The sequence below is a fragment of the Candidatus Dechloromonas phosphoritropha genome, from assembly GCA_016722705.1.
GTDB lineage: Bacteria > Pseudomonadota > Gammaproteobacteria > Burkholderiales > Rhodocyclaceae > Azonexus > Azonexus phosphoritrophus.
The window spans coordinates 169,718-226,622 of record JADKGN010000005.1; the positions used below are offsets into that span (position 1 = coordinate 169,718).

At 59.9% G+C, this 56,905-nt stretch carries 53 protein-coding genes, 1 tRNA gene and 6 pseudogenes (2 of these 60 cut by a window edge); 47 read left to right on the plus strand and 13 right to left on the minus strand.

Annotated features, from left to right (window positions below; all coding sequences use genetic code 11):
* The 3 genes from carB to IPP03_20440 form a co-directional block, all read left to right on the plus strand.
* A protein-coding gene (carB, locus tag IPP03_20430) for a carbamoyl-phosphate synthase large subunit (GenBank protein MBL0354889.1) crosses the window boundary here: on the plus strand, nucleotides 1–1,086 show its 3' end. Its footprint begins 2,121 nt before the window's first position; 1,086 of the gene's 3,207 nt are visible here — the last part of the coding sequence; its start codon lies beyond the left edge, outside the window; its stop codon occupies nucleotides 1,084–1,086.
* A 65-nt stretch (nucleotides 1,087–1,151) separates the two neighbouring features.
* On the plus strand, nucleotides 1,152–1,628 hold the full coding sequence (greA, locus tag IPP03_20435; protein MBL0354890.1) for a transcription elongation factor GreA: 477 nt from the start codon (nucleotides 1,152–1,154) through the stop codon (nucleotides 1,626–1,628).
* 6 nt (nucleotides 1,629–1,634) lie between these two features.
* Nucleotides 1,635–2,096: a DUF4149 domain-containing protein gene (locus tag IPP03_20440; protein ID MBL0354891.1), complete on the plus strand. Its 462-nt coding sequence runs from the start codon at nucleotides 1,635–1,637 to the stop codon at nucleotides 2,094–2,096.
* Here IPP03_20440 and yhbY read toward each other — a convergent pair whose 3' ends face one another.
* A complete protein-coding gene (gene yhbY, locus IPP03_20445) occupies nucleotides 2,097–2,459 on the minus strand; it encodes a ribosome assembly RNA-binding protein YhbY (protein ID MBL0354892.1) in 363 nt (120 codons plus the stop codon).
* 32 nt (nucleotides 2,460–2,491) lie between these two features.
* Here yhbY and IPP03_20450 point away from each other — a divergent pair, with 32 nt between their 5' ends.
* From IPP03_20450 to IPP03_20560, 23 genes and pseudogenes are all read left to right on the plus strand, one after another.
* Nucleotides 2,492–3,109, plus strand: coding sequence for an RlmE family RNA methyltransferase (locus IPP03_20450; protein MBL0354893.1), 618 nt, complete (start codon nucleotides 2,492–2,494; stop codon nucleotides 3,107–3,109).
* Between the two features lie 64 nt (nucleotides 3,110–3,173).
* Entirely contained in the window at nucleotides 3,174–5,045 is a 1,872-nt protein-coding gene (ftsH, locus tag IPP03_20455; protein ID MBL0354894.1) for an ATP-dependent zinc metalloprotease FtsH, read from the plus strand.
* Nucleotides 5,046–5,099: 54 nt separating this feature from the next.
* On the plus strand, nucleotides 5,100–5,939 hold the full coding sequence (gene folP / locus IPP03_20460) for a dihydropteroate synthase (protein MBL0354895.1): 840 nt from the start codon (nucleotides 5,100–5,102) through the stop codon (nucleotides 5,937–5,939).
* On the plus strand, nucleotides 5,932–7,284 hold the full coding sequence (gene glmM / locus IPP03_20465; GenBank protein ID MBL0354896.1) for a phosphoglucosamine mutase: 1,353 nt from the start codon (nucleotides 5,932–5,934) through the stop codon (nucleotides 7,282–7,284). The genes folP and glmM overlap by 8 nt, the downstream gene beginning before the upstream one ends.
* 91 nt (nucleotides 7,285–7,375) lie before the next feature.
* A complete protein-coding gene (locus IPP03_20470; protein ID MBL0354897.1) occupies nucleotides 7,376–8,125 on the plus strand; it encodes a triose-phosphate isomerase in 750 nt (249 codons plus the stop codon).
* A complete protein-coding gene (gene secG / locus IPP03_20475) occupies nucleotides 8,125–8,508 on the plus strand; it encodes a preprotein translocase subunit SecG (protein ID MBL0354898.1) in 384 nt (127 codons plus the stop codon). The genes IPP03_20470 and secG overlap by 1 nt, the downstream gene beginning before the upstream one ends.
* A 51-nt stretch (nucleotides 8,509–8,559) precedes the next feature.
* Nucleotides 8,560–8,644: transfer RNA gene (locus IPP03_20480), tRNA-Leu, on the plus strand.
* A 61-nt stretch (nucleotides 8,645–8,705) separates the two neighbouring features.
* Nucleotides 8,706–9,080, plus strand: coding sequence for an NADH-quinone oxidoreductase subunit A (locus IPP03_20485; protein ID MBL0354899.1), 375 nt, complete (start codon nucleotides 8,706–8,708; stop codon nucleotides 9,078–9,080).
* Nucleotides 9,081–9,089: 9 nt separating this feature from the next.
* The gene (locus tag IPP03_20490; GenBank protein ID MBL0354900.1) at nucleotides 9,090–9,566 is read left to right on the plus strand and encodes an NADH-quinone oxidoreductase subunit B; all 477 of its coding nucleotides are present in this window, start codon (nucleotides 9,090–9,092) and stop codon (nucleotides 9,564–9,566) included.
* Between the two features lie 19 nt (nucleotides 9,567–9,585).
* Nucleotides 9,586–10,191: an NADH-quinone oxidoreductase subunit C gene (locus IPP03_20495; GenBank protein ID MBL0354901.1), complete on the plus strand. Its 606-nt coding sequence runs from the start codon at nucleotides 9,586–9,588 to the stop codon at nucleotides 10,189–10,191.
* Nucleotides 10,184–11,435 (plus strand): annotated as a pseudogene (locus tag IPP03_20500) (NADH-quinone oxidoreductase subunit D). The gene IPP03_20495 and the pseudogene IPP03_20500 overlap by 8 nt, the downstream one beginning before the upstream one ends.
* Complete coding sequence (gene nuoE / locus IPP03_20505) at nucleotides 11,435–11,908, plus strand: NADH-quinone oxidoreductase subunit NuoE (protein MBL0354902.1); 474 nt, start codon at nucleotides 11,435–11,437, stop codon at nucleotides 11,906–11,908. Before IPP03_20500 ends, nuoE begins: the two are co-directional and overlap by 1 nt.
* Nucleotides 11,908–13,236, plus strand: coding sequence for an NADH-quinone oxidoreductase subunit NuoF (gene nuoF / locus IPP03_20510; GenBank protein ID MBL0354903.1), 1,329 nt, complete (start codon nucleotides 11,908–11,910; stop codon nucleotides 13,234–13,236). The genes nuoE and nuoF overlap by 1 nt, the downstream gene beginning before the upstream one ends.
* A 49-nt stretch (nucleotides 13,237–13,285) precedes the next feature.
* Nucleotides 13,286–15,616, plus strand: coding sequence for an NADH-quinone oxidoreductase subunit G (locus IPP03_20515; protein MBL0354904.1), 2,331 nt, complete (start codon nucleotides 13,286–13,288; stop codon nucleotides 15,614–15,616).
* Nucleotides 15,617–16,666 carry an NADH-quinone oxidoreductase subunit NuoH gene (gene nuoH, locus IPP03_20520; protein ID MBL0354905.1) on the plus strand — a complete coding sequence of 350 codons (1,050 nt, stop codon included), beginning with the start codon at nucleotides 15,617–15,619 and terminating at the stop codon, nucleotides 16,664–16,666. It begins immediately after the preceding gene.
* 10 nt (nucleotides 16,667–16,676) lie between these two features.
* The gene (gene nuoI, locus IPP03_20525) at nucleotides 16,677–17,165 is read left to right on the plus strand and encodes an NADH-quinone oxidoreductase subunit NuoI (protein MBL0354906.1); all 489 of its coding nucleotides are present in this window, start codon (nucleotides 16,677–16,679) and stop codon (nucleotides 17,163–17,165) included.
* Nucleotides 17,166–17,177: 12 nt separating this feature from the next.
* Nucleotides 17,178–17,774 carry an NADH-quinone oxidoreductase subunit J gene (locus IPP03_20530; GenBank protein MBL0354907.1) on the plus strand — a complete coding sequence of 199 codons (597 nt, stop codon included), beginning with the start codon at nucleotides 17,178–17,180 and terminating at the stop codon, nucleotides 17,772–17,774.
* 13 nt (nucleotides 17,775–17,787) lie between these two features.
* Nucleotides 17,788–18,099: an NADH-quinone oxidoreductase subunit NuoK gene (gene nuoK, locus IPP03_20535; GenBank protein MBL0354908.1), complete on the plus strand. Its 312-nt coding sequence runs from the start codon at nucleotides 17,788–17,790 to the stop codon at nucleotides 18,097–18,099.
* Nucleotides 18,100–18,101: 2 nt separating this feature from the next.
* Nucleotides 18,102–20,174: an NADH-quinone oxidoreductase subunit L gene (gene nuoL / locus IPP03_20540; GenBank protein MBL0354909.1), complete on the plus strand. Its 2,073-nt coding sequence runs from the start codon at nucleotides 18,102–18,104 to the stop codon at nucleotides 20,172–20,174.
* A gap of 59 nt (nucleotides 20,175–20,233) precedes the next feature.
* Nucleotides 20,234–21,715: an NADH-quinone oxidoreductase subunit M gene (locus IPP03_20545; GenBank protein MBL0354910.1), complete on the plus strand. Its 1,482-nt coding sequence runs from the start codon at nucleotides 20,234–20,236 to the stop codon at nucleotides 21,713–21,715.
* 15 nt (nucleotides 21,716–21,730) lie between these two features.
* A complete protein-coding gene (nuoN, locus tag IPP03_20550) occupies nucleotides 21,731–23,221 on the plus strand; it encodes an NADH-quinone oxidoreductase subunit NuoN (protein MBL0354911.1) in 1,491 nt (496 codons plus the stop codon).
* 63 nt (nucleotides 23,222–23,284) lie between these two features.
* Nucleotides 23,285–23,827: an NUDIX hydrolase gene (locus tag IPP03_20555; protein MBL0354912.1), complete on the plus strand. Its 543-nt coding sequence runs from the start codon at nucleotides 23,285–23,287 to the stop codon at nucleotides 23,825–23,827.
* Between the two features lie 243 nt (nucleotides 23,828–24,070).
* The gene (locus tag IPP03_20560; protein MBL0354913.1) at nucleotides 24,071–26,734 is read left to right on the plus strand and encodes a bifunctional acetate--CoA ligase family protein/GNAT family N-acetyltransferase; all 2,664 of its coding nucleotides are present in this window, start codon (nucleotides 24,071–24,073) and stop codon (nucleotides 26,732–26,734) included.
* A gap of 550 nt (nucleotides 26,735–27,284) precedes the next feature.
* Here the strand turns inward: IPP03_20560 and IPP03_20565 are convergent.
* Both IPP03_20565 and IPP03_20570 read right to left on the minus strand, forming a co-directional pair.
* Nucleotides 27,285–27,761, minus strand: a complete 477-nt coding sequence (locus tag IPP03_20565) for a type VI secretion system tube protein Hcp (protein MBL0354914.1) — start codon at nucleotides 27,759–27,761, stop codon at nucleotides 27,285–27,287.
* A 404-nt stretch (nucleotides 27,762–28,165) separates the two neighbouring features.
* The gene (locus IPP03_20570; GenBank protein ID MBL0354915.1) at nucleotides 28,166–29,548 is read right to left on the minus strand and encodes a tetratricopeptide repeat protein; all 1,383 of its coding nucleotides are present in this window, start codon (nucleotides 29,546–29,548) and stop codon (nucleotides 28,166–28,168) included.
* A gap of 427 nt (nucleotides 29,549–29,975) precedes the next feature.
* Between IPP03_20570 and IPP03_20575 the strand changes: the two genes are divergently transcribed.
* Nucleotides 29,976–30,551, plus strand: coding sequence for a GNAT family N-acetyltransferase (locus tag IPP03_20575; protein ID MBL0354916.1), 576 nt, complete (start codon nucleotides 29,976–29,978; stop codon nucleotides 30,549–30,551).
* Nucleotides 30,548–30,763, plus strand: coding sequence for a hypothetical protein (locus IPP03_20580; GenBank protein MBL0354917.1), 216 nt, complete (start codon nucleotides 30,548–30,550; stop codon nucleotides 30,761–30,763). The genes IPP03_20575 and IPP03_20580 overlap by 4 nt, the downstream gene beginning before the upstream one ends.
* 117 nt (nucleotides 30,764–30,880) lie before the next feature.
* Here IPP03_20580 and IPP03_20585 read toward each other — a convergent pair.
* Nucleotides 30,881–32,441 (minus strand): IS3 family transposase gene (locus IPP03_20585; protein MBL0354918.1). Its coding sequence is split into 2 segments (ribosomal slippage): nucleotides 30,881–32,003 and nucleotides 32,002–32,441, totalling 1,563 coding nucleotides; the frame shifts between segments, so codons are not numbered across the junction.
* Between the two features lie 170 nt (nucleotides 32,442–32,611).
* Here IPP03_20585 and IPP03_20590 point away from each other — a divergent pair.
* Entirely contained in the window at nucleotides 32,612–33,340 is a 729-nt protein-coding gene (locus IPP03_20590; GenBank protein MBL0354919.1) for a hypothetical protein, read from the plus strand.
* 15 nt (nucleotides 33,341–33,355) lie between these two features.
* Here the strand turns inward: IPP03_20590 and IPP03_20595 are convergent, their stop codons facing one another.
* The 3 genes and pseudogenes from IPP03_20595 to IPP03_20605 form a co-directional block, all read right to left on the minus strand.
* Nucleotides 33,356–34,132 (minus strand): DUF2272 domain-containing protein, encoded by a 777-nt coding sequence (locus IPP03_20595; protein ID MBL0354920.1) that lies wholly within the window; start codon nucleotides 34,130–34,132, stop codon nucleotides 33,356–33,358.
* A gap of 221 nt (nucleotides 34,133–34,353) precedes the next feature.
* Complete coding sequence (locus IPP03_20600; protein ID MBL0354921.1) at nucleotides 34,354–34,584, minus strand: hypothetical protein; 231 nt, start codon at nucleotides 34,582–34,584, stop codon at nucleotides 34,354–34,356.
* 177 nt (nucleotides 34,585–34,761) lie between these two features.
* Nucleotides 34,762–35,283 (minus strand): annotated as a pseudogene (locus IPP03_20605) (IS110 family transposase).
* 284 nt (nucleotides 35,284–35,567) lie between these two features.
* Between IPP03_20605 and IPP03_20610 the strand changes: the two are divergent.
* On the plus strand, nucleotides 35,568–36,182 hold the full coding sequence (locus IPP03_20610) for a tyrosine-type recombinase/integrase (GenBank protein ID MBL0354922.1): 615 nt from the start codon (nucleotides 35,568–35,570) through the stop codon (nucleotides 36,180–36,182).
* Nucleotides 36,074–36,688: pseudogene (locus tag IPP03_20615) on the plus strand (IS5 family transposase). Before IPP03_20610 ends, IPP03_20615 begins: the two are co-directional and overlap by 109 nt.
* Before the next feature lie 149 nt (nucleotides 36,689–36,837).
* On the opposite strand, the gene IPP03_20620 reads toward IPP03_20615, so the two are convergent.
* Nucleotides 36,838–37,113 (minus strand): hypothetical protein, encoded by a 276-nt coding sequence (locus IPP03_20620; GenBank protein MBL0354923.1) that lies wholly within the window; start codon nucleotides 37,111–37,113, stop codon nucleotides 36,838–36,840.
* Between the two features lie 205 nt (nucleotides 37,114–37,318).
* On the opposite strand from IPP03_20620, the gene IPP03_20625 reads away from it, so the two are divergent.
* The 14 genes and pseudogenes from IPP03_20625 to IPP03_20690 all read left to right on the plus strand — a co-directional run bounded on the left by IPP03_20625 (nucleotide 37,319) and on the right by IPP03_20690 (nucleotide 49,349).
* Nucleotides 37,319–38,992: a tetratricopeptide repeat protein gene (locus tag IPP03_20625; protein MBL0354924.1), complete on the plus strand. Its 1,674-nt coding sequence runs from the start codon at nucleotides 37,319–37,321 to the stop codon at nucleotides 38,990–38,992.
* Between the two features lie 615 nt (nucleotides 38,993–39,607).
* Nucleotides 39,608–39,817, plus strand: a complete 210-nt coding sequence (locus IPP03_20630; GenBank protein ID MBL0354925.1) for a DUF3460 family protein — start codon at nucleotides 39,608–39,610, stop codon at nucleotides 39,815–39,817.
* A gap of 158 nt (nucleotides 39,818–39,975) precedes the next feature.
* Nucleotides 39,976–40,731, plus strand: a complete 756-nt coding sequence (gene cysE, locus IPP03_20635; GenBank protein MBL0354926.1) for a serine O-acetyltransferase — start codon at nucleotides 39,976–39,978, stop codon at nucleotides 40,729–40,731.
* A gap of 56 nt (nucleotides 40,732–40,787) precedes the next feature.
* Nucleotides 40,788–41,294, plus strand: coding sequence for a Fe-S cluster assembly transcriptional regulator IscR (gene iscR, locus IPP03_20640; GenBank protein ID MBL0354927.1), 507 nt, complete (start codon nucleotides 40,788–40,790; stop codon nucleotides 41,292–41,294).
* Nucleotides 41,295–41,302: 8 nt separating this feature from the next.
* Complete coding sequence (locus IPP03_20645; protein ID MBL0354928.1) at nucleotides 41,303–42,460, plus strand: cysteine desulfurase; 1,158 nt, start codon at nucleotides 41,303–41,305, stop codon at nucleotides 42,458–42,460.
* A gap of 36 nt (nucleotides 42,461–42,496) precedes the next feature.
* The gene (locus tag IPP03_20650) at nucleotides 42,497–43,708 is read left to right on the plus strand and encodes an IscS subfamily cysteine desulfurase (GenBank protein MBL0354929.1); all 1,212 of its coding nucleotides are present in this window, start codon (nucleotides 42,497–42,499) and stop codon (nucleotides 43,706–43,708) included.
* Nucleotides 43,709–43,729: 21 nt separating this feature from the next.
* Entirely contained in the window at nucleotides 43,730–44,113 is a 384-nt protein-coding gene (iscU, locus tag IPP03_20655; GenBank protein ID MBL0354930.1) for a Fe-S cluster assembly scaffold IscU, read from the plus strand.
* A gap of 2 nt (nucleotides 44,114–44,115) precedes the next feature.
* Nucleotides 44,116–44,439, plus strand: a complete 324-nt coding sequence (gene iscA / locus IPP03_20660) for an iron-sulfur cluster assembly protein IscA (GenBank protein ID MBL0354931.1) — start codon at nucleotides 44,116–44,118, stop codon at nucleotides 44,437–44,439.
* A complete protein-coding gene (gene hscB / locus IPP03_20665) occupies nucleotides 44,439–44,966 on the plus strand; it encodes a Fe-S protein assembly co-chaperone HscB (protein MBL0354932.1) in 528 nt (175 codons plus the stop codon). Before iscA ends, hscB begins: the two co-directional genes overlap by 1 nt.
* A gap of 2 nt (nucleotides 44,967–44,968) precedes the next feature.
* Nucleotides 44,969–46,849, plus strand: a complete 1,881-nt coding sequence (hscA, locus tag IPP03_20670) for a Fe-S protein assembly chaperone HscA (protein MBL0354933.1) — start codon at nucleotides 44,969–44,971, stop codon at nucleotides 46,847–46,849.
* The gene (gene fdx / locus IPP03_20675) at nucleotides 46,846–47,190 is read left to right on the plus strand and encodes an ISC system 2Fe-2S type ferredoxin (GenBank protein MBL0354934.1); all 345 of its coding nucleotides are present in this window, start codon (nucleotides 46,846–46,848) and stop codon (nucleotides 47,188–47,190) included. The genes hscA and fdx overlap by 4 nt, the downstream gene beginning before the upstream one ends.
* A complete protein-coding gene (gene iscX / locus IPP03_20680) occupies nucleotides 47,187–47,381 on the plus strand; it encodes a Fe-S cluster assembly protein IscX (protein ID MBL0354935.1) in 195 nt (64 codons plus the stop codon). The genes fdx and iscX overlap by 4 nt, the downstream gene beginning before the upstream one ends.
* Nucleotides 47,378–47,773 (plus strand): DUF2237 domain-containing protein, encoded by a 396-nt coding sequence (locus IPP03_20685; protein ID MBL0354936.1) that lies wholly within the window; start codon nucleotides 47,378–47,380, stop codon nucleotides 47,771–47,773. The genes iscX and IPP03_20685 overlap by 4 nt, the downstream gene beginning before the upstream one ends.
* 135 nt (nucleotides 47,774–47,908) lie before the next feature.
* Nucleotides 47,909–49,349: pseudogene (locus IPP03_20690) on the plus strand (IS1380 family transposase).
* Between the two features lie 243 nt (nucleotides 49,350–49,592).
* Here the strand turns inward: IPP03_20690 and IPP03_20695 are convergent.
* The 3 genes and pseudogenes from IPP03_20695 to IPP03_20705 all read right to left on the minus strand — a co-directional run bounded on the left by IPP03_20695 (nucleotide 49,593) and on the right by IPP03_20705 (nucleotide 52,079).
* Nucleotides 49,593–51,156, minus strand: a pseudogene (locus tag IPP03_20695) (IS3 family transposase).
* Between the two features lie 48 nt (nucleotides 51,157–51,204).
* Entirely contained in the window at nucleotides 51,205–51,531 is a 327-nt protein-coding gene (locus IPP03_20700) for a transposase (protein ID MBL0354937.1), read from the minus strand.
* A gap of 32 nt (nucleotides 51,532–51,563) precedes the next feature.
* Nucleotides 51,564–52,079 (minus strand): winged helix-turn-helix domain-containing protein, encoded by a 516-nt coding sequence (locus IPP03_20705; protein MBL0354938.1) that lies wholly within the window; start codon nucleotides 52,077–52,079, stop codon nucleotides 51,564–51,566.
* Between the two features lie 230 nt (nucleotides 52,080–52,309).
* On the opposite strand from IPP03_20705, the gene IPP03_20710 reads away from it, so the two are divergent.
* Entirely contained in the window at nucleotides 52,310–53,842 is a 1,533-nt protein-coding gene (locus IPP03_20710; GenBank protein MBL0354939.1) for a MarR family transcriptional regulator, read from the plus strand.
* 52 nt (nucleotides 53,843–53,894) lie between these two features.
* Here the strand turns inward: IPP03_20710 and IPP03_20715 are convergent, their stop codons facing one another.
* On the minus strand, nucleotides 53,895–55,469 hold the full coding sequence (locus tag IPP03_20715; GenBank protein ID MBL0354940.1) for a transposase: 1,575 nt from the start codon (nucleotides 55,467–55,469) through the stop codon (nucleotides 53,895–53,897).
* 337 nt (nucleotides 55,470–55,806) lie between these two features.
* Between IPP03_20715 and IPP03_20720 the strand changes: the two are divergent.
* Nucleotides 55,807–56,133 (plus strand): annotated as a pseudogene (locus IPP03_20720) (transposase).
* A 54-nt stretch (nucleotides 56,134–56,187) separates the two neighbouring features.
* On the opposite strand, the gene IPP03_20725 reads toward IPP03_20720, so the two are convergent.
* Nucleotides 56,188–56,905: the 3' portion of an IS256 family transposase gene (locus IPP03_20725; GenBank protein ID MBL0354941.1), read on the minus strand. It continues 500 nt past the right edge of the window; only the last 718 of its 1,218 coding nucleotides appear in the window; its start codon lies off the right edge, out of view; its stop codon occupies nucleotides 56,188–56,190.

Here is a 56,905-nt window from a genome sequence, read left to right on the forward strand (position 1 = left end):
GTCCGCCCGTCCTACGTGCTCGGTGGCCGCGCCATGGAAATCGTCCATGAGCGGAAGGATCTCGAACGCTACATGCGCGAGGCGGTCAAGGTTTCGCACGATTCGCCGGTGCTCCTCGACCGCTTTCTGAATGATGCCTGCGAGGTCGACGTCGATGCGCTTTCCGATGGCGACGAAGTCATCATCGGCGGTGTCATGGAGCACATCGAACAGGCCGGCGTGCACTCCGGCGACTCGGCCTGCTCCTTGCCGCCATACTCGCTGAGCCAGGCGGTGCAGGACGAGTTGCGCCGCCAGACCCGGTTGATGGCCAAGGCGTTGAACGTCTGCGGCCTGATGAACGTCCAGTTCGCGATCAAGGATGACGATATCTACGTGCTCGAGGTGAACCCGCGTGCCTCGCGCACGGTCCCCTTCGTGTCCAAGGCTACCGGGGTCCAGCTGGCCAAGATCGCGGCACGCTGCATGGCAGGCCGTACCCTGAAGGAGCAGGGCGTGACGGGCGAAGTCGTTCCGCCTTACTACTCGGTCAAGGAAGCTGTTTTCCCCTTCGTCAAGTTCCCGGGGGTCGACACCATTCTCGGCCCGGAAATGAAGTCGACCGGGGAAGTCATGGGCGTCGGTATGACCTTCGCCGAAGCCTTCGTCAAGTCGCAACTGGCCTCCAGTGTCACGCTGCCGTCGTCGGGCAGGATCTTCCTGTCGGTCAAGGATAGCGACAAGCCAAAGGTGGTGGAGATTGCGCGTCAATTGAACGAGGCCGGGTTCCAGTTGGTGGCGACGCGCGGGACGGCGTATGCACTCGAGGTCGCCGGGCTATCGGTGCAGCAGGTCAACAAGGTCACCGAAGGCCGCCCGCATATCGTCGACATGATCAAGAACAACGAAATTTCGCTGATCATCAACACCGTCGAGGAAAAGCGTCTGGCGATCAACGACTCGCGGTCGATCCGTACCTCGGGTCTGCAGGCGCGGGTGACGATGTTTACGACGATCTGGGGTGCCGAGGCGGCTGCGGAAGGGATTCGCAACCTTGGCGAGCTGGTGGTCTATCCGATTCAAACGTTGCACGAGCAGCTTCACTGAGATAAACAATAGCCGCCGGGCTGCCCCGTTCGGGCGCCGGCGGTTTGCTTTTGCTGGAATAAATGATGAGTAAAGTTCCGTTGACCGTAGCCGGTGCCGAGAAATTGCGGGCCGAGCTGCACCGCTTGAAAACGGTCGAGCGTCCCAGGGTGATTGCGGCGATTGCCGAAGCGCGTGCGCATGGCGACCTCTCCGAAAATGCCGAATATGATGCCGCCAAAGAGCGCCAGGGCTTTCTCGAAGGGCGCATCAAGGATGTCGAGGGCAAGCTGGCCCACGCCCAGATCATCGACCCGATGCTGCTCGATGCCGATGGTCGCTGCGTTTTCGGGGCTACCGTCGACCTCGAGGATCAGGAGTCAGGCGACGGTGTGACCTACCAGATCGTCGGCGAGGACGAGGCCGATATCAAGATCGGCAAGCTGTCGGTCGCCTCGCCGATGGCCCGCGCGCTGATCGGCAAGTACGCGGGCGACATCGCCCAGGTTCAGGCCCCCGGTGGGATCCGTGAATACGAGATCATCGACGTCCGCTACGAGTAATCAGTGGTGCGCAAACTTTCCGAAGCCCTCTATTTCATTGCCATAACCCTGTGGGCAGGCGGCACGTGGGCAATCGGCTACATCGTGGCGCCGGTTCTCTTTTCGAGTCTGGGCGACCGCCAGCTTGCGGGAATGGTGGCCGGCAAGCTGTTCGCGTTGATCGGCTGGATTGGCCTCGGCAGCGCCGCTTACCTCCTCATCTTCCTAGTTGCCCGCTGGGGTGGGCGGGTAGTCAGGAATGGCGTCTTCTGGCTGGTGCTGCTGATGGCCGTGCTGGTGGCAGCCAGCCAGTTCGGCATTCAGCCCTTGATGGCGCAACTCAAAACCGACGCCCTGCCGCGCGAGGTCATGCAAAGCGTGTTGCGCGACCGCTTTGTGGCGTGGCACGGCGCTTCCAGCATTCTTTATATGATGCAGAGCCTGCTTGGTTTGTGGCTGGTGGTCTGGGCCAACCGGGGATTGCGGTAGTCAGCCCTGGAAGCTGCGCTTGCTCTTGCGCGGGGCCGATGCCGGGCGGTGCGATTTTGGGCGTTTTTCAGGGTTGACCGCAACGGCCGGTTTTTCGGCAGGGCGGTAGACCACCAGCAGTTTGCCGATATGCTGAACCGGCGCAGCGTTGAGGTCGGCACAGATCTGTTCGAGATAGGCGACGCGGTCTTCGCGACTGTCGCCATGAACGCGAACCTTGATCAGCTCGTGGGCCTTGAGATTGACGTCGATTTCATTGAGCACGCCCGCGGTCAGGCCGTTCTCGGCGATCGAGACGACGGGATTCAGATTGTGAGCACGGGCACGCAATTCACGGCGTGCGACGGACGATAATTGCAGCATGGGTAAACCTTTCAAAAACGGCATCTTACCGAATGGCTAGAACAAGAACCAGCAAAGCGTGGATGCGCGAGCATGTCAATGACCCGTATGTGCAGCTCGCCAGGAAGGAAGGCTGGCGTTCGCGCGCCGCATTCAAGCTCATGGAAATCGACGACCGGGACAAGCTGCTGCGTAGTGGCGAGGTCGTCGTCGATCTTGGGGCGACCCCCGGTGGCTGGTCACAGGTGGCCGCTAGGCGAGTGGGCGCTGGCGGTCTCGTGCTCGCCATGGATCTGCTCGACATGGAGCCGATCCATGGCGTCGACTTCATCCAGGGTGATTTTCGCGACGAAGAGATTCTTGCGAAGCTGGAAGAAAAACTGGCCGGCCGCCCGCTGGGACTTGTAATGTCCGACATGGCCCCCAATATGTCGGGAGTGCCGCTTGTCGATCAGGCGCGCATCATGCACCTCGCCGAACTCGGCCTGGATTTTTGCAGGGCGCATCTGAAACCTGAAGGCGCCTTCTTGGTCAAAGTGTTCCAGGGAACGGATTACGAGGCTTTTGTGCGTTCGATGCGCGAGGTGTTCAGGGCGGTTGTGGTGCGCAAGCCGGATGCGTCGCGGGGCAGGAGTGCCGAGCTTTATTTGCTCGGCAGTGTGCTGCGATGATAGTTGTGTATAGAATGGCGTCTTTGTCGCTCGACGCTGTCAAAGGAGAGCAAGCTTGAACAACATGTTCAAAAATCTGGCAATCTGGATGGTCATCGGCCTCGTGCTGATGACGGTGTTCAATCAGTTCAGCACCCGCCAGGTCGCACAGAATTCGATCGAATACTCGCAGTTTCTCGATGAAGTGAAACAGGGGCACATCACCAAGGTGCTCATTGAAGGCCGCACCCTGAAGGGGACGACCACCGAAGGCAAGCGCATAACCTCCTACTCGCCGCCCGATCTCTGGATGGTTTCCGACTTGCTCAAGAACGGTGTCAAGATCGAGGCCAAGCCGGAAGAGGAGCCTTCCTTCCTGATGAACATTTTCGTCAGCTGGTTCCCGATGTTGCTGCTGATCGGCGTCTGGGTCTTCTTCATGCGCCAGATGCAGGGCGGCGGCAAGGGCGGCGCCTTCTCGTTCGGGAAGTCGCGCGCCCGGATGACCGACGAAGCACAGAATGTCGTTACCTTCGCCGATGTCGCGGGTTGCGACGAAGCCAAGGAAGAGGTTCAGGAAATCGTTGATTTCCTGCGCGATCCCTCCAAGTTCCAGAAGCTCGGTGGCCACGTTCCCAAGGGTGTGCTGATGGTCGGCAACCCGGGTACCGGCAAGACATTGCTCGCCAGGGCCATCGCCGGCGAAGCCAAGGTGCCGTTCTTCAGTATTTCCGGTTCCGATTTCGTCGAAATGTTTGTCGGCGTCGGCGCGGCGCGCGTTCGCGACATGTTCGAGAACGCCAAGAAGCATGCGCCGTGCATCATCTTCATCGATGAAATCGACGCCGTCGGCCGCCATCGCGGCGCCGGTCTCGGCGGCGGCAACGATGAACGTGAGCAGACGCTGAATCAGATGCTCGTCGAGATGGATGGCTTCGAAGGCCACGCCAGCATCATCGTCATCGCCGCAACCAACCGTCCTGACATCCTTGATCCGGCGCTGTTGCGCCCTGGCCGTTTCGACCGTCAGGTCGTCGTGCCGTTACCCGATATCCGCGGCCGCGAGGAAATTCTCAAGGTTCACATGCGCAAGGTGCCGATCGCCGGCGATGTCAGGGCTGACATCATCGCCCGCGGCACGCCCGGTTTCTCGGGGGCCGATCTCGCCAACCTGGTCAATGAGTCCGCCCTGTTCGCCGCGCGCGGCAACAAGCGCCTGGTCGACATGGAAGATTTCGAGAAGGCCAAGGACAAGATCATGATGGGCGCCGAGCGCCGCAGCATGGTCATGTCCGAAGAGGAGAAGCGCAACACGGCCTACCATGAATCCGGACACGCCGTCATCGCCAAGTTGATGCCGAAGTCCGACCCGGTGCACAAGGTCACGATCATCCCGCGGGGCCGCGCTTTGGGCCTGACCATGCAATTGCCGGAGGAGGATCGCTATTCCTACGACCGCCAATACCTGATGAGCCGGATCGCTGTTCTGTTCGGTGGGCGCATTGCAGAAGAACTGTTCATGGACCAGATGACGACCGGCGCCTCCAACGATTTCGAACGTGCTACCGCTTTGGCGCGCGACATGGTTACCCGCTATGGCATGTCGGAAATGGGCGTGATGGTCTATGGTGAAAACGAGGGTGAGGTCTTCCTCGGCCGCTCGGTCACGCAGCACAAGAATGTTTCCGAGGCGACGATGCAGAAGGTCGACGCTGAAATCCGCCGCATCGTCGACGAGCAGTACGCGCTCGCCCGCGGGTTGCTGGAAGAGAATCGCGACAAGGTGGAAGCGATGGCATACGCTCTCCTCGAATGGGAAACCATCGATTCCGAGCAGATCGATGACATCATGGCCGGCAAGCCGCCACGGCCGCCGAAGCCGACGCAGAGCACCTCGCGTCCGTCTGCGCCGAATGATTCTCCGGGCGCCGAGCCAAGCGCACCGGCGACCGCCTGATCGTTACGCTTCTTAGCCAAGCCGGGAGTCAACTCCCGGTTTTTCATTTCTGCCATGCCTGACCTACACTGCGGACGCTTCCGGCTGTCCCTTGATCGCCCGCTGATCATGGGTATCGTCAATCTCACACCGGATTCGTTCTCGGGTGACGGCATGGGCTCCGACGTCGATCGCGCCATACGCCATGCTCGTCAACAGCTTCGCTCAGGTGCCGACATTCTCGACATTGGCGCCGAGTCGTCGCGGCCCGGCGCCATTCCGACGCCTGAAGATGAGGAATTGCGGCGACTGTTTCCGGTCCTTCGCGAGATGGTCGGCTGGGGTGTGCCGGTTTCCGTCGATACCTACAAGCCGGTGGTGATGCGCGCCGCGCTGGCCGAGGGAGCCTCGATGATCAACGACATCAGCGCTCTCAGGAACCCCGACGCGATGGCCGCGGTCGCGGCCAGCGATTGTGCCGTATGCCTGATGCACATGCAGGGAGAACCCGGAACGATGCAGAACGCTCCGGCGTACAGCGACGTCGTACGGGAAGTCCGCGAGTTTCTGGCAGCGCGTGTCGCGGCTGCCCGCGCGGCCGGGATCGATGACTGTCGTCTGGTTCTCGATCCGGGTTTCGGTTTCGGAAAGAGCCTGCAACACAATCTTGCCCTTTTTCGGGCGTTGACCGCAACAGGCGTCGATACCTTGCCGCTGCTGGTTGGTGTCTCGCGGAAAGCGATGCTGGGCGCCATTACCGGCCGGTCAGTGGACCAGCGATTGGCGGCCAGTATTGCCGCGGCGACCCTGGCAGCCCAGAAAGGTGCGAAAATATTGCGTGTGCACAATGTCGCCGAAACCAGGGATGCGCTGGCAGTCCTGGCGGCAATCGAAGAGGGAGTCGACAATGGGTAAGAAGTATTTTGGCACTGATGGCGTGCGTGGCCATGTCGGACAAGCGCCGATCACGCCTGATTTCGTAATGCGTCTGGGGTACGCAACCGGCAAGGTGCTGCTCAAGCGTACCGTGATGCCGGAGGGCGACCGCCCTGCGGTCCTCATCGGCAAGGACACCCGGCTCTCCGGGTACATGCTCGAAGCCGCACTGGAGGCCGGATTCTCGGCAGCCGGTGTCGATGTCTCGCTGGTCGGGCCCATACCGACGCCGGCGGTTGCCTATCTGACCCGGGCGCTCCGCTTGCAGGCGGGCGCCGTGATTTCCGCTTCACACAACCCTTATTACGATAACGGCATCAAGTTCTTCTCGGCGCAGGGCGCCAAGTTGCCCGATGATGTCGAACACGCGATCGAGGAGGTCATTGATCAGCCGATGGTTTGCGTGCCGGCGGCCGATCTCGGGCGGGCAAGGAGGATCGGCGATGCGCGCGGCCGCTACATCGAATTCTGCAAGAGCACGTTTCCCAACGATCTCGATCTGCGCGGCCTTAGGATCGTCGTCGATTGTGCCCACGGGGCAGCCTACCACACGGCGCCAGATGTCTTCCATGAACTCGGCGCCGATGTGGTAGCGATCGGTGCGCAGCCCAACGGCCTTAACATCAACGACGGATTCGGTGCGACGGCGCCCGCAGCCTTGTGCGAGGCTGTCCTTGCTGAACGCGCGGACCTCGGCATCGCCCTTGACGGCGACGCCGATCGTCTGCAGATGGTCGACGCTCAGGGGAGGCTCTACGACGGCGATCAGCTGCTTTACGCGATTGTCCGCAATCGGGCAAAGCACGGGCAGGTCAGGGGTGTCGCCGGAACGCTGATGACCAATCTGGCGCTCGAGCATGCCCTGGGCCGAATGGACATTCCCTTCGCGCGAGCGGCCGTCGGCGACCGTTACGTCCTCGAGATGCTGCAGGACCGAGGCTGGATCTTCGGTGGGGAGAACTCGGGACATATCCTTGCCCTCGACCGCCACACCACCGGGGATGGCACGGTCGCTGCCCTGCAGGTGCTGGCGGCATTGAGGGAGTCGGACGGCGACCTGGCCAAGTTGCTGGGAGATCTGGAACTCTACCCACAGAAGCTGATCAACGTACCGATGGTCAAGAGCTTTCCCTGGCACGATGACGATTCGATTCGTGGGGCGCGGGAAAATATCGAGAATCGCCTGTCCGGCAGGGGGCGCATCCTGTTGCGCGCTTCCGGTACGGAGCCGTTGCTGCGGGTAATGGTGGAAGGAGAGGATGCGACAGAAGTTCTTGAAGCAGCAGAGGAGCTTGCCAGAGTGGTGCGTGAGGCCGCCCAATGAGACCGCAGGCGCCTGCATTTCTTGACCCTCGTGGTGACTGCCGGCTATAATTTCCAAGTTGTCTACCTATCCTCATCGGACTCACCCTCACATGCGCAAGAAGCTTGTCGCCGGAAACTGGAAGATGTACGGCAGCTTTCAGAAGAACGCCGCTTTGCTCGACCATCTGAAGGCCGGGATGGTGACGGTACAGTGCGATGTTGCAGTGTGCGTGCCGTATCCGTTCCTGGCGCAGGTCCAGTCCGCGCTGGTCGGCACCCCGATACTGTGGGGGGCACAGTCGGTCAGTGAGCACGATTCCGGCGCCTTTACCGGTGAAGTGTCCGCGTCCATGCTTTGCGAGTTCGGTTGTCGTTACGTGCTGGTCGGGCATTCCGAGCGGCGTAGCCTGTTCGGCGAAAGCGACGCGGTCGTTGCGGCAAAGTTTTCTGCGGCACAGAAGGTGGGCCTGGTGCCGATCCTGTGCTTGGGGGAGTCGCTGGCCGAGCGCGAGGCTGGCCAGACGATGGCGGTGGTTGCGCGACAGTTGCGCGCGGTAATTGACGACGCAGGAGTTTCGGCGCTGGCCGCGGCGGTGGTTGCCTATGAGCCGGTGTGGGCTATCGGGACCGGTGTGACGGCATCGCCCGCGCAAGCGCAGGAGGTGCATGCGGCTATCCGTGCCCAGGTGGCGGGGCTGGACGAAGAGCTGGCAAAGGTTCTGTGTATTCTCTATGGCGGTAGCGTCAAGCCGCAGAACTCTGCCGAGTTGTTCGCTCAGGCTGACATCGATGGGGGCTTGATTGGCGGGGCGGCACTGGTTGCCGAGGACTTTCTAGCGATTTGCCTGGCGGCAAACTGATGGGCGAACACATGAACTGGCTTTTCTCTCTTCTTCTGACGATCCATATTCTGGTGGCATTGTCGATTATCGGCCTCGTGCTGATGCAGCATGGCAAGGGGGCCGATATGGGGGCCGCCTTCGGCAGCGGCGCCTCAGGCAGCCTGTTCGGGGCGACCGGTTCGGCAAATTTTCTTAGTCGGACCACGGGCGTTCTGGCGGCGGTGTTCTTCTTGACCAGCCTTAGTCTGGCCTATGTAGCCTCGCAAAAGCCAAAAACGGTTGGCAGTGTGATGCAGGAAACGGTACAATCTCAGCCGTCGTCACAGCCTGCAGCCATGGGCGGTGAGTCGTCTGTGGTTCCTGCGGAAGCGGGTTCCAAGGCAAAGGATATTCCGAAGTAACGAAGGGCGGATTCCACGGCATGTTCCTCGCCGGGGTGGCCGAATAGCAGTGCCGACGTGGTGGAATTGGTAGACACGCTATCTTGAGGGGGTAGTGGCGAGAGCTGTGCGAGTTCGAGTCTCGCCGTCGGCACCAAAATGGGGGCAGTGGCCGAGAGGCGCGCTGTTTCGTACAAGAAACTGAATATTGGCGGCGGATGATGGAAAACTACTTTCCAATCCTGATGTTCGTTCTGGTGGGGATCGCGGTCGGCGTATTGCCGGTTGCAATGGGATTTATGCTCGCTCCCAGTCGTCCGGACCCCGAGAAACTCTCTCCTTACGAATGCGGCTTCGAGGCATTCGAGGATGCGCGCATGAAATTTGACGTGCGCTATTACCTGATTGCCATCCTTTTCATTCTCTTCGATCTGGAAATCGCCTTCCTGTTCCCTTGGGCCACGATTTTCAAGGATATCGTTGCGGCGGAATCGATAAGGTTGTTTGGATTTATCGAGATGCTGGTCTTCGTTTCCGTCCTGGTCATTGGCTATGTGTACGCCTGGGCCAAGGGCGCGCTTGAATGGGAATAGGGCTCGATCATGGGTATTGAAGGCGTCCTCCAGGAAGGCTTTGTCACAACGACGGCCGACAAGCTTATCAACTACATGCGCACCGGGTCGATGTGGCCGATGACATTCGGTCTGGCTTGTTGTGCGATCGAGATGATCCATGCCGGTTGCGCACGTTATGACCTCGACCGTTTCGGCATAGTCTTCCGCGGCAGTCCGCGACAGTCCGACGTGATGATCGTCGCCGGTACCCTGACCAACAAGATGGCGCCTGCGCTACGCAAGGTTTACGACCAGATGTCGGAGCCGCGCTGGGTGGTCTCGATGGGGTCGTGCGCCAATGGTGGCGGTTACTACCATTACGCCTATTCGGTGGTGCGCGGGTGTGATCGTATCGTGCCGGTCGACATCTACGTGCCGGGCTGTCCGCCGACGGCTGAAGCCTTGATTTACGGTCTCATTCAGCTTCAGAACAAGATTCGTCGTACCAATACCATTGCTCGTTAATTGTCGAGGCTGATTCGCTATGTCCGTCAAGCTGGAAACGCTTAGCCAGAACCTTCAGAAGCACTTCGGCGACAGGCTGAAGACACTCAGACTTGCCTTCGGCGAGTTAACCATCGAAGTGGCTGCTACCGACTATCTCGCTGTGATGACTTCACTGCGTGACGAACCCGATCTCGGTTTCGAAGAACTGATTGACCTCTGCGGCGTCGATTATTCCACCTATGGCAATGGCGGATGGTCTGGCAGGCGCTATGCAGCGGTTTCTCACTTGCTGTCGGTGGCTCACAACTGGCGCCTGCGTGTCCGGGTCTTTGCCGACGACGACGAGTTTCCCACGGTGGATTCGTTAATCAGCGTATGGAAGAGCGTTAACTGGTTCGAGCGCGAAGCGTTCGATCTCTATGGCATCGCCTTTGTTGGCCACGACGACCTGCGCCGGATCCTCACCGATTACGGGTTCATCGGGCATCCATTCCGCAAAGACTTTCCGATCTCGGGTCATGTCGAAATGCGTTACGACCCGGATCAGGGTCGGGTCATTTACCAACCGGTGACCATCGAGCCCCGCGAGAATACACCGCGCATCGTGCGCGAAGACAACTACGGGGATCCTGTTCATGGCTGATATCCGCAATTTCACTCTGAACTTCGGTCCGCAGCACCCTGCGGCCCACGGTGTGTTGCGCCTCGTGCTGGAGCTTGATGGTGAAGTCGTTCAGCGCGCCGACCCGCATATCGGCCTTCTGCATCGGGCGACGGAAAAGCTTGCCGAGACCAGGACCTGGGTTCAGTCGGTGCCCTATATGGATCGTCTGGACTACGTGTCCATGATGTGCAACGAGCACGCCTACTGTCTGGCAACCGAGAAACTGCTTGGTGTCGAGGTGCCGATCCGCGGCCAGTACATTCGTACGATGTTCGACGAGGTCACGCGCCTTCTCAACCACCTCCTGTGGGTTGGGTGTCACGCGCTGGACGTCGGCGCCATGACCATGGCGCTTTATACCTTCCGTGAGCGCGAAGACCTCCTGGATGTCTACGAGGCAGTCTCCGGGGCACGAATGCATGCGGCTTATTACCGTCCCGGCGGCGTTTACCGCGACCTGCCGGACCGGATGCCGCAGTACGAGGCCTCCACTTGGACAAGCGCGAGGAAAGCTGGGGAACTCAATGAAAATCGCAGTGGCTCCCTGCTCGATTTTCTCGAAGACTTCACCAATCGTTTTCCGACCTATCACAGTGAATACCATACCCTGCTGACGGACAACCGGATCTGGAAGCAACGGCTGGTGAACGTCGGTGTGGTTACGCCCGAACGCGCCTTGCAAATGGGTTTCTCCGGCGCGATGCTGCGTGGTTCCGGTATCGCGTGGGATCTGCGCAAGAAACAGCCTTATGCGGCCTATGACAAGGTCGATTTCGACATACCAGTTGGCGTCAATGGCGACAGCTACGACCGCTATCTGGTGCGCATGGAAGAGATGCTGCAGTCCAGCAGCATCATCAAACAGTGCATCGACTGGTTGCGCAAAAACCCCGGGTCGGTCATTACCGACAACCACAAGATTGCGCCGCCGCCCCGTGTGGACATGAAGTCCAACATGGAAGAACTGATTCATCATTTCAAGCTCTTCACCGAGGGCATTCACGTTCCGGAGGGCGAGGCCTATGCGGCGATCGAGCACCCGAAGGGCGAATTCGGCATCTACTTCATTTCCGATGGCGCCAACAAGCCCTACCGCATGAAGATTCGCGCCCCGGGTTATGCACCTGCAGGGAATGGATGAAATGGCACGAGGCCACATGATTGCCGACGTCGTTACGATTATCGGTTCCCAGGATATTGTTTTTGGCGAGATCGACCGCTGATGTTTTCCGCTGAAACCCTCAAGAAATTCGACCGCGAGGTTGCGAAATATCCTGCCGACCAGAAACAGTCGGCGGTGATGGCCTGTCTTGCGCATGCCCAGGAAGAAATGGGCTGGCTGCCTCCCGAAGCCATCGAGGCGGTGGCCGCCTGTCTCGGCATGCCGCCGATTGCCGCCTATGAAGTCGCTTCCTTCTACAACATGTATGACCTCAAGCCGGTCGGCAAGTACAAGATCACGGTCTGTACCAATCTGCCTTGCGCGCTGTCCGGAGGCTATCATGCCGGTGAATATGTACAGAAGAAGCTCGGCATCGGCTACGGGGAAACCACCGCCGACGGCAAGTTCACGCTGAAGGAAGGCGAGTGCATGGGCGCCTGCGGTGATGCGCCGGTGATGATTGTCAATAACCGCAGCATGTGCAGCCACATGTATCCGGAGCAGATCGACAAGCTGCTGGAGGAGTGCGAATAATGGCCATGCTCGGTTCGATCAATGGTGTCCTGATGGAAGGGCTCGACGGTGACAACACCTGGCGCCTCAAGGACTATGTTGCACGCGGCGGTTATGCGCAACTGCGCCGCATCCTCGACAGCAAGATGACTCAGGAAGACGTCATCAGCGAGGTCAAGAAATCGGTCTTGCGCGGTCGCGGCGGTGCCGGCTTTCCGACGGGATTGAAGTGGTCGTTCATGCCGCGCTCGTTCCCCGGTGACAAGTACGTTGTCTGCAACACCGATGAGGGCGAGCCGGGAACCTTCAAGGACCGCGACATCATGCGCTTCAATCCGCATGCGGTCATCGAGGGCATGGCGATCGCTGGCTACGCCATGGGTGCCAACCGCGGCTACAACTACATTCACGGTGAAATCTGGGAGAGCTACGAGCGTTTCGAGGAGGCGCTCGACGAAGCTCATGCGGCCGGCCTGATCGGGCGGAACATTCTGGGCTCCGGATTCAATTTCGATCTGTTCGCCCATCACGGTTACGGAGCCTACATCTGTGGCGAGGAAACCGCGCTGCTCGAGTCGATCGAGGGCAAGAAAGGCCAGCCGCGCTTCAAACCGCCGTTCCCCGCGTCTTTTGGCCTCTATGGTAAGCCGACGACGATCAACAATACCGAGACCTTCGCGTCCATACCTTTCATCCTGAAGATGGGCGGCGAGGAATTCCTCAACCTGGGCAAGCCAAACAATGGCGGCACCAAGCTGTTCTCGGTTTCCGGCCATGTCAATCGCCCGGGCAATTATGAAATCCCGCTGGGTACGCCATTTTCCACGTTGCTCGAGATGTGTGACGGGATGCGCGGTGGCCGCAAGCTCAAGGCTGTGATCCCTGGCGGATCGTCGGCTCCCGTGGTGCCCGGCGCCGTGATGATGGAAACCACGATGGATTATGATTCGATCAGCAAGGCTGGTTCGATGCTCGGCTCGGGGGCGGTCATCGTTATGGACGAGACGGTGTGCATGGTCAAGGCGCTCGAGCGACTGTCGTTCTTCTATTACGAGGAATCCTGTGGTCAATGCACGCCGTGCCGGGAAGGCACGGCCTGGATGTACAAGGTCGTGCATCGGATCGAAAATGGGTTGGGAAGGCTTGGGGATCTGGACCTGCTGAACAGCGTGCTCGGCAACATCATGGGGCGCACCATTTGCGCTCTCGGCGATGCTGCGTCCTTGCCGGTGCAGAGCTTCCTCAAGCATTTCGGCAGCGAATTCGAGTACCACATCGAACACAAGACCTGCCTCGTCCCCAAGGATGTGCAGTGGGCGGGCAGCGGTTTCCACAAGGTTTCGGCTTGAGAAACCCCACCAGCGACAGATACGGAAGAACTGGCTACAAGGCAGCGACATGCTAGAAATCGAAATCGACGGCAAGAAGGCGCAAGTACCCGCTGGCAGCACGGTGATGGAGGCCGCGGAGCAGATTGGCGTTTACATTCCGCACTTTTGCTACCACAAGAAGCTTTCGATCGCCGCCAACTGCCGCATGTGTCTCGTGCAGGTAGAAAAGGCGCCGAAGCCCTTGCCCGCCTGTGCGACACCGGTAACCAACGGCATGAAGGTGTTCACACACTCCGATCTGGCCGTCAAGGCACAGAAGGGGGTGATGGAGTTCCTGCTGATCAATCACCCGCTCGATTGCCCGATCTGCGACCAGGGTGGGGAATGCCAGTTGCAGGACATGTCGGTCGGCTATGGGCCGATGAAGAGCCGCTTCAGCGAAGATAAACGTGTGGTCTTCCACAAGAATGTCGGCCCGCTGATTTCCATGGAGGAAATGAGCCGCTGCATTCACTGTACGCGATGTGTCCGCTTCGGCCAGGAAATCGGCGGCATCATGGAACTCGGCATGGCCAGCCGCAACATGCATTCCGAGATTACGACTTTCCTGGGTCGCACGGTCGACTCGGAATTGTCGGGAAATATGATCGACCTCTGCCCGGTCGGCGCTCTGACTTCTCAGCCTTTCCGTTACACCGCGCGCTCATGGGAATTGCAGCGCCGCAAGTCGATCAGCCCGCACGATTCTGTCGGTGCCAATCTGGTGGTTCAGGTCAAGCACGATACGGTGATGCGCGTCCTGCCGCGTGAGAATGAGGCGGTGAACGAGTGCTGGATTTCCGATAAGGAGCGTTTCTCGTATCAGGCGCTTAACTCGGACGAGCGCCTGACCAAGCCGATGGTCAAGCAGGGTGGCCAATGGCGCGAAGTCGACTGGAACGTGGCGCTCGACTATGTCGCGCACGGTCTCAAGGATGTCGCCCGCGAGTGCGGCAGCAATGCGCTGGCGGCGCTCGCCGCGCCATGGTCGACGGTTGAGGAACTGGCGCTTCTGACCAAGGTCATCAATGGTCTCGGTAGCGGGAATGTCGATTTCCGTCCGCGTCAGAGCGATTTCGCTGCCGATTTGAAGCGCGCCGGTACGCCATGGCTGGGGCTTCGTTTGTCCGAAATCGCCGATCTCGATGCGGCGCTGGTGGTCGGTTCGTTCCTGCGCAAGGATCACCCGCTGATCGCCCAGCGTCTGCGCCAGGCGGCGAAAAAATATACCAAGGTCAGCCTGCTGTCGGTAACCGCCGACGACCAGTTGATCGATCTGCATGCCAACGTTGCGGTGGCGCCGGCGCAACTGGCGCGCGCCCTTGCCGCTGTCGTCAAGGCGACTGCCGAACTGAAGGGTGTCGCTGTACCAGCCGGTCTCGATGACGTCGCTACCGACGAGGTCAGCAAGCAGATTGCGCAGAGCCTGCTCGAAGGCGAGAAGCGCGCCATCTTCCTCGGCAACGCTGCCACACAGTCAGACGATGCCACTCAGATTCACGCGCTGGCACTCGAACTCGGCAAATTGATAAACGCGACGGTCGGCTTTCTCGGCGAAGCAGCAAATGTGGTCGGCGGCCATGCCGCCGGGGCGCTGCCTGCCGGTGCCAACGCTCGCCAGATGTTCGAGCAGCCGCGTAAAGCCTATGTCTTGATGGGTATCGAACCCGAGTTCGATTACGGCAACCCGCAAGCTGCGATTGGCGCGCTGATGCAGGCCAGCTTGGTGGTTTACATGTCCTCCTTCAAGCATGCGCCGGCCCTCGACTACGCCGACGTGATGCTGCCCATTGCGCCCTTTACCGAAACGTCCGGCACCTTCGTCAATATCGAAGGCCGGATCCAGAGCTACAACGGTGTCGTCAAGCCGCGTGGCGATGCGCGGCCGGCATGGAAGGTGTTGCGCGTGCTCGGCAATGTGCTGAACCTTGAAGGTTTCGATTACGAATCCAGCGAAGCGGTACGCGACGAAGTGCTGGGCAAGGGGGCTGAATTTGTCTCCGGGCTCGATAACGCACTTAATGGCGTTGCGATTTCTCTCCCGGCAGCGGCGACACAGTTGCAGCGTATCGCCGATGTGCCGATCAATTTTGCCGACCCGCTGGCCCGTCGCGCGCCAGCATTGCAGCAGACCGCCGATTCAATTGCGCCAACGGCACGGATCTGCGCGCAGACACTCGCCCTGCTTGGTGTCGCGTCCGGCCAGACGGTCCGTGTGAAGCAGGGGCAGGGTGAAGTGGTTCTGGTGGCAAAGGTCGATGTCGGCGTGCCGACCGGTTGCGTCCGCGTCGCCGCGGCCCATGCCAGTACGGCTATGCTGGGCGCCATGTTTGGCCCGATTTCCGTGGAGCGTGCATAAATGGACGCACTGATGAATTTTGGACAAGGTGTTTTCGGTGGGGTGTGGCCCGCAGTCTGGACGCTGATCAAGATTGTCCTGATCGTCGCGCCACTGATGCTGGCCGTGGCCTACCTGACCTATTTCGAGCGTAAGGTCATCGGCTACATGCAGGTTCGCATAGGACCCAACCGGGTTGGTCCGCTGGGGTTGATCCAGCCGATCGCCGACGGTCTCAAACTGTTGCTCAAGGAAATCATTCTGCCCACGGGGGCCAGCAAGGGAATCTTCCTGATCGCCCCGATGCTGGCCATCGCGCCGGCGCTCGCGGCCTGGGCAGTCGTGCCGTTCACCAACACGCTGGTTCTCGCCAACATTGACGCCAGCCTGCTCTATATCCTGGCCATTGGGTCGATGGGCGTCTACGGCATCATCCTCTCGGGCTGGGCTTCGAATTCCAAATATGCTTTCCTCGGCGCCATGCGCGCTGCTGCACAGATGGTGTCCTATGAAATCTCGATGGGCTTCTCGCTGATCTGTGTCCTGATGGTTTCGAACAGCCTGAACCTGGTCGATATCGTTACCGCGCAGGGTCATGGGCGTTTTGCAGGATGGGGCCTTGGTCTGCTGTCATGGAACTGGCTGCCGTTGTTCCCGATGTTCATTGTTTACCTGATCTCGGGCGTTGCCGAAACCAATCGCGCGCCGTTCGATATGGCTGAAGGTGAGTCGGAGATCGTTGCCGGATTCCATGTCGAGTATTCCGGCATGGCCTTCGCGTTGTTCTTCCTTGCCGAATACGCGAACATGATCCTGATTTCCGCGCTGACGTCGATCCTGTTCCTTGGTGGCTGGCTATCGCCTGTCGGCTTCCTGCCTGACGGCATGCTCTGGCTGTTCGCCAAGATGTCGGCGGTCCTGTTCCTGTTCCTTTGGTTCCGCGCGACCTTCCCGCGTTATCGTTTCGACCATTTGATGCGTCTGGGCTGGAAGGTATTCCTGCCTGTATGTCTGGTCTGGCTTGTGGTGGTTGGGGGCTGGATGATGTCGCCGCTGAGTATCTGGAGATGAGGAGAGATTCATGGGTTCGATGAAGGAAGTCCTCAACAGCCTGCTCCTCAAGGAGTTGCTGAAAGGCATGGCGGTCACCGGCAAGTATTTCTTTGCACGCAAGATCACGGTCCAGTACCCGGAAGAAAAGACGCCCCAGAGTGCGCGCTTCCGCGGCTTGCACGCCTTGCGCCGCTACCCGAATGGCGAGGAGCGTTGCATCGCCTGCAAGCTCTGCGAAGCGATCTGTCCGGCAATGGCCATCGTTATCGAAGCGGAACCACGTGACGACGGTTCGCGGCGGACCACCCGCTACGACATCGATCTCACCAAGTGCATTTTCTGTGGCTTCTGTGAGGAGGCCTGTCCGGTGGATGCGATCGTCGAAACCCGCATCTACGAGTATCACGGCGAACGACGGGGCGATCTCTACTACACCAAGCCGATGTTGCTCGCCAACGGTGACCGCTACGAGGCGCAGATCGCCAAGGATCGCCAACAAGATGCACCTTACCGATAACAGGTACTAGAGATGGATTTTCAGACCCTGGTTTTCTTCTTCCTGTCGGCAATCCTCATTTTCGCCAGCCTGCGCGTCATTACCTCGCGCAATCCGGTGCACGCCGCGTTGCACCTGATCCTCGCCTTCTTCACCTGTGGCGGTATCTGGGCGCTGCTGCAAGCCGAATTTCTGGCGATTGCGATTATTCTGGTCTATGTCGGCGCGGTCATGGTGCTCTTCCTCTTCGTCGTCATGATGCTCGACATCAACCTTGACCGGATCCGCGAGGGGTTCTGGAGCTACCTTCCGCTCGGGGCGGTACTCGGTCTTCTGATGGTCATGGAAATGGGCCTGGTTCTCGGCAGTAAGTATTTTCAGGTACCCGCGGTGCAGGCCATGGTTCCGGCCGGCATTTCCAATACCAAGGCTATCGGCGCCCTGATGTTTACCGATTTCGTTTATCCCTTCGAACTGGCTTCCATCGTGCTGCTCGTCGGCATGATCGCGGCGATTGTACTGACCTACCGTGGTCCGAAGCAGTCCAAAAACATTAATCCGAATCAACAGGTCTTCGTCAAGGCGAAGGATCGCGTCCGCGTATTGCAGATGCCTGTGGAAAAAGACTGAAACAGGGCCGCCAATGCTTACTCTATCTCTTTCGCATTTTCTGGTTCTGGGCGCGATTCTCTTTGCGATCAGTGTTGTCGGCATCTTCCTTAACCGGAAGAACCTGATCGTCCTGCTGATGGCCATCGAACTGATGCTCCTCGCGGTCAACATGAATTTCGTGGCTTTTTCGCATTTTCTGGGTGACCTCAGCGGGCAGATATTCGTTTTCTTCATCCTGACCGTGGCTGCCGCCGAATCGGCGATCGGCCTGGCTATCCTGATCGTCCTGTTCCGTAGCCTTAAGAGCATCCACGTGGATGACCTAAGGAGCCTGAAGGGTTAAACATGGAAATGCAAAAGCTTTATCTCCTGGTTCCCCTGGCGCCTCTCCTCGGTGCCGTGATTGCTGGTCTCTTCTGTCGTGTCATACCGCGCTGGTTCGCCCATACCGTGGCCATTGCCGGCGTGGCGATCGCCTTCATCGCGTCGGTGATCATCTTCAGGGACGTTCAGGTCGGTCACACCTTCAACGGCTCCGTTTACACTTGGCTGACCAGCGGTGACTACAAGTTCGAGGTCGGTTTCCTGATCGACTCGCTAACCACGACCATGATGCTGGTCGTCACCTTCGTGTCGCTGATGGTGCATATCTACACGATCGGCTACATGCAGGAAGATCCGGGTTACAACCGTTTCTTCAGCTATATTTCGCTGTTCACGTTCTCGATGCTTATGCTGGTCATGAGCAACAACTTCATGCAGCTCTTCTTCGGTTGGGAGGCGGTCGGTCTGGTCTCCTACCTCCTTATCGGCTTCTGGTACACCCGCCCAACCGCGATTTTCGCCAACATGAAAGCTTTCCTGGTCAATCGTATCGGCGACTTCGGCTTCATTCTCGGTATCGGATTGATTCTCGCGCACTTCGGCACGCTGGACTACGCCACTGTCTTCAAGCAGGCGCCGGAATTCGCCAACACGACGATCTCGCTGTTGGCCACTGGAGAATGGTCGGCCGTCTCGTTGATGACCGTCACCTGCATCTGCCTGTTCATCGGCGCCATGGGCAAGTCGGCGCAGGTGCCGCTGCACGTCTGGCTGCCGGATTCGATGGAAGGCCCGACCCCGATTTCGGCGCTGATCCATGCCGCAACCATGGTTACCGCCGGCATCTTCATGGTCGCCCGAATGTCGCCGCTGTTCGAGTTGTCAACCACTGCGCTGTCCTTCGTCATCGTCATCGGCGCGATTACCGCGCTGTTCATGGGCTTCCTCGGTATCATCCAGAACGACATCAAGCGCGTCATTGCCTATTCAACCCTGTCGCAACTCGGCTACATGACGGTCGCCCTGGGCGCCTCGGCCTATTCGGTGGCGATCTTCCACCTGATGACGCATGCTTTCTTCAAGGCCCTGCTCTTCCTCGCCGCCGGTTCGGTGATCATCGGCATGCATCACGAGCAGGACATCCGCAACATGGGCGGCCTGCGCAAGTACATGCCGATTACCTGGATCACCTCGCTGATCGGTTCGCTGGCGCTGATCGGCACACCATTCCTGTCCGGTTTCTACTCGAAGGATTCGATTATCGAAGCCGTTGCCCTGTCACACATTCCGGGCGCCGGGTTTGCCTACTTCGCGGTCATGGCAGGCGTCTTCGTCACCGCCTTCTACTCCTTCCGCATGTACTTTCTGGTGTTCCACGGGGAAGAGCGTTTCGGCAAGTCCGCGCGTGACGCTCACCATGATCACCAGGGCGATCATGATGACGAAGAGGTCAGCCAAGATCATCATCACGGCCTGGCACCGGGTCAGAAGCCGCACGAAACGCCCTGGGTAGTGACCCTGCCACTGGTGCTGCTGGCCATTCCATCGCTGGTGATCGGCTATATCGCCATCGGGCCGATGGTCTTTGGCGATTTCTTCAAGATGACGATCCCCGGTACCGACAACATTCCGGTAATCTTCATCGACGCCAATGCCCATCCCGCCATGACGCACCTTGGTGAGCATTTCCACGGAGCCGTCGCGATGGGTATCCATGCGCTAACCTCGCTCCCCTTCGTCCTGGCCCTTGCCGGTGTCGTGCTGTCCTGGTTCTTCTACATGAAGCGTCCCGACATTCCGGCAGCCATTCAACGGCGATTCTCGGCAATCTACACGCTGCTCGACAACAAGTACTACTTCGACAAGTTCAACGATGTGGTCTTCGGTGGCGGAGCGCGTTTGCTCGGCAAGGCCTTCTGGCGTGGCGGCGATGTTGCCGTGATCGATGGTGTCATCGTGGATGGCTCGACCCGGCTCGTTTCAATGATCGCGGCGGTAACGCGGACGTTGCAGACCGGTTACGTCTATCACTATGCTTTCACCATGATCATCGGCGTCTTTGTCCTGATGACCCTGTGGCTTAACCGTGCATAGATCCATGAAAACAGAGGCTCGCACTAGCGTGAACCGTTCGCAGAACAGCAAGGAATAACATGTCGACTTACCCGCTGCTATCGTTCGCCATCTGGATTCCGATCATTTCCGGTCTGGTGGTGCTCGCCACCGGATCAGATCGCAATGCCCCTCTGGCAAGGATGCTTGCCCTGTTTGGCGCGATCGCCGGTTTTCTCGTGACCATCCCGCTATGGAACGGTTTCGATGTTACTTACGGCGGCATGCAGTTCGTCGAGATCAAGACCTGGATTCCGCGCTTCAACGTCAACTACCAACTCGGTGTTGACGGTATCTCGATGCTTTTCGTCATTCTGAATGCCTTCATCACGGTGATTGTCGTCGCCGCCGGCTGGGAAGTGATCAAGGAGAAAGTCGCTCAATACAATGCCGCATTCCTGATCATGTCGGGCCTGATGAATGGTATCTTCACCTCGCTCGACGGCATGCTGTTCTACTTCTTCTTTGAAGCCTCGCTGATTCCGATGTACCTGATCATTGGCGTCTGGGGCGGCCCCAACCGCGTCTATGCGGCGTTCAAGTTCTTTCTCTACACGCTGTTTGGTTCTTTGCTGTTCCTGCTGGCGCTGATGTACCTGTTCATCCAGTCCAACGGCAGCTTTTCGATTCTCGAATGGCACCGACTGCCGATTGCGCTCGGCGCGCAGATCTGGCTCTTCCTGGCGTTCCTGATCGCCTTCGCGGTCAAAGTTCCGATGTGGCCGGTCCATACCTGGTTGCCGGATGCCCACGTCGAGGCGCCAACCGGCGGCTCAATCGTGCTGGCGGCCATTGCCCTCAAGCTCGGCGCCTATGGCTTCCTGCGCTTTTCGCTGCCGATCGCCCCGGACGCTTCGCACGAACTGTCCGGACTCGTGATCGCACTGTCGCTGATCGCCGTTGTCTATATCGGCTTCGTCGCCCTGGTCCAGGCCGACATGAAGAAACTGGTGGCCTACTCGTCGATCGCCCACATGGGCTTCGTGACGCTGGGCTTCTTCATGTTCAGCGCCATGGGTATCGAGGGGGCACTGGTCCAGATGGTTTCGCATGGCTTCGTCTCGGGCGCCATGTTCTTCTGCATCGGCGTCATGTACGACCGCATGCACAGCCGGCAGATCGCCGACTACGGTGGTGTCGTCAATACCATGCCCAAGTTCGCCGCCCTGTTCATGCTGTTTTCGATGGCCAATGCCGGCTTGCCCGCGACTTCGGGGTTTGTCGGCGAGTTCATGGTCATTCTCGCCGCCGTCAAGTTCAACTTCTGGGTGGCGTTCGCTGCTGCCACGTCGTTGATTACCGGCGCTGCCTACACATTGTGGATGTACAAGCGGGTGATCTTCGGCGATGTCGCCAATCACCACGTGGCCGAGCTGACCGACATCAACAAGCGTGAGTTCGCCATCCTTGGCGTGCTCGCGATCTGTACGCTGTGGATGGGTTTGTACCCGCAAATGTTCACTGAAGTCATGCACGCCTCGGTCAACGACCTGCTGCGTCACGTTGCCATCAGCAAGATTTAATAACCGGTAGCCGACATGTTCGACAATTTCGTTGTCCCCGATCTCCTGCCCGCCGCCCCGGAACTCTTCCTGGCGTTCATGGCGTTGGTCATCCTGCTTGTCGATCTGACGGTCAAGGATCGTCGGCGCACGCTGACCTTCGGGCTGGTTCAGCTGACACTGTTAGGCTGTTTGATCATTCAATTGTTCACCAGCACCGGAACTGTCACCTACACTTTTAGCCAAATGTTTGTTGATGACATGATGGCGGATATGTTGAAGGTGCTCCTCTACCTCACGGTTTCGCTGGTGCTCTTCTACTCGCGTGCCTATGTGCTCGACCGCGATGCGATGAACAAGGGTGAATACTACGTGCTGACGTTATTTGCGACGCTGGGCATGATGGTAATGATCTCCGCCAATCACTTCGTGACGATCTATCTCGGTATCGAGTTGCTCTCGCTCTCACTTTACGCAATGGTCGCCATGAACCGCGACTCGGTGGCCTCGATCGAAGCTGCGATGAAGTATTTCGTCCTCGGTGCGCTGGCTTCGGGCCTGTTGCTCTATGGCATGTCGATGATCTATGGCGCCACTGGTACCCTTGAAATTACCGGTATTGCCGAGCGCATCTACAGCGGAGGCGTGAACAGGGGAGTGCTGGCATTCGGCCTCGTCTTCCTGGTTTCCGGCCTCGCCTTCAAGCTGGGCGTCGTTCCCTTCCACATGTGGATTCCCGATGTCTACCACGGCGCGCCAACCTCGGTCACCCTGCTCATCGGTTCCGCACCGAAGCTGGCGGCCTTCGCGATCCTCATGCGCCTGCTGGTAAGTGGCTTGATTACGATGGCCCAGGACTGGCAGAACATGTTGATCATCCTTGCCGTCCTATCGATGGCGATCGGTAATCTGACGGCGATCGCCCAGACCAACATCAAGCGCATGCTGGCATATTCGGCTATCTCACACATGGGTTTCATGTTGCTTGGCATCACGACGGGTGTTGTCAGCGTCGACGGGCAACTGATGCTGAATCCGATCGCCTATGCGTCATCAATGTTCTATGTAATTGCTTATGTGATTATGACTACTGGTGCGTTCGGCATGATTCTTCTGATGTCGCATGCCGGATTTGAAGCTGACAATATCGAGGATTTCAAAGGCCTGAACAAACGCAGTCCCTGGTTTGCCTTCATCATGTTGATGTTGATGTTCTCGTTGGCGGGGATCCCGTTCTTCGTTGGCTTTTTCGCAAAGTTCGCCGTTCTTCAGTCAGTTGTTGCTTCTGGTCAAATGTGGTTGGCACTCGTTGCGGTTCTCTTTTCACTTATTGGAGCCTTCTACTATCTCAGAGTGGTCAAGGTCATGTACTTCGATGCGCCCAGCGATGGTTCGCCGCTTGTTGCCAATATGGACATGCGCGTACTCATATCGCTGAACGGCTTGGCAGTCGCTGCTTTTGGGGTGTTTCCAGATTACCTGATGTTTCTCTGCAACACGGTTTTGGCTCTTTCCTTCGGTGCCTGATGTCACACGTTTTTAGCGCCAAGACGCCCCTTGAACGGGGCGTTTTCATTTCCGGAGCCTGAAATGAGTCACGATACCCACCTCATCGAATCCGAGATCTCCAGCGAGAGCGTGTTCAAGGGCGTGTTGCTCGATGTGCGCAAGGACGAGGTGCGGCTACCGAACGGCAAGCAGACCGTGCGCGAGTACATTGTTCATCCCGGTGCCGTCGTGGTTCTCGCCTTTCTTGATAACGGTAACCTGTTATTCGAAAGGCAGTTCCGCTACCCCTTGCGCCGCGTATTCCTCGAATTGCCGGCGGGCAAGATCGATCCCGGTGAGGCCATTCTCGACACCGCGCGCCGCGAACTGCTGGAAGAAACCGGCCACGTCGCGCGCGACTGGGAGTACGTTGGGGTCATGCATCCCTGCATCGGCTATTCGGACGAGCGGATCGAGATTTTCGCCGCGCGCGGACTGCATCGCACCGGGGAAAATCGGCTCGACCACAACGAGTTTCTCGAAGTGATTGAACTGACGCCGGCGGAGGCCAGGGTCGCCGTCTGGGATGGCCGGATCACCGACGCCAAGACGATCACTGCGCTGTTCTGGCTCGACAAGCCCTGAGCGAAATGCAGTGATAGCCGCGGTCGACCGCAGCAATCGAGGCAAATTGATCGTGGCTTCAAGGCGAGGAGCACTGGCCGGACTCGAATCTCGTCTCTGGCGAGTACGCACGGGGCAGGGGAGAAAAGCTTAGTGAGGTGATGGCGAACATGGCACACTGATGCCGTGTCCCGGCCGGATACGCAGGGCCTCAGCGGAAAGTGCCGAACAGGACGACCGCGAGATCATCGATCGTAGGCAATCATGACAGTCCGCAACCTTGAATTCCTCTTCCGCCCTGCCTCGATGGCGGTGGTCGCCGAACCCGACGAGCCGAGCCGCTACGCCGAGGTGGTCTTGGCCAATCTCGCGGCTGGCGGATTCAACGGTCCGCTCATGTCGGTCAGCGCAAGGAAACGCTCACTGTTTCACATGGGCGACGATGTCCGCCTCGGCGAATTCGATGTGGTGCCCGATCTGGCGATCATTTGTGCGTCGCTGGATCTGGTGCCGTCGATCATCGCTCAACTCGGTGCCCGTGGCACCCGTGCGGTGATCGTTGGGCCGTGGATGTGGCACAAGATGAGCATTGATGCGATAGCGAAGGCGCGCCAGGCCATTCTCGAAGCCGCCCAGCCGTATCTGATGCGTATTCTGGGGCCAGGAAGCGGCGGTCTCGTCGTGCCCGGCAGGGGGCTTAACGCCAGCGCCGCCCCCGTCTCGATCATGCCGGGCAAGATTGCGCTGGTCGCGGAGTCGACGGCCGTCACGGCAGCCGTGCTTGATCGCGCCTACAGCAAGGGAATCGGCTTTTCGACGGTGCTGCACCTGGGCGCAAGCCTCGATGTCGATCTGGCCGACGTGCTCGACTGGCTGGCTGCCGACCCAGAAACAAAATCGATCCTGGTGCAGTTCGACGAGGTTTCGGGTGGAGGAAAGTTTATGTCGGCAGCGCGTGCCGCTGCGCGCAACAAGCCCGTGGTCACCTTCCGTGGTGGCCCGGTCCATGGCAGAAATCAGGGGGGCGGGCCATTTACTGTCGTCGATGTTTACGAAGCGGCCTTGCGTCGCGCCGGCTGGGTAAGTATCGATACGCTCGGGGATCTGTTCGAAGCCATTGAGGCGATGGCGCGGGTGCGCCCGTTGCGCGGCGAGAGTCTGACGATCCTCGCCAACGGTCATGGCCTCGGACGGATTGCCGGCGACACCCTGCTACGTTCTGGCGGGCAGTTGGGCAAGCTGCCGTCGGCCACCATCAAGCACCTTGAGGGACTCTTGCAGACGCGCTCCGCGCTCTCCAATCCGCTGGCACTGCCATTAGACGTTACGGCGACAAACTGGGGAGCGGCAATAACGGCCGTGCTCGCCGACAGTGACACGGAAAATGTCCTGACCGTCTGTTCGCCCTCGCCGTTTGCACAAAGCGCCGAGGTTGCCGCGGCGATCTGCGAGGTGTCCCGGAAAACCGAGCGCAACGTCTTCACCTGCTGGGTCGGCGGTGCGGCGATGCTGGAGGCGCAAAGAATTGCCGCGGCGCAAGGCGTATTGAGCCATGAGTCGCCGGAAAAGGCGATCGCGGTCTTTCTCGGTGTCGTCAGTTACCGGCGCAATCGCGAGTTGCTGATGCAGATGCCGCCGTCGCTCGCCGAGGGCTTCTCGCCCGATGCGGAGGCGGCCCGCAGCGCCGTCAGCGAAGCGATTGCTGCCGGGGCACGGACGCTGTCGGCGCGCCAGGCAAGACGTGTGTTGCAGGCCTACGGAATTGCCGATGGCGAGTATGCGTTGGCGGGCAGCATCGCCAAGGCGATCGCCGTCGCCGATGAAATCGGCTATCCGGTTGACCTCTTTCTAATGCTTGCGAATGGAGCGGAGCTTGCAGAGCGCGTGTCAGGACTTCGTTCACCCGCCGAGATCGGCATCGCGGCGCGTGGTTTGCGCAGCCGTGCGCGGACGCGGCACCCCGGCGACCGCGTCAGCGGTTACCGGCTGCGACCCAGCGCTGCCCGCAGCGGCGCCCCCGCATTGCGTCTGGGCGTTGCTGACGATCCGGTGTTCGGGCCGGTGATCTTCCTTGGTCCGGCATCGGTCACAAGCTTCCGCGAAGGCCGCCTGGTCGTCGCGCTGCCGCCGCTCAATCCGGTGCTGGCCGGCGATCTGGTGGCACGCAGCGGCTTTTCCGAGGCTGTCTCCGAAGACGAGCGGCCGACGCTGCAGGCAGCCGTGAGCAATGCCTTGGTTCGTCTGTCGCAACTGCTGGTGGATATCGATGAAGTGGCCGGCGTGGAACTCGATCCGGTGCACGTCGAAGGCTCGGGTGTGGTCGTGCTGGAGGCACGCATCAGCATCGAGCAGCGGGAACGTAAGCACGGCTTCCGCCGCTTCGCGATCCGCCCCTACCCGAAGGAACTGGAGCGGCAAGTCGATTGGGAGAGTCGCAGGCTGCTGATTCGGCCGATTCGACCGGAGGATGAGCCCCTGCTTGGCGAACTGCTCAATTCCCTTACTATTGAGGATTCACGCATGCGCTTTTTCGACTCGACCAGGAACCTGCCGCGAAGCCGCCTCGCCCGCTTCTCCCAGATCGACTACGATCGCGAAATGGCGCTGGTGGCCATCGAGCGCGGAAACGACGGCGCCGAGCATGCCTTGGGCGAGGTTCGAGTGGTTGCCGATCCTGGTAGCAAGTTCGCCGACTTCGCGATCGTTGTCGCCTCGGAGATCAAAGGCAGGGGACTCGGGCAACTGCTGCTGCAGAGCCTGATCAGCTACTGCCGCGGCCGCGGCATCGCTGGCTTGCGCGGCGAAACGCTGGAAAGTAACCTGCGCATGCAGCGTCTCGCACGGCGCGTCGGCTTCACCGTGACGACCGGATCTGACTGCGGCACGATGGACCTTCACCTTGCGCTGAACCCGCACGAAAAGGCATGACGGGTTCCGGGGAAAGTCTGGCGGGCGCGTTCGCAATGACTGATGATGCCGGCAGGCATGCCACCGCTTTTACCGGGCAGGGAGTGCTTGTCGCCGGCACCATGGCCTGAAGCTCAGGGGCGTCGCCAGCGCCACCAACGAATTCGCCTATGCCCCTACGCAGAATTGCGCGGGTTGTCGGAAGTAGCGTGACGACCATCAGCCGCATGCTGGCCACTTTTTGGCCGGCCCAGTCTGTAGGTGTTGGAACCCAAAGTCCCGGTCGGGTGCTACGAGCGGTCATTGCCCGGCAGATGCTTTACGACGAGACCGGGAAGCTCGGCTGCATCGTGCGGCCCACTTTCCGCGTCACCGGCAATCGGCGACCACTCGCGGGCAGGCTTTGTGCAAGAACTTGCCGATGAAAAGATGAACTCGGCCAGCCCATTAGCTGGGCATGCCAAGGCCCAACTCTGGGGGGATCTCCACATCTTGGGTGGCAGAAAAAAAACCCGACCCTGCGAAGGGGGCGTTAGTACCTGCGCAGGTCGGGCTTACGTGAAAGCGCTCGCTAAACCTTCTGGTTCTTGCGAATATTCCAGCCCGCCTGGACAACCGCGTCGGGTGAGCCATCGGGCTTCTGCGGCGTATACTCAATTTTGTATTCACCGAAATTGAGGGCGACATTCTCTGTCAGACGATCCTCACCGCCGCTACCGCCGGCAGTTACCGATGAGACGATGACTTCCTTCATCGTCAGTTTGAGGTACTCCAGTGGCCTCTCGCCTGCCTTGCGCACCGTGAGCATGGCCTCCTTGTAGTGCTTGCCGTTGCAACACGACAGCATCATGCCGGGCGACGCCTTATCGAGATACTTCGAAATCGAGATGTCATTGACTGACACCTTGCCTGCCTTGTCGCCGCTTTGGAGCGTACCTGTTCGGCTCATGCCCCAACTCCAAGCCAGCACGTCGATCTCATCCTTATGCTTGTCGTCCTGAGATTCGCCTTTGATGTCGTCCAGCTTGAGAAACATGTCAATTGCCATTCTGGCCTCCTGTAATCAGTTCGATCGAGTCCTGCTCATCGCCAAGCCCGACTTACCCTTGTGCCTTTGCAGAAACGATCGGAGCTTGGGTAAATACTGAACGCAAATTCACTTGACTCAGTATATGCCCATCGATCGTTTTCGGTCAATTCTGGTGCGCCAGCGTCCGTGCTGCTCCAGAATCGCCGTGGTCGACAATGCCTGCAGGTTTGGCCACGTGGGCTTGGTCTTTCGCCTTGGGGAATAACCGGCCAATATCAAGACTTACAGGTTTGCAGTCAGCAGGCCTTTTCTCTCGCCTTCAGACTGACAGGACCCCTGACGGTCGGGACGCTGGGCTGGCGATCGTCGGTCCTTGGATCATCCAGTGTTGCTCCAATCGATGCTTGTCGCGGCGCGGGTTCTCATGACGAGCCCTTCGCCAGATTCGCCGGAACGGGCTTGCGCGCGGTGACGACCAGTCCTTTGACGGCTGAACCGCCTTCGCGGCGCAACACTGCGGAGTCGATTGCCTCGACGACGAGAAATGAATCCGAGAGTATCCGCGCTACGTAACCCCGATGGTGGCTGTATCGGCCGTGCGGATTGATGCGGTATCCCTCGGTCGAAGTGTCATCGAAAGCTTCCTCGACTGTAAAGACGAGCAGCCCATCCGGCCGCAGCGCGCTGGCTGCTGCCATTGACACCGCCTCGAGGCTGCCGAAGTAGACCAGGGTGTCGGCCGAGACGATCAGGTCGAACGCATTGCTCCGACGACGCAAGTGCGCTGTCAGTTCGTCCTTCACCAGTTCAGCGTAGACACTTCGACTGCGTGCGCGATCCAGCATGCCCGCCGACAGATCCACCCCGGTCAGATGGCGGACGTAGGGTGCAATCAGCGGGCCACACAGACCCGTTCCACATCCGGCATCGAGACCGTCAAGCGCGCCGGCAGGGGTGCCGCATGCCCGGGCCACCGCCTCGGCGACCAATTGGGGAGCACAGTAGTCAAGGCGTCCCAGCTTGGCGTCGAAGCTCGCGGCGAAGCCGTCGAAAGTCAGTTCGACATAGTCGTCCGGTGCGCGCTCGGGCACACCGTGTCCCGAACACGCCGCATACATGTGCTTGGCAATCGGGTTGTCCGGCTCGTCGACCAGCCAACTGCGAAATACCTCGGCTGCAGCATTGGTCTGACCAAGCGTGTAGTATGCGATGCCGAGCAGTCGCCGAGCCTCGGGGTGGTGGGGGGTCAGCGTGATCGCCTTGCAATAGTAGGCAACCGCCTCTTTGATCTGTCCTCGCCCGGATAGCAGGTTCCCCATATTATTGTAGGCATCCGGCTGTTCGGGAGCGAAATCGATTGCCTTCCGGTAAGCTGCGGCGGAGCTGTTGAACTCCCCAAGCGCCCGCAGGGCCGCACCGAGGTTGTTCCAGGCATCCACGTGATCGGACTGCAACGCGAGCGCCTGGCGATAAGCTTTGGCCGCTTCGACTGCACGTCCACATTCGACCAGCACGTTGCCGAGGTTGTTGTAGCGGTCCGCTACCCCGGGTTCGAGCGTGATCGAACGCCCAATCAACTCGACCGCATCTTCACTGCATCCACGGTGGTGGAGCAGTATGCCGAGGAAGTGCATCGCATCGGCGTTGTCGGGGGCAACGTCAAGAATCCTCCGATACAGCTTCTCGGCGTCTTCGTATTCGCCCAAGCGATGAATGTGGATCGCCAGCGCAAGCGCCTCAGCCACGCCGAGTTGCAAGGGGGCATCTCGTTCCTTCAGAAATTCATCGCGGGAGGATTCGGACATCGCGGATAGCGGGACAGGAAAGCCAACGCCGAGAGTATATGTTTTCTGTCAATCGACGGAGAAATCCTGGTTGCGCCCGGCGTCTCCCTGGCGAGGGCGCGAAACTGGGCTACGAGGGAAGGGCGTGTCGTGAACACGACATGCCGGCTGCTGCGGTCGACCGCGTAAAAGATGGAGAATCGAGTATCAGGGCAAAAGCAAGGGCAAGTACGACACCCCGAGCGGTTTGAGTATTGAGCCTAAAAGTCGCAATTGACCAAGTGCAATCCAGTTGCAACTCAGGCAAGCAATGGTTTTGACGTTACAACGGGCAGCCAGACGATGGTTGAGGCGAAATTCGAGCGATCAAAGCGCGAAGAAATGCCTTCGTCGTGTATTGCTGTCGAGACAGCCGGGGGGTGGGTATAAGTGCGCAGGGAATCGGAGAGTGCGGGGACGCAAGCCCGGCTTCCGCCGCTTCGCGATCCGCCCCTACCCGAAGGAACTGGAACGGCAAGACGATTGGGAGAGTCGCAGGCTCCTGATTCGGCCGATTCGACCGGAGGATGAGCCCCTGCTTGGCGAACTGCTCAATTCCCTTACTATTGAGGATTCGCGCATGCGCTTTTTCGACTCGACCAGGACCCTGCCGCGGAGCCGCCTCGCCCGCTTCTCCCAGATCGACTACGATCGCGAAATGGCGCTGGTGGCCATCGAGCGCGGAAACGACCGTGTCGAGCATGCCTTGGGAGAGGTTCGGGCGGTTGCCGATCCCAGTAAGTTCGCGGACTTCGCGATCGTTGTCGCCTCAGAAATCAAAGGCAGGGGACTCGGGCAACTGCTCCTGCAGAGCCTGATCAGCTACTGCTGCGGCCGCGGCATCGGAGAATTGCGCGGTGAAACACTGGACGGCAACCTGCGCATGCAGCGTCTCGCACGACGCCTCGGCTTCACCGTGACGACCGGATCTGACCGCGGGACGATGGACCTTCGTCTTGTGTTGAACCCGCACGAAAAGGCGTGACGGGTTCCGCGAAAAGTCTGACGGGCAGGTTCGATCCGGGCGAGGCCATCCGCGTCACCTTGTGCCCCCTGCATCTTGCCGGAAAGCAACAACTCGACCACAACGAATTTCTCGAAGTCATTGCGCTTGCGCCGGAGGTTGCGACGACTGCGGTCTGGAACGGCTCTGAACATAATTTGGCCATTTCCGCGGTCGACCGCGGAAATGGTTAGAAATCGGTTTTCCGATCGGAGTTCGAGGGCGTCTATCGATCCTTTGCAGCCATCAGCATTGCTTTGTCATAGGGCAACTTTATAAACCGGCGCGCGTCAAGATAGTTGTCGCCTCGGTCATGCAGCCAATGGCGGAATAAGCTTGTCTTCCAGATGCGCGTTGGCGATGCAATCGCGATCTGGATTGAGGGTCACTACACCGACCGGCGTCCAATTTCGTGTCTGACCAGTCCAGCGCGCCGGGTTCAGATCACGCGCTGAGGTATAGACGGCATGTCGGGCCGCGAGAATGGCGAGATCCTCGCCGGCATGGCGCTGGGCTGGGCTGACATAACGAATGCCACTGTGCCGATGCTCGACGTTGTACCAGTGCACGAAGCTGACTGCCCAGGTCCTGGCGTCGTTGAGCTCGGCAAAGCCGTTAGCAGGAAACTCAGGGCGGTATTTGGCCGTCCGAAACAGCGATTCCGCGTAAGCATTGTCATCACTGACTCGGGGTCGAGAATACGAGGGCCTGACTCCCAGCCAGTTGAGCATCGCCAGCACCGTCGTGGCCTTGAGCGTCGAGCCGTTGTCGCCGTGCAGAACAGGCTTGGTCGCGAGTGCGGCAATCCCCTCGGCGAGCGCCGTACGGCGCACCAGATGCGCGGCATGGTCGGCGTGATCGCTGCCGTGCACCTCCCAGCCGACAATCTTGCGGCTATACAGGTCGAGGATGAGATAAAGGTGAAACCAGTGCCCCTTAACCTTGCCTGGCAGATAAGTCATGTCCCAGCACCACACCTGGCGCGGCGTGGTGGCAATGTGCGTGGTCGGCACTCGCTGTTGCCTGGGCGCCTTGGCCCGTCCTCGGAGGGTGGTTTGACCGTGCTCACGCAGCACTCGGCTGAAGGTGGATTCGCTGGCCAGGTAAATCCCTTCATCAGCCAGCATCGGCACCATGCGCGCTGGCGGCACGGCCGCAAAGCGTGGCTCGTTGGCCACGGCAAGCACCTGCGTGCGTTCGGCCTCACTGAGCGCGTGCCTGGGCGTCGGGCGCATGGACAAGGGCCGGCGATCTGCGCAGATGCCGCCCTCAATGGCTTTCCAGCGTTGCAAGGTGCGTAACTCGATGCCGGCTACCTCGCAGGCAAGCCTGAGCCGAGCACCGGCGACATGGGCGGTATGGATGTCTTGGGCCAAGGCTTGGCGATCTTCAAGGCCGATCATTCGGCATCGCCTTTGTTGAAGATCGCCGCGACTTTTTTGAGAGAACTAGCAGGGCAGCGGTTTCAGCGAGTGCCCGGTCCTTGCGTAGCAATTCGCGTTCGAGTTCCTTGATGCGTTTGCGGTCTTGTCGGGTTGCTTGCGGGCTGGCTCTGACTTCTTCCGGTTCGGCCAACGCTGTCGTGGCGCTGGCCCACCATTTGATCAGCTCGTCCGGATAAACGCCGTGCTCTCGACACCACGCGCTTTTGCTGGTTTCGTCCAGCGCCGCAGTGACGATCACCGCCTCCAGGCGCGCCGCCACAGTCCATGCCCGCCCTCGGGCGGGCATGGACTGCGCGTCATCTCGCCAACGCTCAAGGGTTCCCGAACCAATGCCTACTTCACGGGCCACCACATCTATTGCTGCATTTTCCGGCGCCAACAATCGTGCTACCGCTCTACCTTTGAACTTCTCTGAATACCTTGCCATTTCCATCCTTTGTCGCCGCCCCAGGGGGAGATTCTATCGAGGCGACAACTATTCTGACGTAGGGGGGTTTTGGCGAGTCAAGTCCAAAATCTGCTGTAAATACTCTTCGATCCGATGAATGACGAATGGTTTTCAGCTAGCGAGGGCAACAACGTTGTTGCCCTCGCTAGCTGCGGCGCGGGAAAGGCAAGGACGGCGAACTGAAGCTCGCCGGCTGGGAGGCCTCAAGGCGCGTGCTGGTTCTGCGCCGCCCACTCAAGGGTGAGATCGTGGTTGCCCAGGAAGACAGCGGCCAGCAACTGCTGGGCTTTGTCGAGGCGAACCGCAAGACCGGCAAACAAATCACCGGCTATGAGTATTCGGTATTGGTCACCAATACCGCCTATGAGATTCTCAGCCTGGGCCAACTCTACCGTGACCGTGCGGATGCCGAAAACACCTTTGACGAACTGAAGAACCAGTGGGGCTGGGGCGGCTTCACCACGCATGACCTGCATCGCTGCCAGCTCTCGTCCCGTGCGGTAGCGCTGATCTACGACCAAAGGAAGTCCCTGTGGGACAACTGGTGGAGTCTGTTCGTACGTTTGGCCAATTCCGGAGCGCGCCGCGAAGCCATCACCAGCCGGCCATGGTTGATGTCGTCGGTTGGACGCAAGACCGAGCATGCAGGCCAGACAACGATCACGCTGACCGGTTTGCACGCCCATTTCGGCAAGGCACGGGAAGCTCTGATGCGTGTCTCTGCTTTGCTTCAGGGCTGGGTCACCTCTGCTGCGGAGCAGTTGAATGTGACATCCCTCTGGCAACTCGTCTGCGATCATCTCAAGCGCGTTCTAGCCGGTGTCGGACCACCTCTCGCCCACCAATTTCTTGAGAATCATGCGAATGGAATCGGGTAACTGCGGTTTTTAGGATTAGTCCAAGCGGTTTTCGATAATCAAGAACCATGGCCTACGACTCGTCGATTGCACATAGCCATCTTGGGACAAGGTCAAAATGGTTTTTGAAACCGAATTGCGGACATTACCGCCGATGACTTGCAAGGTTTCGCCGTTGGATTCCACGACGATATCGCAATGCAGCCTTGAACTGATGAGTGAGACCGGGAGTTCCCTGATCACATCCGTAGGCGTGTAGTTGCTCCGCACGGCACAGATCAAATCCCCTGGTTTGGGTTTGTACTGTTCAATGGTGTGGGGAATGAAGACCGCGTCTGGGTTGTTTGCGTTGGCAAGAAAATGGTGAAGATAGACCCAGTGGGCGCCACTTGGTGGGAAAAGCGACTTGGATACATCGACCGTCTGCATGATCCAACTAATGAAGGCGGCAGACCAAGGCTGCTTGCAGTCGTACCCCGATAGCCGGGATTTGCCTACTGCACGCCAATACTGGTTAATCCGGTCACTGTGGCTATCATCCTCATCCTCCCAAATCCCAACATGAGGAATACTCTCGTCATAGCCATCGATTACGACTAACTGCTGGCCAAAATATTGCCATTCGGACTTTGCAGCCTCAGTAATCTTGTATCTCCAGGAACCCTCCGGTAGCGATTCCAACACCTCAGCACCAAGTACGACTTCGGCTGCCGGTTCCTCTGCATTCCGTTGCATTTCTGGCCGAACAGGCATCTTAGATGCTGAGGTGCAGCCAGTTAAGGCCAGAAACAAAACGACACGCAGAGTCTTCATTTTCTAGGCCGCAACTTGGTCAGTCCAGATAGCAAGACCAGATTGCCGTTTCGTGGAAATTTATAAAATGGGCAGTTTAGGGGTGCGGCATGGAATGGTAGCTTATTACCATGCTCTTCAGGGTTGCCGTGGTGCATCTCAACTTGATGGTGAACAAGTGATTGAGCTATGGAAGCAACAGACACTATATGGATCGTGATGGTCGACTACGACGGCTTGCCCTACGACCGGAACCGTGGCTGGTCGCAATTGGCCGGTGTGGCGTCTTCATCTATGGCGCTACCGAGGGCCATACTGTCGCTAACCACAACTGCGGCTAGAACAGCAAGGCTGATGGTGATGACGGTGTGTATGGCAAGCTTCAACCATTTCCGGGCATGGAACGTTGAGCCCTCGATCGTACGCTCGACGAGGATGCCGTTTTCGTAGCGTTCGCGGATGATCTTGGGCATGTGGGCTAACCAGTGAATTTAGTACTCACGCTGTCGCTATACGCGAACTTTACATCGATACCGCCCGCCGCGAATAAATGACCAAGAGAAGAATTGTCAGCGTCACCAGCCATCCGACGATATAGATTACCATGGCGCGCTGGGCCTTTTCTTTTTCCAGCCAGGTTCGCGGACGGACAGCCGATCCACCAGTCGCTGCAATGCTTCAGCCAGACCTTTCCTGATGCCGGCCTTGCCTTGTGCCATCACTTCGCCATATTCCGTCAGCAGCCCGCGCAAACCATTGATCTGCGCCGTGCGAAACTTCACCAACTGTTGGCGCATGCGGTGCAGAGCCAGAATCGCTTGCTGCTCCTCGGTCTTGACCGCCACCGCCTTGACACCCGGCTGCTGCACCGCCGTCCAGATGGTCCGGGCATCGTGCGCGTCGTTCTTGTTGCCGCCGACAAAGGGGCGTACTGCCTTGGCGGGCATGAGCTTGACCTGGTGGCCCATCGCGACGAGTTTCCTCGCCCAGTGCTGTGCGCCGCCGCAGGCTTCCATGCCGATCAGGCAGGACGCCCGGTTGGTAAAGTGCGCCAGGAATTTCTCGCGCTTGAGCTGCAAACTCACGATTTCTCCAGTCCCCATGTCGATCCAGTGCAACTGAAACACCCTCTTGGCGATATCCACGCCGACTACGGGTTTGCTATCCTTCATTTCGGACCCTCCGGTTTGCCTGTGAAGATCTTCGTATCTTCCACCTTGGGTACTTCGATGCCGTCGGCCCGCGAGGGTCCATCTCTCAACGCGTTACCACCGCAGGGTTATCCACGGCGCCGTGCACCGGCGGTCCTTCTATCTCCAGAGGTGACTGGCGCCGTGGGTAACTCGTGTTCAGCGCTCACGGGGTGGGAGGCGTCCATACCATTTCCTTGGCAAGAAATGTTCGGGCGTCGGCAATCGGACCGACGCCAACCTGACGTCACCTGGCAGGCCTGCGGATGCTCTTCGACTGGCTGGTGATCGGCCAGGTCATCGCGGCGAACCCGGCCAACTCGGTACGCGGTCCGAAACACTCGGTCAAGAAAGGCAAGGCCCCGGTGCTCCGTGCCGACGAAGCCCGTGCGCTTCTTGATGGAATCGATACCAGCAAAGCGGTTGGGCTACGCGATCGCGCGCTGATCGCTCTCATGGTGTACACCTTCGCGCGTATTGGCGCAGTGGTGGGCATGAAGGTTCAGGATGTCTATGTGCAAGGCCGACGAACCTGGGTGCGCCTGCGCGAGAAGGGGGGCAAGCAACACGAAATGCCCTGTCATCACAGTCTCGATGAATACCTGCACGCCTACATCGAAGGCGCACAGATCGGCATTGAGGGCAGGGGGGTTCTGTTCCGCACAGCCATCGGACGGACGGGTCAACTCACCGAGCGCGCAATGAGTCAGGCGGATGTGTACCGGATGATTCGGCGGCACGCCAAGGCCATTGCCTTACGGACAGAAATCGGCAGTGGGAGAAGGCCGGGGTGTTTGAAGCCCTATGGAAGCGCGGGCTTGCCGAATACGACGACCTTGAAGGTATCGCCTGGCGCTGGCAATGCCTTGACGGCGCGATGATGAAGGCCCCGATGGCGCAATCAAGCGTTGTACCCAATCCAACGGACCGAGGAAAAAAATGGGAGCAAGCGTCATTTGCTGGTGGACGGTCGTGGCGTCCCGTTGTCGCTCGTCGTGACCGGCGCCAATCGGCACGACGTCTCTCAGTTGGCGGCTGTGCTTGAGGCCATTGTCGTCAAGCGAGCGTCGCCACCCAAGCGGCGAAGCAAACACCTTTGCGCTGACGCCGGCTACACCGGCGCGCCCGCATTGGCGATCATCACGAGCACGGCTACATCCCCCATGTCAAAGGGCGTGGGCAAGAGGCCGGCGAACTCAAACGTGACCCCAGGAAGAAAGCCCGGCGCTGGATCGTCGAAGTGGCCCACAGCTGGTTCAACCGCTTCCGAAAGTTGTTGGTGCGACACGAGAAGCTTGAGCGCAGTTTCTTGGCGCTCAACCACCTGGCCGCATCAATCATGGCGTTCAGAAAAATTAAACTGAAAGTGAATATTATTTACGGATAAGTTCTTAGTCGTTATGAGGTTTGAAAAGTGGTCATTGCAGAACGTCCGGTATTGGTACGCGGTGACTGGCGGAAAAGGCCGAAATGCAACCTCACGACCAAAGCCATGCGCGACCATTTTGGACTCGACAATTGCTTGACCTCCTGCGGTCAACCGGAAAAATCGGCCAGAATTGAAGCCCGTTCCATTTCTGCCGCCTTCCTCCATGCCTTCTGAGCAACCCTACCCAGGCTTTCTGTCAGCGTTCCAATAGTTGCTCCTTGTCGTTGCGGAACGAGAGCGGCAGCGGGCGGTTGCAGCGCCTCGCGCGTGATCGCGCCGATGGGGGGCTTCGGGTCGGATAGCCGGTGGGGTAGCTTGCGCATCCGCATGTCGTCGATCGTGCGTTGACGCAACGGGCTGATGCTTTGGGTCATGATGGTCATGGCGCTGCTTATGTCGAGTAACGAGGCGGATTGCCTCAGTTCTCAACATGGGAAACAGCACGCCAATCTCAAAGATACTCAGCAGCTTATGCGTAGCCTCTACCGCGCGAGCGGTTTAGCCCAAGGGCAGCATTTGGTCATCTGCCATCCTGAATCTGTATAGAATAGCCGATCACGATTGCCCTCTGAGAAAGGGATCTCTCCCATGACGCGACCCCGTCTTTTCCTCTCGGCAGTCAGCGCGGAACTGCGCAGCTTACGGCAAGCGGTCGCGCGGACGGTTCGTACACTGGGTTACGACCCCGTATCGCAAGATGACTTTCCAACTGGGTATGGCGAGTTGCGCCAGTGGCTACGTGAGCAGATTGACGGTTGCGAGGGAGTGATCCAACTCGTCGGCCATGCCTACGGTGCCGAGCCGCCCGAGGCGGATCGGGATTTTGGCCGTGTCTCCTACACCCAGTTCGAACTGCTTTATGGCGTCCGCCAGGGCAAAAAGACTTGGGTTATCGTCATTGGCGATCAGTGCCACCGCGACAAGCCCACCGAACAACTCGACGTGCCGGACAACGTCGGGATTCTTGACCCGGCAGCCGCTCGGGACTTTCAGGCCGAACGCCGGGCGCTTCAGCAGGCCTACATCGAGCGTCTCAAGCGCGACAATCACCTGCGCCACACCGCGAACAGCGACGTCGAACTCGAACTCATCATCCTGAAACTGCGCGACGAGCTCGCCGCGTTGCGCCAGCGCGAAGAAGACAGGGAGCGTCGTTTGTGGGGTGAGATCCAGCGCTTGAGCTCCGATGTTCAACAGGTTGCCGAGGTGAATGCCGCGAAGATCCGCGCCCACCTGCTGACCACCATCGAGGAGACCCATCGCCGCGAGTTGGCGGTAGCCGAGGCGGCGCCGGATTGGCAGGAGCGTGAGCGACGGCGCGCAGCAGCCGACGCTGCGCATGCCTCTCGTCTGTTGCGTATCGAGGAACTGGCGGCCTCGTTCGCCGAGATCGAGGGCCGCGGCAGTGCCAGCAGCGTGTTTCAGGAGATGAGTCGCATTCTGGCCGAACAAGGAGTCGACGAAGCGATCGCTTACGTGGCCGCGAAGCGCCCGGCCATCCTGCAGTCGGTGCGCAATCGTGCTGCAGCAGCCCGCGAGCGTAACCGCAGCGAGCTCGAGCCGCTGTTGAGTACCGCCGCGCTGTACGAGGCCAAGGGTCAGTCTGTCGAGGCGCGCTCGCTGTATACCGACATCCTCGAGATCGAACCGGATTGGCCGCAAGCCTTACATTTGTTCTTCTGGTTCCTCGCCAATGCGGGAGATTCGGCGCGAAGCTACGCTTTCCTGGCCGATGCCTGGCGGGACTACGAAGAAGCCCATCTGCTCTCTCAACGCCTGATCGACAGCGACCCGGCCAATACCGGGTGGCAGCGCGACCTCTCGGTCAGCCACAACAAGATCGGCGACGTGCTGGTGGCGCAGGGCGATGGCGCGGGGGCGCTGGCCGCGTACCGCAAGAGCCTGGCGATCCGCGAGGCGCTGGCCGGGCGCGACCCGGCCAATACCGGCTGGCAGCGCGACCTGTCGGTCAGCCACAACAAGATCGGCGACGTGCTGGTGGCGCAGGGCGACGGCGCGGGGGCGCTGGCCGCGTACCGCAAGAGCCTGGCGATCCGCGAGGCGCTGGCCGGGCGCGACCCGGCCAATACCGAGTGGCAGCGCGACCTGATCGTCAGTTACGTCAAATTGACCGAAGTATGCGGTGACAAAGTGTACGTGCGCAAGGCGCTGAAAATTGCCGAACACTTGCTGCAGCGCGGCCTGCTTGCACAGCGCGATGCCTGGATGATCGAGGAGTTGAACCGACGTGCCGCACAATGAGCGAGGCTTTTACGCCGACGACTGCATTCGAAAGAGGTGCTTCAAATGTTTCGTTTGAACTTGTACCCGTCGCTGCTCACGGCGGGCCTGATCGGCGGGTTTCATGTCAAGGGTTGTAAGGTGCCAGCCCTCAGCGGCATGGCAGCCGGGAACGGGATCTGCGCATTGGGCTGGCGTCAGACAAGCGCCGAGGGAAGAAACCGCGGGGAGCACGACGGCTATATCGGGAAAGGCGACGGGCTATGTCCTCGTCGTCACGGAACACTGGGAGAGTGGCAGCGGGCGGTTGCAGCGCTTCGCGCGTGATTGCGCCGATGGGGGGCTTCTGGTCGGACAGACGGTGGGGGGGGTAAGCCTGAGAGTGGTTGGCATGTACTGACCAGCCTGTGGGAAACTGACGGTGCGCTGCCCCCGATGAAGAAGCCGGTCGGCAACTACAACGTCTGGAACAAGATCAGCAAGTCGGAAGGAATGAGCCTCTGAGCAGGCAGGCCACGCTGCGGTTTTGGGCGAGATTCCTGGTTGACCGCAGCCATCCTCGCCACCGCTACGCGCTGTCGCGTCTGGATGCTAGAATTGCAGTATTGTTCTGCTTTGATCGAGGATGGCAGCAAAATGGGTGACGTAAATACGAGCTACGTGTCCGACCACACCAAGTGGATCGACGAGCAGTTGGAAAAAAATCCGGAGTGGGTCGAGGACCAGAAGGTCGGGCGCGCGCTGTGGTGGGATAAGAAGCAGGATCTCGGCACCGCCGAACGCAACGCGGCGTCCAATGTGCCGCAGAAACCCTATCCTTACGATGTGAATTTCTTCGGCGAATAATGGACCCGGTAGTTTTCTGAAGGTGGCCAGTTGCTGAATGGCCGCTTTGGTTTCTGCTTGGCTTCCGGCCGACCTTCACGCTCGTGCCAGGAAATAGCTGACAAAATCAGTCGAGTATTTTAGAATTCGCCCTGATAACGACAGGGGAATCCGCTTTCATGTTCCAGCATCTGCGTGAGGATATTCGTGCGGTCTTCGACCGCGATCCTGCGGCGCGCTCATTCTGGGAAGTCCTGACCTGCTACCCGGGCATCCATGCCCTGATCCTGCATCGCTTCGCCCACTGGCTGTGGGGGTACCGCTTGCGCTGGCTGGCGCGCTTCGTTGCTCACCTTTCCCGCTTCTTCACCGGCATCGAGATTCATCCGGGCGCCGCCATCGGTCGCCGCTTCTTCATCGACCACGGGATGGGCGTGGTGATCGGCGAGACCGCCGAAATCGGCAATGATGTCACCCTCTATCACGGCGTCACGCTCGGAGGCACGTCGTGGAACAAGGGCAAGCGCCATCCGACGCTGGAGGATGGCGTGGTGATCGGGGCGGGAGCCAAGATTCTCGGGCCGATCACCGTTGCCGCCGGGGCCAAGGTCGGTTCGAACGCCGTGGTCACCAAGGCGGTGCCGGCGGGCGCGACGGCGGTCGGGAATCCGGCGCGGCTGCTCGACCGCTCGGAGGAAGGCCGGCAGCGCGAGGCGCAGGCCGAAAAGCTGGGGTTTTCCGCCTATGCCGTCGGCCGTGATCAGGATGATCCTCTGGCCAAGGCGATCCACGGTCTTCTCGATCACGCAGCCGAGACAGACCGCCGGCTGGCCTCGCTGCTGCGCGAACTGGAAGCGGCAGGGGTCATGTGTGACGAGGATGTGCAGCCGGCCGACCGTTTCGATCCAAAATATCTCGGAAAAATTGTTGACTAATTTGATCGGGTATATATAGTTGACAGCGATAGTAGGTTATTTGCGAAAGGTAGACGATGCGACTGACGACCAAGGGCCGTTTTGCGGTTACCGCCATGATGGATCTCGCCCTGCGCGGCCAGGTCGGGCCCGTCGCTCTGGCCGGGGTCAGTGAACGCCAGAAGATTTCGCTCTCCTACCTCGAGCAACTGTTTGGCAAGCTGCGCCGGGACAAACTCGTCGATAGCGTGCGCGGTCCCGGCGGCGGCTACTGCATTGCCAGGCCGCTCGACAGGGTGACGGTGGCCGACATCATCCGCGCTGTCGACGAACCACTCGACGCGACCCAATGCGGTGGTCGCGAGAACTGCCGCGACGAGCAGCGCTGCATGACGCACGATCTGTGGTCGTCGTTGAATGCCCGGATGTACGATTATCTGACATCGGTGACGCTGGCCGACCTGGTCGCCCGCCAGCGGGAAGTGGAGGCGAAATCGGGCATCCCGGCGATTGTCGAGGACCACCGGAGAATTCGGGTTTCGCGGGCGCGAATCGGTCGCGAAAAGGTGCTGGCGGTCGTCTGAATACACTCATGTTCAAGCCTGCCTACCTCGATCACAACGCTACGACGCCGCTTGACCCGGCCGTGCTGGCGGCCATGCTGCCGTGGCTGGAAAGCCAGTTCGGCAATGCGTCGAGCCGCCACGAATACGGGCGTGCGGGGCGGCGAGCGATCGACGAGGCGCGGCAGCAGGTTGCGGCGGCGGTCAACGCGCATCCGACCGAGGTCGTCTTCACCAGCGGCGGCAGCGAAGCCAATAATTTGTTTCTCAAGGGTGCGGCGGCCGCAATGAAGCCAGGCATGCTGGCGGTCAGCGCCGTCGAGCATCCGTGTATTCTGAAGCCGGCTGCCCAGTTGGCGCGTGCCGGCTGGCAGGTTGAAACTGTTGCGGTCGACGGCGCGGGAAGGGTGAAATTGGATGCCTTCACCGGGATCGTCCGGCAGCGCCCGAAACTGCTGTCGATCATGCTGGCCAATAACGAAACCGGGGTGATTCAAGATATTCCGGCGCTGGCGGCGGCTGCCCGGCAGTCAGGCGGCTGGTTCCACAGCGATGCCGTGCAGGCACTGGGCAAGTTGCCGGTCGATTTTCGTGTGCTCAACGGTGCCGGCGTCCATGCCCTGACCCTCTCGGCGCACAAGGCTTATGGACCGAAAGGCGCAGCGGCGCTGGTGCTCGACAAGCGCGTTGAGTTGCAGCCGCTGATCGCCGGTGGCGGCCATGAGCGCGGCTTGCGTTCGGGTACCGAAAACGTGCCGGCCATCGTCGGCTTTGGTATCGCGGCGGAACTTGCGGCGCTCCGCGTTGCCGAACTACCGCGACGCATGCGAGCGCTGCGCGAAACGCTTGAGGATGGACTCGTTGCGCTGGGTGCGAGGATTTTCGCGAGAGAAGCCGAGCGCCTGGATAACACGACTTATTTCGCCATGCCCGATGTCGACGGCGAAACCTTGGTCGGCAAGCTGGATCGCGAAGGGTTCGCAGTGGCCAGCGGGGCGGCCTGTTCGAGCGCCAACCCGGAACCGTCGCATGTACTGCAAGCGATGGATGTGGCGCCGGAAATTGCGCGCGGTGCGGTGCGGGTCAGCCTCGGCGTCGGCAACCGTGAAGCCGATGTCGTCGAATTCATCAAGGCTCTGCAGGTTACGGTCGGACGCCTGCAGGGACTGACAGCGCTGGCTGTCTGAGACAATCCGATTGAATTAACCAAAGCGAGAAATAGGATGAAACTCCCCATCTATATGGATTACTCGGCCACCACGCCGGTCGACCTGCGCGTGGCAGAGAAAATGATTCCCTACCTGGTCGAGCATTTCGGCAATCCGGCGTCGCGTTCACACAGCTTCGGCTGGGTAGCGGAAGCGGCAGTCGAGGAGGCGCGCGAGCAGGTAGCGGCACTGGTCAATGCCGACCCCAAGGAGATCGTCTGGACTTCCGGCGCCACCGAATCCAACAACCTGGCGATCAAGGGCGCCGCGCATTTCTACGCCCGCACCAAAGGCAAGCACATCATCACGGTCCAGACCGAACATAAGGCTGTGCTCGATACGGTGCGCGAAATGGAGCGTCAGGGATTCGAAGCGACCTATCTCGAAGTTCAGGAAAACGGCCTGGTTGATCTTGAGGCCTTCAGAGCGGCGCTCCGCCCCGATACAGTGCTCGCCTCGGTGATGATGGTCAATAACGAAATCGGCGTCATCCAGCCGATCGCCGAACTGGGCGAAATATGCCGTGCCAAGGGCGTGATCTTCCACGTCGATGCGGCGCAGGCAACCGGCAAGGTCGATATCGATCTGCAGGAGCTCAAGGTCGATCTGATGAGTTTCTGCGCCCACAAGACCTATGGCCCGAAGGGGATCGGCGCGCTGTATGTCCGGCGCAAGCCGCGCATCCGCCTCGAAGCGCAGATGCATGGTGGCGGTCACGAGCGCGGTTTCCGTTCCGGTACACTGGCGACGCACCAGATCGTCGGCATGGGCGAGGCATTCCGCTTGGCCAAGGAAGAAATGGCTGTCGAAAGCAAGCGAGTCGGTGCGCTGCGCGACCGCCTGCTTAATGGCCTGAGCGACATGGAGGCGACCTTTGTCAATGGCGACCTCGAGCACCGCGTCGTCCACAACCTGAATATCAGCTTCGCCTATGTCGAAGGCGAGTCGATGATCATGGCGATCAAGGATCTGGCGGTTTCGTCCGGTTCGGCCTGTACCTCGGCCAGCCTGGAACCGTCCTACGTGTTGCGTGCGCTTGGGCGCAATGACGAGTTGGCGCACAGTTCGATCCGTTTCAGCATCGGCCGCTTCACGACGGAAGAGGAGATTGACTACGCAATCAAGCTTTTGAAGGCCAAAGTTGGCAAATTGCGCGAGCTTTCTCCGCTGTGGGAAATGTTCAAGGACGGTATCGATCTCGACACCGTTCAATGGGCAGCGCACTAAGATAATAGAAGGAGATACAACATGAGCTATAGCGTAAAAGTCATTGATCATTATGAGAATCCACGCAACGTCGGTTCCTTCGGCAAGGAAGACGACGGGATCGGTACCGGAATGGTTGGCGCGCCCGCCTGCGGTGATGTGATGAAGCTGCAGATCAAGGTCAACAAATCCGGCGTCATCGAGGACGCCAAGTTCAAGACCTACGGTTGCGGCTCGGCTATCGCCTCGTCGTCGCTGGTGACCGAATGGGTCAAGGGCAAGACGGTCGACCAGGCGTTGTCGATCAAAAATACCGAAATCGCCGAGGAACTGGCCCTGCCGCCGGTCAAGATCCACTGTTCGATCCTGGCCGAGGACGCCATCAAGGCTGCGGTGGCCGATTACAAGAAGAAGCACGGAGAATGAGCATGGCAGTCACCTTGAGCGACAAGGCGGCGAAACACGTCGCCAGCTATCTGGTCAAGCGCGGCAAGGGTCTCGGCCTGCGCCTTGGCGTGCGGACGAGCGGCTGTTCCGGTATGGCCTACAAACTGGAGTTCGTCGACGAGGTGAGCCCCGAGGATCTGGTTTTCGAGAGCAACGGCGTCAAGGTTTTCGTCGATGCCAAGAGCCTGCCCTACCTTGACGGGATGGAACTCGACTATGCTCGCGAGGGATTGAACGAGGGCTTCCAGTTCAACAATCCGAACGTCAAGGACCAATGCGGCTGCGGCGAATCGTTTAACGTCTGATGGATCTGCGCGCCGATCATTTCGCCCTGTTCGGACTGAATCACCGATTCCGGCTCGACCTGTCGGACTTGGATTCCCGCTATCGCGACATTCAGGCGCGGGTGCATCCGGATCGCTTCGCCAATGCCAGCGATGCCGAGCGCCGCGTTTCGATGCAGTGGGCTATACACGCCAATGAGGCGTACCAGACCCTGAAAAACCCTCTGGAGCGCGCCAAATACCTGCTCCATCTGGCCGGCCACGACTTGCAGGCCGAGACTAACACGGCAATGCCGGCCGAATTCCTCATGGAACAGATGGAATGGCGGGAAGCGGTCATGGAAGCGCGCAACGGCGGCGATCACCACGAACTGGAACATCTGCACCACCGTCTGCGTGGCGACATCAACGGCCGCTACAGCGAATTGGCGGTGCTGCTGGACGATGTTGGCGCCCTCGATGGTGCCACCGATCGCGTCCGCCGCCTGATGTTCCTCGAAAAACTCCTGCACGAAATCGACGACGCGCTGGCATCGCTGGAAGAATGACAATGGCCCTGTTTCAAATTGCCGAACCCGGTGAGTCGGCGGCCCCCCACGAACACAAGCTGGCAGCCGGTATCGATCTCGGTACCACCAATTCGCTGGTTGCCACCGTGCGCAGCGGTATTGCCGTGGTCATCAACGACGAGCAAGGGCGGCCCCTGCTGCCGTCGATCGTCCGTTACCAGGCGAATGGCACGACCGCCGTTGGCTACGACGCGCAGACCCGCCAGGCGAGCGACCCCAGGAACACAATTGCTTCGGTCAAGCGCTTCATGGGGCGCGGGCTGAAGGATATTTCGCACGTCGAATCGATGCCCTATGAGTTCATCGAGGCGCCGGGCATGGTCAAGGTCAGGACGGTGGCCGGGGTGAAAAGCCCGGTCGAGGTTTCAGCCGTCATTCTGGGCAGCCTCAAGGCGCGCGCTGAGGTGGCGCTCGGCGGCGATCTGGTCGGCGCGGTGATCACGGTGCCGGCCTATTTCGACGACGCACAGCGCCAGGCGACCAAGGATGCGGCGCGCCTGGCCGGACTTAATGTCCTGCGCCTGCTCAACGAGCCGACCGCGGCGGCCATCGCCTACGGGCTGGACAACGCGGCGGAAGGCGTCTATGCGGTCTATGACCTTGGCGGTGGCACCTTCGATATCTCGATCCTGAAACTGACTACCGGCGTTTTCGAGGTGATGGCGACCGGCGGCGATTCGGCGCTCGGTGGCGACGACTTCGATCACCGCATTTTTTGCTGGGCTATTGAGCAGGCCAGGTTGCAGCCGCTGTCGCCCGAGGATGGGCGCCTGCTGATGATGCGCTGCCGCGAGGCCAAGGAATTCCTGACCGTCAACCCGGAAGCGCCGATCACGGCGCGCTTGTCGACTGGCGAGATGGTCGATCTGAAACTCGATGTCGCGAACTTTGCGGTGATCGCTCAGACCCTGATTTCCAAGACGCTGCAGCCGGTCAAGAAGGCCTTGCGCGATGCCGGTCTGCGCGCCGAGGATGTCAAGGGCGTAGTCATGGTCGGTGGAGCGACGCGCATGCCGCAGGTCCAGAAGGCGGTCGGCGATTTTTTCCGCCAGGAGCCGCTGACCAATCTTGATCCGGATAAGGTGGTAGCGCTCGGCGCGGCGACGCAGGCCAATCTGCTGGTCGGCAACAAGACCGGCAAGGACGACTGGCTGCTGCTTGACGTGATTCCGTTGTCGCTCGGGCTGGAGATGATGGGCGGTCTGACCGAGAAAGTGATTGCGCGCAATTCGACCATCCCGACCGCGCGCGCCCAGGAATTCACGACCTTCAAGGACGGCCAGACGGCGATGGCGATCCACGTCGTCCAGGGCGAACGCGAACTGGTCAGCGACTGCCGTTCGCTGGCGCGCTTCGAACTGCGCGGCATCCCGCCGATGGTGGCTGGTGCGGCGCGTATCCGCGTCACCTTCCAGGTCGATGCCGACGGCCTGCTATCGGTAGCCGCACGCGAACAGACGACCGGCGTCGAATCCAGCGTCGTCGTCAAGCCGTCGTACGGGCTTTCCGACGATGAAATCGCCAGCATGCTCAAGGATTCGATGGAGCACGTGAAGGACGATGCGATCAACCGCGCGCTCAAGGAAGCGCAGGTCGAGGCACAGCGCATGATCGAGGCGACCGTGGCGGCGCTGAAAGAAGATCCGCACCTGCTTGACGAGACCGAAACTGTGAAAATCAACGCGAGCATCGAAAAACTGCGGCGCGCCACAGTTGGCGACAACCGCCGCCTGATCAATCTGGCGATGGACGACCTTGGCTTCGAAACCCAGGAATTCGCGCATCGCCGCATGAACCAGAGCGTCAACCGCGCGCTGGCTGGCCGCAAAGTTGATGACATCAAGCTGGGAGACCACGCATGACGCAAATAGTCGTCCTGCCGCACGTCGAAAGCTGCCCCGACGGCGCGCTGATCGAGGCGGAAGAGGGCAAGTCCATCTGCGAGAACTTGCTGGAGAACGGGATCGAACTGGAACACGCCTGCGAGATGTCCTGCGCCTGCACTACCTGCCACGTCATCGTGCGCGAGGGCTTCGATTCGCTGGACCAGGCCGAGGAAGAGGAGGAAGATCTGCTCGACAAGGCGTGGGGTCTGGAGCCCAATTCGCGCCTCGGCTGCCAGGCCCTGGTGCGGTCAACCCCGCTGGTGGTCGAAATTCCAAAGTACAGTATCAATATGGCGAAGGAGGGCCACCGCAAATGAAATGGACAGACATCAGCGATATCGCCATCGAATTGAGCGAGGCGCACCCGGACCAGGATCCGCTCAAGGTCAATTTCGTCGATCTGCGCGACTGGGTGATGGCGCTGGACGACTTCGACGATGATCCCGGGCGCTGCGGCGAGAAGATTCTCGAAGCGATCCAGCAGGCGTGGATCGACGAGGTCTCATGAAGGCGCGCGATTTTCCCGGGCATGGCAGTCAGTTCAACGTGCTCGGCGGGCCGTTGCTGACCTGCGGCGACCGGCCGCTGACCGGATTCTTCCGCGACGGCTGCTGCAACACGTCGGAGGAAGACCTCGGCAGCCACACCATCTGCGTCGAGCTGACCGCCGAATTTCTCGAATTTTCGCAAGCGCGCGGTAACGACCTGTCGACCCCGCGCCCCGAATACGATTTTCCCGGCCTCGAGCCGGGACAGCGCTGGTGCCTGTGCGCGGCGCGCTGGGTCGAAGCGTACAAGGCCGGCAAGGCGCCGCGTGTCGTCCTCAATTCGACCAACGAGGCGGCGCTGGAAGTGGTGCCGCTGGATGTGCTAAAACAGTTTGCCGTCGACATGCACTGAGCGAGCTGGGTCAGTGGGGCCAAGGCAATCGCATGAATCTTATACAAGACCTAGCCCAGATGCTGCATAAAGAGGGCAGATAGCACGCTAAGTATTTGATACAATTGGAGTTATCAAGAAACCAGTTCGTAAAAAATGACTATCCGTACCCGCCCTGCTGCGCATATTGCCGCAGAACAACTGCGCTTTCCGCCCGCTGCCGGCTTCACGATCCGCGCTGATTTCACTGGCGGCGATGTCTCCTCCGACTTGGGTACCTTGATCCTGTCCACGCTGGATCGACGCATCGGCCTCATCGATCGGCTGACCCGGGCCATCACCGATAGCCGCTACCCCAGCTACATCACCCATCCCTGCGCGACCTGCTGACGCAGCGGGTCTTTCAGATCGCCTCCGGCTACGAGGACGGCAACGACGCCAACAGCCTGCGGTACGATCCGCTGTTCAAACTGGCCGCCGGCCGTGCGCCGCTCGATGCCGACAATGCCCTGGCCTCCGGCAGCACCCACTCCCGTCTGGAGGGATCGTTGCGCCGCAGCGATATTTACCGTCTGGCTCGCGCTCTGGTGGAGCAGTTCGTCACCGGCTATGCCGAAGCGCCGGCCACCATCACCCTGGACCTCGACCACACGGACGATGCCACCTACGGCCAGCAAGCGCTGTCCTTCTACAACCACCACTATGGACATCACTGCTACCTGCCTTTGCTGGTGTTCGAGGCCCATTCGGGCGCCTTGGTGACGGCGGTGCTGCGTCCTGGCAGGCGCCCGACCGGCGCCGAGAACGCCATGATCATGAAGCGGGTGCTGACGGTATTACGCCAGCACTGGCCGCAGACCCATATCCTGCTGCGCGGCGATGGTCACTTCTCTAATCCTGAACTGATGGCCTTGATCCTGGCTGTTGGCAACGCCGACTTTATCTTTGGCCTGGGGGGCAACAAGGTCCTGCTGCGCAAGGCCGAGGGCTTGATGAGGAATGCGCGCGGCCACCTCGCGCTGCATCAGTCGTTGAACGCCAAAAAACTGGGGCGACCTGTCGCGGCGGTCCGCCGTTCGGCGACTTCGAGTATGGCGCCCAGTCCTGGCCGCAGGCCTTTCGCGTCGTGGTCAAGGCCGAAGTCCTGCCGGCGGACGTGGGATTGCCGGCCAAGGATAATGCCCGTTTCGTCGTCACGACGCTGTGCGGACCCTCGGCACGAACGCTCTACCAGCAGGACTACTGCGGGCGCGGACAGGCCGAGAATCTGATCAAACAGATCAAGTGTGACCTGAAATCGGATCGGACATCGGCGCAAACCTTCCTCGCCAACTTCGGCCGGCTGTTGCTGACGGCGGCGGCTTATGTCCTGCATCATCAATTGAGACAACTCGGGCTGCAAAACACGGCGCTGACGACGGCCCAGCCCAGGACGGTCATCCTCAAGTTGTTCAAGGTCGCCGCCCGCGTCAAGCAGTACAAGGACCGGGTGCTGCTACATCTGCCCAGCGCCTGCACGGTCAAGGTGCTGCTCGCCCAACTCTGCCGGAATCTCTATCCCAATGTGAGGGCACGCCCCATGCTGGCCTCTCCTTGACCGGTCACGTCTGGCCTACGAGACAGCGCCCCCACCCTGACCAACAACTGACTACCTCTCTGACCCAAACTTGGGGTACGGGAAATTCTTGCCGAAAATTCGAAAATCCAGTCACGCGAAACCACAATTCGGTGCCAGAGCGTTTATGAAACATTCAGGTTAGGAGTTGTTCGCGAAAGGCATCGGAAGCAGCGGCGATAAGGCGGTGCACCTCGGCGCGCGTCAAGATAGTTGTCGCCTCGGTCATGCAGCCAATGGCGGAATAAGCTTGTCTTCCAGATGCGCGTTGGCGATGCAATCGCGTTCTGGATTGAGGGTCACTACACCGACCGGCGTCCAATTTCGTGTCTGACCAGTCCAGCGCGCCGGGTTCAGATCACGCGCTGAGGTATAGACGGCATGTCGGGCCGCGAGAATGGCGAGATCCTCGCCGGCATGGCGCTGGGCTGGGCTGACATAACGAATGCCACTGTGCCGATGCTCGACGTTGTACCAGTGCACGAAGCTGACTGCCCAGGTCCTGGCGTCGTTGAGCTCGGCAAAGCCGTTAGCAGGAAACTCAGGGCGGTATTTGGCCGTCCGAAACAGCGATTCCGCGTAAGCATTGTCATCACTGACTCGGGGTCGAGAATACGAGGGCCTGACTCCCAGCCAGTTGAGCATCGCCAGCACCGTCGTGGCCTTGAGCGTCGAGCCGTTGTCGCCGTGCAGAACAGGCTTGGTCGCGAGTGCGGCAATCCCCTCGGCGAGCGCCGTACGGCGCACCAGATGCGCGGCATGGTCGGCGTGATCGCTGCCGTGCACCTCCCAGCCGACAATCTTGCGGCTATACAGGTCGAGGATGAGATAAAGGTGAAACCAGTGCCCCTTAACCTTGCCTGGCAGATAAGTCATGTCCCAGCACCACACCTGGCGCGGCGTGGTGGCAATGTGCGTGGTCGGCACTCGCTGTTGCCTGGGCGCCTTGGCCCGTCCTCGGAGGGTGGTTTGACCGTGCTCACGCAGCACTCGGCTGAAGGTGGATTCGCTGGCCAGGTAAATCCCTTCATCAGCCAGCATCGGCACCATGCGCGCTGGCGGCACGGCCGCAAAGCGTGGCTCGTTGGCCACGGCAAGCACCTGCGTGCGTTCGGCCTCACTGAGCGCGTGCCTGGGCGTCGGGCGCATGGACAAGGGCCGGCGATCTGCGCAGATGTCGCCCTCAATGGCTTTCCAGCGTTGCAAGGTGCGTAACTCGATGCCGGCTACCTCGCGCAGGCAAGCCTGAGCCGAGCACCGGCGACATGGGCGGCATGGATGTCTTGGGCCAAGGCTTGGCGATCTTCAAGGCCGATCATTCGGCCTCGCCTTTGTTGAAGATCGCCGCGACTTTTTTTGAGAGAACCAGCAGGGCAGCGGTTTCAGCGAGTGCCCGGTCCTTGCGTAGCAATTCGCGTTCGAGTTCCTTGATGCGTTTGCGGTCTTGTCGGGTTGCTTGCGGGCTGGCTCTGACTTCTTCCGGTTCGGCCAACGCTGTCGTGGCGCTGGCCCACCATTTGATCAGCTCGTCCGGATAAACGCCGTGCTCTCGACACCACGCGCTTTTGCTGGTTTCGTCCAGCGCCGCAGTGACGATCACCGCCTCCAGGCGCGCCGCCACAGTCCATGCCCGCCCTCGGGCGGGCATGGACTGCGCGTCATCTCGCCAACGCTCAAGGGTTCCCGAACCAATGCCTACTTCACGGGCCACCACATCTATTGCTGCATTTTCCGGCGCCAACAATCGTGCTACCGCTCTACCTTTGAACTTCTCTGAATACCTTGCCATTTCCATCCTTTGTCGCCGCCCCAGGGGGAGATTCTATCGAGGCGACAACTATTCTGACGTAGGGGGGAACAGCAGGCGCAGATTGTCGGGCAGACGGAAGTCGTTGCTCCTATGCCAGCCGGCACCATCGAGCACCATGACCACGTTGTCGTCCGGATAGCGACTGGCGATTTCGTCAAAGAAGATCTGCATGCATTCGGAATTGACATGCGGCAGCACCAGACTATCGAAGCGACCGTCCTGCGGACTCACCGCACCATAGGCGTAGGTGTATTGCTGCGTCACCATGGCGCAGACGAGCGGCCGGGCAGGCCGGCGGCACCAGCAGTAGCGGGTGTCCGAGATTCGTCCGAACCGTGCCTCGTCCTGGAAGATCAGCCGCAGCGGTCGGTCCTCGCCCCAGGTGGCTACGATTTGATCCAACCTCCCCTGGAGTTTGTTTTCCAGTCTTCGCTGGCGGCGGTATCTCCCTTGGTATGGGCGGTATCCGGGGCCAACTTGCGCCAACCATTGCGCGCCAACATCCGGTAGATTGTAGAGAGCGCCACCGGCTTGCCCAGGTGCTCCGCGATTTTCTCCTTGAGCGGCGCAACGACCACCACCCCGCCGCGCATCGCGCCCTCCAGAACCTCGTCAAGAATCTGCGCCTCGCGCTCCAGCGTCGCATTGGCGCGGTTGCGCAGTGCTCGCTTCGGTCGTGGCGCCTCCCGTTCATGACGTGCCACCTTGCAGTAGCGCGTGCGCAGATTGCACGTTGCCCCGACCGAACGGCCGATTGCCTTTGCGGTCTGCGCCAGCGATAGACCCAGCTCTAGCGGTAGTACCACCGCCTGCGCCGCCCTCAATTCATCGGCCGTCTTCGCCTTGCGCAACAACTCCTGCGCCGAGGCCAGTTGATCCGCTCCTCCCGCCTTTCGCGCCACGATCTTCTCCCAGAAAACTCATGGCACTATTATCACTCTCTCTATCGCGAAGTGGAATAAGGTAGCAACACCGCTCATACGATGTTTTTCCACGGACCGTGCGCTCGGTGGTGACGACCGCGAACGACTGCAGATCGGGCCAACGCTCAGGGGCATGCAAGCAGTCCAGTTGATTGAACCTAAGCCGGACGAGCCGGAACCAAACAGGTATTACGATAGAAGCCTGACGAATGACCGAGGAGGCGATCATGTTGGCGATGGCTCTGGCGGAACGATACGCGACGAACATGCATGGTGTGCTTTCGTGCTTTGACCGGATCATTATCACCGGCACGCTGCCTGGTGCGTGCTACGCGGCAGGAATGACGAGTTATTTGTACACGCACGGAATTCGGGTATTCGACTACCCGCGATTTGCCGAGCCGCTGCGAGATCGCATTCGTGAGCGTGCGCAGGAGGTGTGTCTGGCGGCGGGTATTGAAATCGAGCACGTCAGCAAAAGCCATATTCGCAAGGAAGAGTTGGTCGCGCGAGTGCTCGCCGGTCGCGGCGACGCACCGGGTTTGGTGCATGTGCTCTCGGCCATGGAAGCCTGTCCGAGCTACAAACCGTGGCATGACAAAGGCAGTGGCAAGACTTACCTGCGCCCCGATCAAGGCAAGTGCCTGCACGACTACTTCTATTTCATCGACGAGGAACTGGGGTTGTGCTACCTGCGTGTGCCGACGTGGGCACCGTTCGGGTTGCAGTTCTACTGTAATGGTCACAGCGCTCTGGCAAGAACTCTGACGCGAGAAAGGATCGACTTCCTCCAGCAGGACAACGCCTTCCTGCGTGTCGCCGACATCGCGCAGGCGCAGGCGCTGGCGGATGCGTTCAGTCCCGACGTACTTCACCCGCGACTGGATCGCTATGCGCAGTGGTTGTGCCCAGTGCTTGACGTCTTTGGATCCTCGTATCACTGGAGCCTGCGCCAAGTCGAATACTCCACCGACCTGATGTTTCGCAGTGAGCAGATATGGGTTCCACTGTATGACGCCATTTCGCGCCAAGCGGTCTTGGCCGCCAACGCAGAACGCGTCTCCAGCTTTCTGGGCAAGAAGGTCACGCCACAACTGGCCCAGGAGATCGGTTCCCGGTTGTCCACCCGTATCGAGGGGCGCTGCATCAAGCACACCATGGGCGCCGCTGGCGTCAAGGTGTATGACAAATTCTCCCGCGTACTGCGGGTCGAAACGACCGTCAATGACGTGAGTTTCTTCAAACACCACCGCAAGGTGGAACACAAGGACAGGCACGCCACCCGAGAATTGGCGCCCCTGAAGAAGACAATCTATAGCCTGATCGACCTGCGCGACATCCTGCTCGGCTGCAACCAACGTTACCTGGCGTTCCTCTCCAGCCTCGATGACCCCAGTGCCGGCGAGCGTGACTTGGAGCGATTGAGCATGCCACGGTTGGGGGCGGCTCCCGGTGTCAAAGGGGTGAACTTCTTTGATCCTGCCGAGAAAGCCTTGCTGCAAACCATGCAACGCGGCGAGTTCAACATTCACGGTTGGCGTCGTGCCGATCTTCTCAGCTATCTGAAGCTCACTCCGTCCGCCATGTCGCGCCAACTTGCCCGACTGCGTACGCTCGGCTTGATCAAGAAAGTCACTCATACCTATCGCTACTACCTCACTCGATTGGGGCGTTCAGTCGTCGCTGCGGCCTGCTCATTGACCCGCTTCAACATAGTGCCAACCATGGCTTGCGCATCCTGAATTCTTCTCATGATTTGTGATGATTGAACTGGTTAGTGACTAAAAACCGCAGTTAGCCGATTCCATTCGCATGATTTGCGAGTAATCGGCGAGATTGAGGCGGTCCGACGCCGGCCAGGGTGCGCTTGAAATGATCGCAGACGAGGTTCCAGACGGTGGTCAAGTTCAACTGCTCCGCAGCGCATGCTGCCCAAGCCTGAAGTTGCGCTGAGACACGTTGCAGAACCTCACGGGCCTGGCCGAAATGCGCGTGCAAACCAGTGAGGGTGATCGTCGTCTGTCCGGCATGCTCGGTTTTGCGGCCGACCGCGGACATCAACCACGGCCTGCTGGTGATGGCCTCGCGGCGGACCTCCGGGTTGGCCAGTCGGACGAAGAGACTCCAGCAGTTGTCCCACGGGGACTTCCTTTGGTCGTAGATGAGCGCCACCGCTCTTGCCGAGAGCTGGCAACGATGCAGGTCGTGCGTCGTGAATCCACCCCATCCCCACTGATTCTTCAGTTCGTCGAAGGCGTTCTCCGCATCGGCCCGATCTCGATAGAGTTGCCCCAGCGAAAGAATCTCGTGATCGAGGTTGGTGACCAGGACGGCATACTCGTAGCCTGTCGCTTGTTTGCCGGTCTTGCGGTCGGTCTCGACAAAGCCGAGCAGTCCTTGACCATCGTCCTCCTGAGCAATCATCATTGCGCCCTTGAGGGGACGGCGCAGAATCACCACCCGTCGAGACGCCTTCCACCCGGACAGGCTCAGACGGCCGTCCTTGCCTTCCCATCCCTGACCTGCATCGGTCCAGCCGGTTTCCCAGAAGACACGCTCAATGTGGCGCTTGACGTTCTTCGACAGGCGCAGCTTGAAGAGGTAAGGCTGCCCCCGCTCTTCCAGCGGCGCGATGAAGGGATCGGAGCCGAAGCCGCAATCGCCGCGAACCATCTTGGGGCGCCGCTTGGGTGGCAGGGCATCCAGAATTCTCAGCAGACCCGGCAGACTGTGACTGCCCGAGTGTTCGTCACCCGCCTTGACCTCGGCGCCAACGACCAACCGCAGGCCGGCCATGAGGTAGGTGTGATAGGTGTGCGAGGGGCGCCCCGGCTTCTTTGGGTTGTAAGAGACGACCGCCCCTTCCTGCTTGCCGTAGAGGGGCTTCACGGTGGTGTCGACATCGAGAATCCAGGGTGCATCGAGCAATGGCGCCGTGCTCTCGTTCAGGTGTCCGTCCAGCCAGGCGACGCCTTCGGCTTCTGGGGTTGCCGCCAATGCCCGACGCAGCGCATCTTCGCAGATCACTTTCCTCATGCCCAGGAGCCCTGGATTGACGCCGTCGCAGCGGATCGCGGTGACGTGCGAGTAGCGTCTGTGACCCGAAAGGATCGACAGCATCCAGGTGCCCAACACTTCAGCTTTGCTCGGTGCGTTCGGACTGACGTATGGCAGCGGATAGTCTTCCTGCCAGCCCGACCACAGTCTAGTGAGCGTAAGAAATTCAATGAAGTACGCCAGTTGCCCCATCGGCGTCGCCGCGCTTTCAGACTCCCAGCGCACCTGCACCCGGCCTCCCGCCGTCTGCACTCCAGCGCAGGACAGACGCATTTCACGCGACTTTGCTACCTTCCGCTTCCACTCACCCATCGAGTGACTCTCCTCAATGTCTCAGAAACCGCAGCCTGCCTGATTCCTACGCCAAATGCACATCCTCAAATGAGCGAAGTAATCGGCCCACTGCCGCAAATCGCGCCGAAGAAACACGGTGTGCCGTAGATGTGGCACAGTGTGCGTGGTGCCGCTGAAGACCGGTAAGACAATGGTGCTAAATGCCCGCGTATGAGCGTGGTCCTGGGCGACGTCATCGATATTGGTGAATTGACGTGGCGGTTCATAGCCGACGCGCCGATATCCCGTTTGAGAGAGTGAGCTAGACGACGTACCCGATGCGGCGCCACATTCCCCCTGAATGATGGAGCCCACCATGTCCCGACGTAACGCCAAAGTCAGTCTCAAGCCGTGCAAGTCCCGAGTGAACTTGACGATCACCCATCCGAATGCCGCCGGTATCGATATCGGCAGCGCCTCTCATTTTGTGTCCGTACCGCCTGACCGGGACGATTCATCGGTGCGCGAATTTCCCAGCTTCACTGTCGATCTCAATGACATCGCCGATTGGCTCAAAGCCTGCCGAGTCGACATCGTTGCCATGGAATCCACGGGGGTTTACTGGATTCCCTTGTTCGAGTTGCTGGAGTCACGCGGTTTCACCGTACTACTGGTCAACGCACGTCATGTCAAAAATGTCAGTCAAGTCCAAAATCTGCTGTAAATACTCTTCGATCCGATGAATGACGAATGGTTTTCAGCTAGCGAGGGCAACAACGTTGTTGCCCTCGCTAGCTGCGGCGCGGGAAGCCGCCCACTCCTTGAATTCATCCATGTCGAGGTACTTCCGTTCCTGCCAAGCCTCGTTCTGTTCGGCCAGCAGAGCGCCGATCAGGCGCAAGGCTGACTCGTCGTTGGGGAAGATGCGGATCACGCGCTCCCGCCGGCGAATTTCCTCGTTGAGCCGCTCCTGCATGTTCGTTGTGCGTAGCCGCTTGCGATACTTCTCGGGCAAGACCATTACCGCCATGGCATCCTCGAATCCTGCTTCGAGGCAGGCCACCGCTTTGGGGGCGCTCTTGGCGAAGCGCTCGGTGAATTCCGCCAGGCGGCGCTTGGCCTCGACCAAATCGGGCGCCTGCAGCACGAGCTTGACGGCAGCTGCCACCTCGGCGCGGTGGCGGGTGTTGCATTGGCCCAGAATGTTGCGCATCAGATGCACCTGACAGCGTTGCCAGCTGGCCCCCTGAAAGTGCCGCGCTGCCGCTTCACGCAGGCCGCCGTGGTCGTCCGAGATGATGAACTGCGTGCCCTTGAGGCCGCGCCCTCTGAGCCAGCGGAAGGTCTCGTCCCAGGTGGCGAAGCTCTCGGTGTCGCCGATCCGCACGCCCAGAATCTCCCGGAAGCCATCGGAGCGGATGCCTGAGACGGTCAGCACGGCACGCGAAACCACACGATCTTCTTGCCGACTCTTG

Coding starts and splice junctions, on each gene's coding strand:
- nuoH (MBL0354905.1), top strand. CDS start 15,617: ATGGACGCACTGATGAATTTTGGACAAGGTGTTTTCGGTGGGGTGTGG.
- IPP03_20570 (MBL0354915.1), bottom strand. CDS start 29,548: ATGTCCGAATCCTCCCGCGATGAATTTCTGAAGGAACGAGATGCCCCC.
- glmM (MBL0354896.1), top strand. CDS start 5,932: ATGGGTAAGAAGTATTTTGGCACTGATGGCGTGCGTGGCCATGTCGGA.
- IPP03_20490 (MBL0354900.1), top strand. CDS start 9,090: ATGGGTATTGAAGGCGTCCTCCAGGAAGGCTTTGTCACAACGACGGCC.
- ftsH (MBL0354894.1), top strand. CDS start 3,174: ATGTTCAAAAATCTGGCAATCTGGATGGTCATCGGCCTCGTGCTGATG.
- IPP03_20685 (MBL0354936.1), top strand. CDS start 47,378: ATGAAGGCGCGCGATTTTCCCGGGCATGGCAGTCAGTTCAACGTGCTC.
- IPP03_20630 (MBL0354925.1), top strand. CDS start 39,608: ATGGGTGACGTAAATACGAGCTACGTGTCCGACCACACCAAGTGGATC.
- nuoI (MBL0354906.1), top strand. CDS start 16,677: ATGGGTTCGATGAAGGAAGTCCTCAACAGCCTGCTCCTCAAGGAGTTG.
- greA (MBL0354890.1), top strand. CDS start 1,152: ATGAGTAAAGTTCCGTTGACCGTAGCCGGTGCCGAGAAATTGCGGGCC.
- nuoE (MBL0354902.1), top strand. CDS start 11,435: ATGTTTTCCGCTGAAACCCTCAAGAAATTCGACCGCGAGGTTGCGAAA.
- hscA (MBL0354933.1), top strand. CDS start 44,969: ATGGCCCTGTTTCAAATTGCCGAACCCGGTGAGTCGGCGGCCCCCCAC.
- IPP03_20530 (MBL0354907.1), top strand. CDS start 17,178: ATGGATTTTCAGACCCTGGTTTTCTTCTTCCTGTCGGCAATCCTCATT.
- IPP03_20450 (MBL0354893.1), top strand. CDS start 2,492: ATGGCTAGAACAAGAACCAGCAAAGCGTGGATGCGCGAGCATGTCAAT.
- IPP03_20620 (MBL0354923.1), bottom strand. CDS start 37,113: ATGACCATCATGACCCAAAGCATCAGCCCGTTGCGTCAACGCACGATC.
- iscR (MBL0354927.1), top strand. CDS start 40,788: ATGCGACTGACGACCAAGGGCCGTTTTGCGGTTACCGCCATGATGGAT.
- IPP03_20560 (MBL0354913.1), top strand. CDS start 24,071: ATGACAGTCCGCAACCTTGAATTCCTCTTCCGCCCTGCCTCGATGGCG.
- IPP03_20715 (MBL0354940.1), bottom strand. CDS start 55,469: ATGGGTGAGTGGAAGCGGAAGGTAGCAAAGTCGCGTGAAATGCGTCTG.
- IPP03_20545 (MBL0354910.1), top strand. CDS start 20,234: ATGTCGACTTACCCGCTGCTATCGTTCGCCATCTGGATTCCGATCATT.
- folP (MBL0354895.1), top strand. CDS start 5,100: ATGCCTGACCTACACTGCGGACGCTTCCGGCTGTCCCTTGATCGCCCG.
- IPP03_20600 (MBL0354921.1), bottom strand. CDS start 34,584: ATGCCCAAGATCATCCGCGAACGCTACGAAAACGGCATCCTCGTCGAG.
- IPP03_20645 (MBL0354928.1), top strand. CDS start 41,303: ATGTTCAAGCCTGCCTACCTCGATCACAACGCTACGACGCCGCTTGAC.
- IPP03_20565 (MBL0354914.1), bottom strand. CDS start 27,761: ATGGCAATTGACATGTTTCTCAAGCTGGACGACATCAAAGGCGAATCT.
- IPP03_20625 (MBL0354924.1), top strand. CDS start 37,319: ATGACGCGACCCCGTCTTTTCCTCTCGGCAGTCAGCGCGGAACTGCGC.
- IPP03_20595 (MBL0354920.1), bottom strand. CDS start 34,132: ATGAAGACTCTGCGTGTCGTTTTGTTTCTGGCCTTAACTGGCTGCACC.
- fdx (MBL0354934.1), top strand. CDS start 46,846: ATGACGCAAATAGTCGTCCTGCCGCACGTCGAAAGCTGCCCCGACGGC.
- IPP03_20485 (MBL0354899.1), top strand. CDS start 8,706: ATGATGGAAAACTACTTTCCAATCCTGATGTTCGTTCTGGTGGGGATC.
- nuoL (MBL0354909.1), top strand. CDS start 18,102: ATGGAAATGCAAAAGCTTTATCTCCTGGTTCCCCTGGCGCCTCTCCTC.
- nuoN (MBL0354911.1), top strand. CDS start 21,731: ATGTTCGACAATTTCGTTGTCCCCGATCTCCTGCCCGCCGCCCCGGAA.
- IPP03_20610 (MBL0354922.1), top strand. CDS start 35,568: ATGCTCTTCGACTGGCTGGTGATCGGCCAGGTCATCGCGGCGAACCCG.
- iscX (MBL0354935.1), top strand. CDS start 47,187: ATGAAATGGACAGACATCAGCGATATCGCCATCGAATTGAGCGAGGCG.
- IPP03_20515 (MBL0354904.1), top strand. CDS start 13,286: ATGCTAGAAATCGAAATCGACGGCAAGAAGGCGCAAGTACCCGCTGGC.
- iscU (MBL0354930.1), top strand. CDS start 43,730: ATGAGCTATAGCGTAAAAGTCATTGATCATTATGAGAATCCACGCAAC.
- secG (MBL0354898.1), top strand. CDS start 8,125: ATGGGCGAACACATGAACTGGCTTTTCTCTCTTCTTCTGACGATCCAT.
- nuoK (MBL0354908.1), top strand. CDS start 17,788: ATGCTTACTCTATCTCTTTCGCATTTTCTGGTTCTGGGCGCGATTCTC.
- hscB (MBL0354932.1), top strand. CDS start 44,439: ATGGATCTGCGCGCCGATCATTTCGCCCTGTTCGGACTGAATCACCGA.
- iscA (MBL0354931.1), top strand. CDS start 44,116: ATGGCAGTCACCTTGAGCGACAAGGCGGCGAAACACGTCGCCAGCTAT.
- IPP03_20470 (MBL0354897.1), top strand. CDS start 7,376: ATGCGCAAGAAGCTTGTCGCCGGAAACTGGAAGATGTACGGCAGCTTT.
- nuoF (MBL0354903.1), top strand. CDS start 11,908: ATGGCCATGCTCGGTTCGATCAATGGTGTCCTGATGGAAGGGCTCGAC.
- yhbY (MBL0354892.1), bottom strand. CDS start 2,459: ATGCTGCAATTATCGTCCGTCGCACGCCGTGAATTGCGTGCCCGTGCT.
- IPP03_20555 (MBL0354912.1), top strand. CDS start 23,285: ATGAGTCACGATACCCACCTCATCGAATCCGAGATCTCCAGCGAGAGC.
- IPP03_20650 (MBL0354929.1), top strand. CDS start 42,497: ATGAAACTCCCCATCTATATGGATTACTCGGCCACCACGCCGGTCGAC.
- cysE (MBL0354926.1), top strand. CDS start 39,976: ATGTTCCAGCATCTGCGTGAGGATATTCGTGCGGTCTTCGACCGCGAT.
- IPP03_20710 (MBL0354939.1), top strand. CDS start 52,310: ATGACCGAGGAGGCGATCATGTTGGCGATGGCTCTGGCGGAACGATAC.
- IPP03_20495 (MBL0354901.1), top strand. CDS start 9,586: ATGTCCGTCAAGCTGGAAACGCTTAGCCAGAACCTTCAGAAGCACTTC.